50 protein-coding genes and 1 tRNA gene (2 of these 51 only partly in view) are annotated in these 57287 nt (G+C 62.6%); 7 read left to right on the forward strand and 44 right to left on the reverse strand.

Translation table 11 applies throughout. The annotated features are described in order from the left end of the window. Together ACOYJL_RS01570 and ACOYJL_RS01575 are read right to left on the reverse strand one after the other, a co-directional pair. Positions 1-379, reverse strand: the 5' portion of a protein-coding gene (locus tag ACOYJL_RS01570) for a hypothetical protein (RefSeq protein WP_433568447.1). It extends 920 nt beyond the left edge of the window; 379 of the gene's 1299 nt are visible here — the first part of the coding sequence; the start codon lies at positions 377-379; the stop codon falls past the left edge of the window. Positions 380-411: 32 nt separating this feature from the next. Then, on the reverse strand, positions 412-1131 hold the full coding sequence (locus ACOYJL_RS01575; RefSeq protein ID WP_433568448.1) for a LytR/AlgR family response regulator transcription factor: 720 nt from the start codon (positions 1129-1131) through the stop codon (positions 412-414). Between the two features lie 132 nt (positions 1132-1263). On the opposite strand from ACOYJL_RS01575, the gene ACOYJL_RS01580 reads away from it, so the two are divergent. Further along, positions 1264-4047: a glycoside hydrolase family 3 protein gene (locus ACOYJL_RS01580; protein ID WP_433568449.1), complete on the forward strand. Its 2784-nt coding sequence runs from the start codon at positions 1264-1266 to the stop codon at positions 4045-4047. Between the two features lie 214 nt (positions 4048-4261). Here the strand turns inward: ACOYJL_RS01580 and ACOYJL_RS01585 are convergent, their stop codons facing one another. The 14 genes from ACOYJL_RS01585 to xylB form a co-directional block, all read right to left on the reverse strand. Continuing rightward, positions 4262-6511 carry a polyribonucleotide nucleotidyltransferase gene (locus ACOYJL_RS01585; protein WP_433568450.1) on the reverse strand — a complete coding sequence of 750 codons (2250 nt, stop codon included), beginning with the start codon at positions 6509-6511 and terminating at the stop codon, positions 4262-4264. 138 nt (positions 6512-6649) lie between these two features. Further along, on the reverse strand, positions 6650-6928 hold the full coding sequence (gene rpsO / locus ACOYJL_RS01590) for a 30S ribosomal protein S15 (protein WP_433568451.1): 279 nt from the start codon (positions 6926-6928) through the stop codon (positions 6650-6652). 587 nt (positions 6929-7515) lie between these two features. After that, entirely contained in the window at positions 7516-8262 is a 747-nt protein-coding gene (gene recO, locus ACOYJL_RS01595; RefSeq protein ID WP_433568452.1) for a DNA repair protein RecO, read from the reverse strand. 9 nt (positions 8263-8271) lie between these two features. Continuing rightward, positions 8272-9207, reverse strand: coding sequence for a GTPase Era (gene era / locus ACOYJL_RS01600; RefSeq protein ID WP_433568453.1), 936 nt, complete (start codon positions 9205-9207; stop codon positions 8272-8274). 96 nt (positions 9208-9303) lie between these two features. Then, on the reverse strand, positions 9304-9678 hold the full coding sequence (locus ACOYJL_RS01605; protein ID WP_433568454.1) for a diacylglycerol kinase family protein: 375 nt from the start codon (positions 9676-9678) through the stop codon (positions 9304-9306). After that, on the reverse strand, positions 9675-10187 hold the full coding sequence (gene ybeY / locus ACOYJL_RS01610; protein ID WP_433568455.1) for an rRNA maturation RNase YbeY: 513 nt from the start codon (positions 10185-10187) through the stop codon (positions 9675-9677). Before ybeY ends, ACOYJL_RS01605 begins: the two co-directional genes overlap by 4 nt. Continuing rightward, positions 10171-11151, reverse strand: a complete 981-nt coding sequence (locus ACOYJL_RS01615; protein ID WP_433568456.1) for a PhoH family protein — start codon at positions 11149-11151, stop codon at positions 10171-10173. Before ACOYJL_RS01615 ends, ybeY begins: the two co-directional genes overlap by 17 nt. A 113-nt stretch (positions 11152-11264) precedes the next feature. Beyond that, positions 11265-12578 carry a MiaB/RimO family radical SAM methylthiotransferase gene (locus tag ACOYJL_RS01620; RefSeq protein ID WP_433568457.1) on the reverse strand — a complete coding sequence of 438 codons (1314 nt, stop codon included), beginning with the start codon at positions 12576-12578 and terminating at the stop codon, positions 11265-11267. After that, positions 12575-13834, reverse strand: a complete 1260-nt coding sequence (dnaJ, locus tag ACOYJL_RS01625; protein WP_433568458.1) for a molecular chaperone DnaJ — start codon at positions 13832-13834, stop codon at positions 12575-12577. The genes ACOYJL_RS01620 and dnaJ overlap by 4 nt, the downstream gene beginning before the upstream one ends. Positions 13835-14023: 189 nt before the next feature. Beyond that, positions 14024-15118 carry a DnaJ domain-containing protein gene (locus ACOYJL_RS01630; protein ID WP_433568459.1) on the reverse strand — a complete coding sequence of 365 codons (1095 nt, stop codon included), beginning with the start codon at positions 15116-15118 and terminating at the stop codon, positions 14024-14026. Positions 15119-15260: 142 nt separating this feature from the next. After that, on the reverse strand, positions 15261-15734 hold the full coding sequence (locus ACOYJL_RS01635; protein WP_433568460.1) for a deoxycytidylate deaminase: 474 nt from the start codon (positions 15732-15734) through the stop codon (positions 15261-15263). Positions 15735-15877: 143 nt separating this feature from the next. Continuing rightward, complete coding sequence (locus tag ACOYJL_RS01640; protein ID WP_433568461.1) at positions 15878-17371, reverse strand: L-fucose/L-arabinose isomerase family protein; 1494 nt, start codon at positions 17369-17371, stop codon at positions 15878-15880. Between the two features lie 32 nt (positions 17372-17403). Next, positions 17404-18048: a DUF4867 family protein gene (locus ACOYJL_RS01645; RefSeq protein WP_433568462.1), complete on the reverse strand. Its 645-nt coding sequence runs from the start codon at positions 18046-18048 to the stop codon at positions 17404-17406. 2 nt (positions 18049-18050) lie between these two features. After that, entirely contained in the window at positions 18051-19529 is a 1479-nt protein-coding gene (gene xylB / locus ACOYJL_RS01650; RefSeq protein WP_433568463.1) for a xylulokinase, read from the reverse strand. 127 nt (positions 19530-19656) lie between these two features. On the opposite strand from xylB, the gene ACOYJL_RS01655 reads away from it, so the two are divergent. Then, a complete protein-coding gene (locus ACOYJL_RS01655) occupies positions 19657-20784 on the forward strand; it encodes an ROK family protein (protein WP_433568464.1) in 1128 nt (375 codons plus the stop codon). 45 nt (positions 20785-20829) lie between these two features. On the opposite strand, the gene ACOYJL_RS01660 is transcribed toward ACOYJL_RS01655, so the two are convergent. Continuing rightward, entirely contained in the window at positions 20830-21645 is an 816-nt protein-coding gene (locus ACOYJL_RS01660) for an AraC family transcriptional regulator (protein ID WP_433568465.1), read from the reverse strand. Positions 21646-21804: 159 nt separating this feature from the next. On the opposite strand from ACOYJL_RS01660, the gene ACOYJL_RS01665 reads away from it, so the two are divergent. The 3 genes from ACOYJL_RS01665 (at position 21805) to ACOYJL_RS01675 (ending at position 27556) form a co-directional block, all read left to right on the forward strand. Next, the gene (locus ACOYJL_RS01665; RefSeq protein WP_433568466.1) at positions 21805-23469 is read left to right on the forward strand and encodes a family 43 glycosylhydrolase; all 1665 of its coding nucleotides are present in this window, start codon (positions 21805-21807) and stop codon (positions 23467-23469) included. Beyond that, complete coding sequence (locus ACOYJL_RS01670; protein WP_433568467.1) at positions 23469-24740, forward strand: MFS transporter; 1272 nt, start codon at positions 23469-23471, stop codon at positions 24738-24740. Before ACOYJL_RS01665 ends, ACOYJL_RS01670 begins: the two co-directional genes overlap by 1 nt. Positions 24741-24958: 218 nt before the next feature. After that, entirely contained in the window at positions 24959-27556 is a 2598-nt protein-coding gene (locus ACOYJL_RS01675) for a PEP/pyruvate-binding domain-containing protein (protein ID WP_433568468.1), read from the forward strand. Positions 27557-27562: 6 nt separating this feature from the next. Here ACOYJL_RS01675 and ACOYJL_RS01680 read toward each other — a convergent pair whose 3' ends face one another. The 7 genes from ACOYJL_RS01680 to ACOYJL_RS01710 all read right to left on the reverse strand — a co-directional run bounded on the left by ACOYJL_RS01680 (position 27563) and on the right by ACOYJL_RS01710 (position 34959). Continuing rightward, complete coding sequence (locus ACOYJL_RS01680; protein ID WP_433568469.1) at positions 27563-28786, reverse strand: coproporphyrinogen-III oxidase family protein; 1224 nt, start codon at positions 28784-28786, stop codon at positions 27563-27565. A 162-nt stretch (positions 28787-28948) separates the two neighbouring features. Beyond that, the gene (locus tag ACOYJL_RS01685) at positions 28949-29404 is read right to left on the reverse strand and encodes a PTS sugar transporter subunit IIA (protein ID WP_433568470.1); all 456 of its coding nucleotides are present in this window, start codon (positions 29402-29404) and stop codon (positions 28949-28951) included. 67 nt (positions 29405-29471) lie between these two features. Then, a complete protein-coding gene (locus ACOYJL_RS01690) occupies positions 29472-30413 on the reverse strand; it encodes a transketolase family protein (protein ID WP_433568471.1) in 942 nt (313 codons plus the stop codon). A 3-nt stretch (positions 30414-30416) separates the two neighbouring features. Then, positions 30417-31238, reverse strand: a complete 822-nt coding sequence (locus tag ACOYJL_RS01695; RefSeq protein ID WP_433568472.1) for a transketolase — start codon at positions 31236-31238, stop codon at positions 30417-30419. Between the two features lie 112 nt (positions 31239-31350). Then, on the reverse strand, positions 31351-32037 hold the full coding sequence (locus tag ACOYJL_RS01700) for a transaldolase family protein (protein WP_433568473.1): 687 nt from the start codon (positions 32035-32037) through the stop codon (positions 31351-31353). Positions 32038-32125: 88 nt separating this feature from the next. Next, entirely contained in the window at positions 32126-33403 is a 1278-nt protein-coding gene (locus ACOYJL_RS01705; RefSeq protein ID WP_433568474.1) for a class II D-tagatose-bisphosphate aldolase non-catalytic subunit, read from the reverse strand. A gap of 131 nt (positions 33404-33534) precedes the next feature. Next, positions 33535-34959 carry a PTS fructose transporter subunit IIC gene (locus ACOYJL_RS01710; RefSeq protein WP_433568475.1) on the reverse strand — a complete coding sequence of 475 codons (1425 nt, stop codon included), beginning with the start codon at positions 34957-34959 and terminating at the stop codon, positions 33535-33537. Positions 34960-35303: 344 nt separating this feature from the next. On the opposite strand from ACOYJL_RS01710, the gene ACOYJL_RS01715 reads away from it, so the two are divergent. Next, on the forward strand, positions 35304-36311 hold the full coding sequence (locus ACOYJL_RS01715) for a LacI family DNA-binding transcriptional regulator (RefSeq protein ID WP_433568476.1): 1008 nt from the start codon (positions 35304-35306) through the stop codon (positions 36309-36311). 35 nt (positions 36312-36346) lie between these two features. Here ACOYJL_RS01715 and ACOYJL_RS01720 read toward each other — a convergent pair whose 3' ends face one another. Both ACOYJL_RS01720 and lepA read right to left on the reverse strand, forming a co-directional pair. After that, a complete protein-coding gene (locus tag ACOYJL_RS01720) occupies positions 36347-37423 on the reverse strand; it encodes a tRNA dihydrouridine synthase (RefSeq protein ID WP_433568477.1) in 1077 nt (358 codons plus the stop codon). Further along, a complete protein-coding gene (gene lepA, locus ACOYJL_RS01725; RefSeq protein WP_433568478.1) occupies positions 37420-39231 on the reverse strand; it encodes a translation elongation factor 4 in 1812 nt (603 codons plus the stop codon). Before lepA ends, ACOYJL_RS01720 begins: the two co-directional genes overlap by 4 nt. A gap of 298 nt (positions 39232-39529) precedes the next feature. On the opposite strand from lepA, the gene rpsT reads away from it, so the two are divergent. Then, positions 39530-39793, forward strand: coding sequence for a 30S ribosomal protein S20 (gene rpsT / locus ACOYJL_RS01730; RefSeq protein ID WP_433568479.1), 264 nt, complete (start codon positions 39530-39532; stop codon positions 39791-39793). Positions 39794-40071: 278 nt separating this feature from the next. Here the strand turns inward: rpsT and holA are convergent, their stop codons facing one another. The 18 genes from holA to rpoD form a co-directional block, all read right to left on the reverse strand. Next, positions 40072-41061, reverse strand: a complete 990-nt coding sequence (holA, locus tag ACOYJL_RS01735; protein WP_433568480.1) for a DNA polymerase III subunit delta — start codon at positions 41059-41061, stop codon at positions 40072-40074. A 141-nt stretch (positions 41062-41202) separates the two neighbouring features. After that, the gene (locus ACOYJL_RS01740; protein WP_433568481.1) at positions 41203-43611 is read right to left on the reverse strand and encodes a ComEC/Rec2 family competence protein; all 2409 of its coding nucleotides are present in this window, start codon (positions 43609-43611) and stop codon (positions 41203-41205) included. Beyond that, positions 43604-44380 carry a helix-hairpin-helix domain-containing protein gene (locus ACOYJL_RS01745; RefSeq protein ID WP_433568482.1) on the reverse strand — a complete coding sequence of 259 codons (777 nt, stop codon included), beginning with the start codon at positions 44378-44380 and terminating at the stop codon, positions 43604-43606. The genes ACOYJL_RS01740 and ACOYJL_RS01745 overlap by 8 nt, the downstream gene beginning before the upstream one ends. A 400-nt stretch (positions 44381-44780) precedes the next feature. Beyond that, positions 44781-46115: a tRNA uracil 4-sulfurtransferase ThiI gene (thiI, locus tag ACOYJL_RS01750; protein WP_433568483.1), complete on the reverse strand. Its 1335-nt coding sequence runs from the start codon at positions 46113-46115 to the stop codon at positions 44781-44783. 3 nt (positions 46116-46118) lie between these two features. Further along, a complete protein-coding gene (locus ACOYJL_RS01755; RefSeq protein ID WP_433568484.1) occupies positions 46119-46406 on the reverse strand; it encodes a DNA-directed RNA polymerase subunit omega in 288 nt (95 codons plus the stop codon). A gap of 1 nt (position 46407) precedes the next feature. Beyond that, positions 46408-46986: a guanylate kinase gene (gene gmk / locus ACOYJL_RS01760; RefSeq protein WP_433568485.1), complete on the reverse strand. Its 579-nt coding sequence runs from the start codon at positions 46984-46986 to the stop codon at positions 46408-46410. Next, positions 46986-47294: an integration host factor, actinobacterial type gene (gene mihF / locus ACOYJL_RS01765; RefSeq protein WP_433568486.1), complete on the reverse strand. Its 309-nt coding sequence runs from the start codon at positions 47292-47294 to the stop codon at positions 46986-46988. The genes gmk and mihF overlap by 1 nt, the downstream gene beginning before the upstream one ends. Positions 47295-47448: 154 nt before the next feature. Then, on the reverse strand, positions 47449-48174 hold the full coding sequence (gene pyrF, locus ACOYJL_RS01770) for an orotidine-5'-phosphate decarboxylase (protein ID WP_433568487.1): 726 nt from the start codon (positions 48172-48174) through the stop codon (positions 47449-47451). Further along, positions 48168-49094, reverse strand: a complete 927-nt coding sequence (locus ACOYJL_RS01775; RefSeq protein ID WP_433568488.1) for a dihydroorotate dehydrogenase — start codon at positions 49092-49094, stop codon at positions 48168-48170. Before ACOYJL_RS01775 ends, pyrF begins: the two co-directional genes overlap by 7 nt. Then, the gene (locus tag ACOYJL_RS01780; RefSeq protein ID WP_433568489.1) at positions 49088-49903 is read right to left on the reverse strand and encodes a dihydroorotate dehydrogenase electron transfer subunit; all 816 of its coding nucleotides are present in this window, start codon (positions 49901-49903) and stop codon (positions 49088-49090) included. Before ACOYJL_RS01780 ends, ACOYJL_RS01775 begins: the two co-directional genes overlap by 7 nt. Next, positions 49904-51196 (reverse strand): dihydroorotase, encoded by a 1293-nt coding sequence (locus ACOYJL_RS01785; RefSeq protein WP_433568490.1) that lies wholly within the window; start codon positions 51194-51196, stop codon positions 49904-49906. Continuing rightward, on the reverse strand, positions 51180-52118 hold the full coding sequence (locus tag ACOYJL_RS01790) for an aspartate carbamoyltransferase catalytic subunit (RefSeq protein ID WP_433568491.1): 939 nt from the start codon (positions 52116-52118) through the stop codon (positions 51180-51182). The genes ACOYJL_RS01785 and ACOYJL_RS01790 overlap by 17 nt, the downstream gene beginning before the upstream one ends. After that, the gene (gene pyrR / locus ACOYJL_RS01795) at positions 52119-52703 is read right to left on the reverse strand and encodes a bifunctional pyr operon transcriptional regulator/uracil phosphoribosyltransferase PyrR (RefSeq protein ID WP_433568492.1); all 585 of its coding nucleotides are present in this window, start codon (positions 52701-52703) and stop codon (positions 52119-52121) included. Between the two features lie 260 nt (positions 52704-52963). After that, positions 52964-54079 (reverse strand): ABC transporter ATP-binding protein, encoded by a 1116-nt coding sequence (locus ACOYJL_RS01800; protein ID WP_433568493.1) that lies wholly within the window; start codon positions 54077-54079, stop codon positions 52964-52966. A 12-nt stretch (positions 54080-54091) separates the two neighbouring features. Beyond that, positions 54092-54967 (reverse strand): ABC transporter permease, encoded by an 876-nt coding sequence (locus ACOYJL_RS01805; protein ID WP_433568494.1) that lies wholly within the window; start codon positions 54965-54967, stop codon positions 54092-54094. Between the two features lie 744 nt (positions 54968-55711). Continuing rightward, positions 55712-55786, reverse strand: a tRNA-Asn gene (locus ACOYJL_RS01810). A 797-nt stretch (positions 55787-56583) separates the two neighbouring features. Next, positions 56584-56949 carry a fluoride efflux transporter CrcB gene (gene crcB, locus ACOYJL_RS01815; RefSeq protein ID WP_433568495.1) on the reverse strand — a complete coding sequence of 122 codons (366 nt, stop codon included), beginning with the start codon at positions 56947-56949 and terminating at the stop codon, positions 56584-56586. Between the two features lie 133 nt (positions 56950-57082). After that, positions 57083-57287, reverse strand: the 3' portion of a protein-coding gene (gene rpoD, locus ACOYJL_RS01820; RefSeq protein WP_433568496.1) for an RNA polymerase sigma factor RpoD. It continues 1178 nt past the right edge of the window; 205 of the gene's 1383 nt are visible here — the last part of the coding sequence; its start codon lies beyond the right edge, outside the window — the gene reads right to left on this strand; its stop codon occupies positions 57083-57085.

Consider the following 57287-nt stretch of genomic DNA (forward strand, 5'->3'; position numbering starts at 1 on the left):
CGGACACGAGAAGGCTCGCCATCTCGTCTGCGCCCGAGGCGAGGTTCTGAACCGTATAGCCCGCCGTGCCAGCAAAGACGGCAACCATCCACCGCACGTCATAGAGATAATGGAGCGCAAGGACAATGCCTATCATGAGCACCGAGAACAGCACGAGCAACACGAGGTAGTAGGCATCGCGCATCCAGCGCGCCAGCGAGCCAATATAGGCCAGCGTGAGCACCGCAAGGCCCGCAGCAACAATGAGCGAGCGCCGCACGGCGCCGTCGCGAAGCCCTTCGTCCGCAACGAGCGGGCACGAACCAAGCACGATGCGAAGGGCCGGAAGCAGAAGCGACGAGGCTGCCGAGAAGAGCGCCGCCGGGGTCGAAAGACCCAAGAGACCCCCTCCGGCGGGCAAGACCACGCCCATCAGATGGTTCCTCCGATGTAGGCACCCAAGCGCTCGAGCGCCTCTTTTCTTCTCGTGCGACCAAAGAAGAGCTCATCTCCGTTCGTCATCACGACGGAGTCCTTGCGCACGCGCGTGACCTGCGCCATGTTCACCAGATGGCTTGCGGCAATGCGGACAAAGTCCTGGGGCGCCAGCTCGCGCTCGAGCGACGCAAGAGAGTTCCTGTTTCTGAGCACCTCTCCCGAGGCGAGGTGGTACAGGACGTCATGGCGGTATGTCTCGACATAGAGCAGTTCGCTCAGCTCCACGATGCAAGTGCCCTCCGTGGTCGAGATGGTGATGGTTCTCCCCTGCCGTCGAGCGAGGACGCGCATCGCACGACCCATCCTCAGCGAGAAGTCGTCGTAGGAGACGGGCTTCACCATGAAGTCGAGCGCATCCACCTGGTATCCCTTGACGGCATACTGCGCAAGGTCAGTCACAAAGATGAGCGGGGTCTCGGGGTCCTTCTCGCGCATTGCCTCGGCTGCCTCCATGCCGTTGATTCCGGGCATGGCAATGTCCATGAAGACGATGTCGGCCGCAGGCCGCTTTTCGAGAAACTCCAAGGCAGATCCCAGAATCTGGCACGAGAAGGACAGGTCCTCGTGCTCGGAGGCGTATCGAGACAGATGCGCTTTCAGGCGCTCGGCCTCTTCGGGCGTGTCCTCGACGATCAAAGCGCGATAAGCCGCCACAGCCACCCTCCTTCAATCATGCCAAAGAAAACTGCAATCATGCCAAAACTCCCTGCGTAGGAGCCCCATCCAGTATATCGAATGTGACAAGGAAGGCTGTCATCCAAAGTGGCAGGAAGGTAAGGAGGACCAATGGTCAAAAGATCGAAAGAGAAGACCAAAGAGGTCAAGCGGCCGAAGCGCCTGCTGTTTGTCCTCATGTGCATCGTCGCTGGACTTGTCGCGGCGGTCACTATCGTGGGGGTCTTTGTGGTGAGGCCCTATTCGGGCATCATCAACACGTTCCTGAACTCCTCTTCTCGCGCGGACAGTGAGGAGGCGGCCGCGGCCTCCGAGCAAACCGCCGCCATAACCGAGGAGGTCGAAGGCGAGGGAATAGTCCTTCTGAAAAACGATGGCGCGCTGCCGCTGTCTGGCGTCGACAAGGTCAACGTCTTTGGCTCCACCGTGTCCGACCTCTCCTACGGCGGGACGGGCTCAGGATCTGGCGACAGCTCCTCGAACGTGACCCTCTACCAGGGACTTGAGAACGCAGGGCTCACGGTCAACCCCGACCTCGTGAGCTTCTACGAGGAAAACCACCTCGAGGCCGAGGACATGGGCCTTGTTGGCACCGACTGGAACCTCTACGAAGAGCCTGCGTCCATCTATACTGACGACGTCATCTCGAGCGCAAAGTCATACTCCGGCACCGCCATCGTCGTGCTCACCCGCAAGGGCGGAGAGGGCGCGGACGTGCCGATGGACATGGCCGACTACAGCGGCTCGGAGGCTGGCCGCAGCTACCTGGAGCTCACTCCCAACGAGGAGGACCTTCTCGCCATGGCCGAGGAGAACTTCGAGAACGTCGTCGTGATTCTCAACAGCCCCAACGTTATGGAGCTGGGCTTTTTGGAAGACGAGGGAATCGACGCCACGCTCTGGATTGGCACGCCTGGCTCGACCGGATGCAACGCCGTGGGCAACGTGCTCACCGGTGCCGTCAACCCCTCTGGCAAGACGGCCGACACCTTTGCCTATGACCTCACGAGCGCCCCGAGCTACTACAACTTCGGCGCCTATGACTACGACAACGTGAGCTACACCGACACCTCGATGTTCGCAGGCACCGGCAGCTCCGAGACCGGAACCAACCCGTATCACTACGTCGAGTACGTCGAGGGCATCTACGTGGGCTACCGCTACTATGAGACCGCCGCCGAGGATGGCTACATCGACTACGACTCCACCGTGCAGTACCCGTTTGGCTATGGCCTTTCCTACACGACCTTCGACGAGACGCTTGACGACGTGACCGACGACGGGACCACCATCACGGCGACGGTGACCGTGACCAACACCGGAGAGGTCGCAGGCAAGCAGGTCGTCGAGATCTACTACAGCGCGCCCTACACCCCTGGCGGCATCGAGAAGAGCTCCGTCGTGCTTGGCGGCTTTGACAAGACCAAGCTCCTCGAGCCCGGCGAGAGCCAGACCCTCACGGTGAGCTTCGACAAGGAGGACATGGCCTCCTACGACTACACGGGCATTAAGGCCGAGGGAGGCGCCTACGTCCTCGAGGCAGGCGACTACCAGATCAGCCTGCGCACCGACTCCCACACCGTCGTGGACTCACGCACCGTGACCGTCGACCGAGACTACATCTATAACGACGCAAACGACGGCGCGCGCTCGAGCGACCTCGTCGCGGCAACCAACCAGTTCGACGACGTCTCGTTTGGCGACAACCTGACCTATGTGAGCCGCGCCGACTGGGCCGGCACCATGCCCACCGAGCGCGCCGCGTCCACGAAGTCCGCGACCGACGAGCAGATCGAGGCGCTGACGAACCCCGATCCCATCGACACCTCAAGCGTGACCGAAGACGTCACCTTTGGCGCCGATAACGGCCTCACCCTTTCAGACATGAAGGGCCTTGACTACGACGACCCCCAGTGGGACGCGCTTCTCGACCAGGTCACTCTGAACGAGATGGAGCTGCTGGTAGGCAACGGAGGCTGGACCAACCTGAACGTCGACTCGGTGGACAAGCCCGCGATCGTAGACTGCGACGGCCCCAACGGCGTGAACAACATCATGGCCGGCGTCACCGGCACGCAGCTCACCGGCGAGGCGGTGCTGGGCACCACCTGGAACAAGGACCTTGCTCGGGAGCTTGGCACGCTCTTTGCCGATGAGGCAAAGGCCATGGGCATCGGCGGGCTCTACGCCCCTGCCGTCAACATCCACAGGAGTCCCTTCGGCGGCCGAAACTACGAGTATGTCTCTGAGGACGGCCTGCTCTCCGGCGAGATGATTGCCGCTGAGATCCAGGGCATCCAGGACGAGGGCGTATACGCCTACCTCAAGCACTTCGCGGTCAACGACCAGGAGACCAACCGCGACAACGGCGGCCTCGTGACCTGGGTAAACGAGCAGGCCATGCGCGAGATCTACCTGAAGCCGTTCGAGATTTGCGTGAAAGACGGCGGAACCAGGGCAATGATGAGCTCGTTCAACCGCATCGGCACAACGCCCACCGCAGAGAGCTCCGCGCTCCTTCAGACGGTTCTTCGCGGCGAGTGGGGATTCCATGGCATGGTCATCACCGACTGCACGATGGCCGCGAGCACCTCTGACATCAACCGCTGCCTCTTCGCCGGAAACGACCTCGAGCTCAACCTTCTGCAGAACATGCGACTGACCTCCGAGGTCACCGACACCGCCGCCGGCCACCAGGCGCTGCGCACGGCCACGCACAACATCCTCTACACCGTGGCAAACTCCGACGCGCTCGAGACCGCGACGCCCACACCCTACGCGTTCCAGGTTATCTTCTGCCTCGTGCAGGCTGCCCTCATCGCGCTCTGCGCCCTCTACTTCGTGCGTCGCCACAAGAAGATGAACCGCTGGAAGGCTCAGCAGCAAGCCAAGTAGCTTGGCTGATCGCAGCCTCCGCCACCATAGCTACAAGCGACCCCGCACCGAGGACAATCCGGTGCGGGGCCTTTTTCTTGGGGGCTTGTGCCTCCGCGCGCTCGATGCAAGCCGATGCGTTTCGTGCATGGCCGCAAGATACGAGAAGGGCCGCCACGCTGGTGCGTGTGGCGGCCCTTCGTTCCTGTGTGATTGCTGAGCCAGAGGCTAGAGGCTACTGGGCATCGTGGTGGCGGCGGGGCTGGCGGTGCTCGCCATTCTCGCTCTTAGAGGCGCCCTCGCCCTTGTCGCCAGGATGGCGACGGGTGCGGGTGCGGCGCTCGCCGTTGCCCTCATGGCGCTGGCCGCTGTGGTTGCCGGAGCCAGCGGGGGCCTCGGGCTTGTCGATGCGGTCGAGGCTGATCTTGCCCTTCTCGTCGACGTCGAGGACCTTGACCTTTACCTCGTCGCCAATGTTCAGGACGTCCTCGACCTTGTCGACGCGACCCTTGGCCACTCGCGAGATGTGCAGCAGGCCGTCCTTGCCGGGCAGGAGCTCGACGAAGGCGCCGAACGGCTGGATGCCCACGACGCGGCCGGTGTACTCCTCGCCCACCTCGGGGACCTTCACGATGGCCTTGATGCGCTCGGCCGCGGCCTCGCCTGCTCCGCCGACGCCGGCGATGAAGACGGTGCCGTCCTCCTGGATGTCAATCGTGGCGCCAGTGTCCTCCTGGATGCCGCGGATGACCTTGCCGCCGGAGCCGATGACGTCACGAATCTTGTCGGTCGGAATCTGGAGGCTGATGATCTGCGGCGCGGTCTCCTTGGCGTGGGGACGCGGAGCGGGCACGGCCTTGAGCATGGCGTCGAGGATGAACATGCGGCCCTCGTGCGCCTGCATGAGCGCGGAGCGCAGGATCTCGGGCGTAAGGCCGGTGGCCTTGTTGTCCATCTGCATGGCGGTGATGCCCTTGGTGGTGCCTGTCACCTTGAAGTCCATGTCGCCGAGGAAGTCCTCGAGGCCCTGGATGTCGGTCAGGACGACGGTCTTGCCCTCCTCCTGAATGAGGCCCATGGCCACGCCAGAGACCGGGCGCTTGATGGGCACGCCGGCGTCCATGAGGGCGAGCGTCGAGCCGCAGGTGGAAGCCATCGAGCTGGAGCCGTTGGACTCCATGACCTCGGAGACCACGCGGATGGTGTAGGGGAACTCCTCCTCGGAGGGGATCACCGGGAGAAGTGCGCGCTCGGCAAGGTTGCCGTGACCGATCTCGCGGCGCTTGGGGCTGCCCATGCGGCCGGTCTCGCCGGTGCAGTACGGCGGGAAGTTGTAGTGGTGGATGTAGCGCTTGCCGTCGACGGGCTCGATGGTGTCAAGGCGCTGCCACTCGTTGAGCATGCCCAGGGTGCAGATCGAGAGCACCTGGGTCTGACCGCGCTGGAAGAGTCCGGACCCATGGACGCGCGGCAGGTAGTCGCCCTTGATCATGAGCGGGCGCACCTCGGTGGCGGTGCGGCCGTCGACGCGCTCGCCGGTCTCGACGACCATGCGGCGCATGGCGTGCTTCTCGAGGCTCTTGAGCTCGACGGGGATCTCGCGCTCCCACTCGACCTGCTCGTCCTCGGTGAACTCGGCCTTGATGGACTCCTTCAGGGCCTCCACCTTGTCGATGCGGGAGAGCTTGTCGGCGTCCTTGAGGGCGGCGCTCATCTCGTCGTAGTGGGCGAAGATGCGGTCGTGGACCTCGGGGACGGGCTCGTCCAAGATGTACTCGCGCTGCTTGATGGGACCGTTGACCTCCTCGACCTTGGCGAAGAACTTCTTCTCCTCCTCGCAGAAGGCGGCGATTGCCTTCTGGCCGAAGGCCATGGCGTCAAGCATGTCCTCCTCGGAGATCTCGTCAGCGCCGGCCTCGAGCATCGAGATGAAGTCGGCAGAGCCGCCGAGCTCCAGGTCGAGGTCGGAATTGTCGCGCTCCTCGTAGGTCGGGTTCACGATGAACTCGTGGGTGTCGCGGTCGCGACCGATGCGCACGCAGGCAAGCGGCCCCTCGAAGGGCACGCCGCCGACGGTAAGCGCGGCCGACGCGGCCATGACGCAGATGGTGTCGACGGGATGGACCTGGTCGGCCACGAGCGTGGTGGCGACGATCTGGACCTCGTTGCGGAAGCCGTCCGGGAAGCTCGGGCGCAGCGGGCGGTCAATCATGCGGGCCGTGAGCGTGGCCTTCTCGGAAGGACGAGACTCGCGCTTGAGATAGCCGCCGGGGATGCGGCCCACGGCGTACATCTTCTCGATGAAGTCGACCGTCAGGGGGAAGAAGTCGTAGTTCTTGCGCTCCTTGGAGACCACGGCGGTAAGAAGGACCGTAGAATCTCCCGACTTCACGACGCAGGCGCCCGTGGCCTGCTTGGCGAGCTCGCCCGTCTCGAGAGCGTAGTGCTTTCCGTAGAGGTCGAACTCGTGTGTTACCTTTGCCATACTTTTCCTCTTATCTCCGCCTGCCCCATTGCAGGCGGGCCGTCTTGCGGGATGCCCTCAGGCAGCCTCCCGCGGCGCCCTCGCTTGTCTTAGGCGCACAACAGAAGGGCGCCCGCAGGCGCCCCCCGTGAAACCTGGTTACTGGATGTTGTCGCGGATGCCGAGGCTCTTGATGAGGGAACGATACTCCTCGATGTCCTGAGCCTTGATGTAGGACAGCAGACGACGACGCTTGCCGACGAGCATCAGCAGGCCGCGACGAGAGTGGAAGTCCTTCGGGTGGGACTTCATGTGCTCGGTCAGGCCCTTGATGCGCTCGGTGAGCAGAGCAACCTGGACAGGAGCAGAGCCGGAATCGTGCTCGTCCTTGCCATACTGCTTGATGAGCTCGGCCTTGCGTTCCTTGGTGACTGCCATGAAAACTCCTTTCGCATAGATTCGCCCCGAACTGAGATGACCGCCAGGCAGCCGGCAAGCCACTAAGTACGGGGTAATGACTGAACCAAAGTACCACACTTGAGCCGACCTTTGCCAATAACCCCGCGATTAACAGCATCTTCGCGGCATTTTCACAGCTTGCGCCACGCATTTTCTAGATGGGTCTTGCCAGGTTGCGCGACCTCTGATGCCCACGCGATGGGAGCTGGCAGGTTGCGCGACCTCTGATGCCCACACGATGGGGACGTGCCAGGTTGCGCGACCTCTGATGCCCGCACGATGGGAGCTGCCAGGTTGCGCGACTTCTGATGCCCGTGCGATGGGGACGTGCCAGGTTGCGCGACTTCTGATGCTCGCCCCTGACAAGTTATGCGACTTCTGATGACGGTTTTGCCAACTTGTGCGACTTCTGATGCCCGACCTGACAAGTTATGCGACTTCTGATGCCGCAAAAGTCGCACAACTTGGCAGGGCGCTTCGCGTGAGGGCTGAAGCGCTGTGGCATAGGGTCGCGGCGGCTGAAGGCGGAAACTAGGGACCGTGACGCGCGCCAGACTCTACAGACTCTACACGGATAGGAGGAACTCGAAGGCGCGAAGGCGGGCGTCAAGGTGGGTGGCGCACCAGACGTGCGCCGTGCTGAGGAGCGACAGCGCGGTCTCGCTCGTGACGGCAGCCTCTTGCAGCTGGTCAAACGTCAGACCAATCAGAGCCGCAACCCAGGCGAGCCACTCTTCGCTCACGGGCTCGGCGCCCTCGACTTCGCGGGCGCAGCTCTCGCAGAGCGCCCCTCCCGCCTGGACCGAGAACCACGTGGGGTGCGGGTCTCCGCAGGCGACGCAGGAGTCGAGCACCGGCCGCCACCCACCATGGGCGCAGACCTTGAAGGCGTACGCCGCGCAGGCAAGGTCGAGGTGCGCCTGGTCCGGAGCCTCCTCGAGCGCCCTCAGCGCGCGAGAAAGCAGCGGGTACAAAAACGGGTCTGGCGCGTCCTGGAAACAGGTCGTCCGCGCAAGCTCAAGCACGCACTCCCCCGCAGTAAAGCGCAGGTAGTCGCCCCGAAGGTTGGCATGAGGCTCCAGGAGCGACGCCTCGGAGACAACGTCGAGGTTCCTTCCCCGGGCAATCAAGAAGTCAGTCTCAGAGAAGAGCTCGCAGCGCGCGGCCAGGCGCCCGCCGGGCTTGCGGGCACCCTTCGCTACGGCGCGAACCTGGCATCCATCTGCAGCCAGCATCGTGAGGATCAAGTCCTGCTCGCCGAGCTTGGTCTTTTGGAGGACGATCGCCTTCGTCCGATAGGTGCGGGAAGCCAACGCGTTCGCCTACTCGTCGGCGCTATAGCCCAGGCGGCGAATCTCGTTGGCGTCGCGGCGCCACTGTGGCTGGACCCTCACCGTCAGGTCAAGGTACACCTTGCACCCAAGAAGCCTCTCGACGTCGCGGCGCGCCTCGATGCCGACCTTCTTGATCATCGAGCCGCCCTTGCCGACGATGATGCCCTTCTGCCCCTCGCGCTCAACGAGAACCGTGCAGGTAACGGACGCGTGACCGTCTTTGGCGTACTCGATGTCATCGCAGATGACACCAACCGAGTGCGGGACCTCCTGCCTCAAGTTCAGGAAGAGCTTCTCGCGGACGAACTCCGCGACAAGGTCCTCGGGCGTGGCGTCAGTGGTCATGTCGTCCGGGAACCACTTGGGCCCTTCGGGCAGGTGCTCCGACACGAGGTCGACGAAGGCGTCGACGTTGAAGTTCTCGCGAGCGGAGACGACAAGCTCGTCGTCAAAGTCCGCAAGCTTTCGCGCCGCCTCGAGCTGCTTGTTTATCTGCTCGGGGTTCGCCTTGTCGGCCTTTGTAATCACGAGCAGCTTGTAGGGGGCCTCGGAGCCGGCCACGTGGCGGCCTACCCACTCGTCGCCCGTGCCGACCGGCTTTGTCGCGTCAATCAGCATGGCGACGGCGTCGGCGTCGGCAAGCTCCGCGAGCGCAGCCTTGTTGAGCTCCTTGCCGAGGCTGTCCTTCGGCTTGTGAAGGCCCGGCGTGTCGATGATGACAAGCTGCGAGGAGGGCGTGTTCACCACCGCACGGAGCCTCTTGCGCGTGGTTTGCGCAACGGGGCTGGTGATGGCCACCTTCTCTCCCATGCAAGCGTTGAGCAGCGTTGACTTGCCCACGTTCGGACGACCGACAAGCGCGACGAAGCCGCTCTTGAACGGCTGCCCTCCTCCCCCAGAAATGTCACTACTCCTGTTGCCCATGAAATCCTCCATCAAGCTATTCCGCAAGGCGACCCGCGATGCTCGTCCGCGGCGCTCTCGCCAAGCGGCCAAAGCCTTGCGCCCGCGACATACGCGCTAGAAAAAGATGGCGTTCGCAAAGACGATGACGCCCACGATTCCCACGAGGACGGAAAGCACCCAGACCGCCGCTGCCGCAATGTCCTTGGCGCGGCCGGCGAGCGGGTGGAACTCGGGAGACACGAGGTCGATCGTCGTCTCGACGGCGGTGTTAAGAAGCTCCGCAGAGATTACGACGCCGCAGCAAACCAGGACAATCGCCCAGCTCAGCGGGTCAAGACCCACAATGAAGCCCAGCACGATCGCGCCGACGCCGGCGGCAAGCATCACCTTGATGTTGCGCTCGGTGTGCACCGCCGTCCGAAAGCCCTGGATTGCAAAGAGGAAGCTCTTCTTGAACGAGGGATGGTCGCTGTTAGATCCTGGGATCATTGGTCATCCACCCCCTGGCGATGGCGCGTGAGCGTGTGCGTGCGCGGGGCCCCGTCATGCGGCATGAGCGCGAGAAGCTCGTCCTCGCGAGCCTCCATGACCTGGGCCTCTGCGTCCTCAAGGTGGTCATAGCCCAGAAGGTGAAGGCATCCGTGCACCAGAAGCAGGCGAAACTCATCGGCCGCCGTGGTGCCAAAGCCCTCCGCCTGGCGAGAGATATAAGCCGGCGCCAGTACGATGTCTCCCAGCTCGCAGGGCTCTCCCGGAGCAAGGTCGGGGTCATCTGGACGCTCGCACTCGAGCGAGACGACGTCGGTCGGGCGGTCGACGCCGCGCCACTCAAGGTTCAGCTCGTGGATGCGCTCGTCGCTCACAAGCGAGACGGACACGAGGCAAGGACGCTCGACGCCCTCCTCTGCCAGCACGCGGTCGAGGTCTGAGCAAATTTCATCCTCGCTGACAGGCGAGACGACACCCTCCTCGCACGAGAGGTCATACTCGTTTGCCATTCTCGGCCTCCTCTGTCTTCTTCTCCATGCGCTCGTAGGCATCCACGATGCGCGCGACAAGCGAGTGCCGCACGATGTCGTTTCTGTCAAGGTCGACAAAGGAGATGCCGTCGATGCCCTTTAGGACCTCGCGCGCCTGCCCGAGCCCGCTCTTCCCGAGAAGGTCGCGCTGCGAGGGGTCGCCTGTGACGACGAACTTGGACGAGAAGCCCAGGCGCGTAAGAAACATCTTCATCTGCTCAGGCGTGGTGTTTTGCGCCTCGTCCAAGATCACGAAGGCGTCGTTGAAGGTGCGCCCGCGCATGAAGGCGAGCGGAGCAATCTCGATGATGCCCTGCTCGATGTAGGCGTTGCAACGTTCCATGTCAGTCATGTCGAAGAGCGCGTCGTAAAGCGGGCGCACATAAGGATCAAGCTTTTCCTGAAGCGTGCCGGGAAGGTATCCCAGCGACTCCCCAGCCTCGACGACGGGGCGCGTCAGCACGATGCGGCCGACCTCGCGGCGCTTGAGCGCGGCAACGGCCATCGCCATGGCAAGGTAGGTCTTGCCAGTGCCGGCTGGTCCCACGCCGAAGGTGATCGTATTGTTGCGAATGGAATCGACGTAGCGCTTCTGGCCTGCGGTCTTGGGTCGCACTGCGCGCCCTCGGAAGGTCAGGAGGATGTCGTCGGAGAAGTTGGGCGCCGCCTCGGCTCCGTTCATGACCTGCCCGACAAGAAGGTCCACGTCCTCGACCGTTGGAGTCTCGCCGACCTCGACAAGGCGAATCAGGCGCGAGAAGACAGACGTCACGTTGTCGACGTCCTCCGAGCTGCCCTCGATGGTCACCTGGTTGCCCCGAACGGCTACCATGACCTGGCTGAAAGCGCTCTCGACGCGTCTGAGCAGCGAGTCAGCGGGCCCCATGAGGACCGTCGGGTCAACAGAGTCGGGAATGGTCAAGCGAACGCGAGTTGGGTCCATGCTCCTCCATCATGCCGGGAGGCCGCCCCTGGCGCGGCCTCATGTGCGTGTTGGAAATTCTACCACCATGGCATGTGGGCTAACCGACGGCCCAACCAGCACGCCAAGAGAGCCTACAAGACAGAGGCCACCAGAGTGTCTCCGTCGCGAACTCCCGTCACGCGAACGCGGACAAGCTCGCCGGGCTTCGCCTGCTCTGCCCGCCCGCCCGCAAGCGCCACGTCGTAAAGGCCGCCCGACACTCCCGACGCCGCAGCCTGCACGAGCACAAGATCTTCTTTGCCCACGCGCCTCTGGGCCTCGGCTGCGCGCATCTCCTTGGCAAGGGCGCGGACGCGCGCGCTTCTCGCCGCCATCACGCGAGGGTCAACTTGGTTAGGAGCCGTCGCCGCAGGGGTTCCGGGGCGCCTGGAGTAGCGAAAGACGTGCATGCGCGAGAAGCCCGCCTCCTTGCAAAGCGAGAGGCTCTCCTCGAACTCCTGGTCGGTCTCGCCAGGAAATCCCACGATGAGGTCAGTGCCGAGCGACACGTCAGGAAGCGCCGAGCGCGTGCGGCGGATAACGTCCATGTAGTCGTCGGCGTCATAGGCTCGCCCCATGCGAGAGAGCGTGGAGGAACAGCCAGACTGCAGGCAGATATGCAAGAAAGGCGCGACACGGCCGCGCGATGCAGCCATCACCGAGAGCAAATCGTCCGTGACGTCAGGCGGCTCGATAGAGGACAGGCGGATGCGGCCCACGTCTGTGGTCGAGAGCAGCCAGTCGAGAAGCCCGCCCAGCCTGACCGCCGTCCCATCGGGAAGCGTCCCCTCGTAGCAGCCCAGGTTGATGCCCGTGAGCACCACCTCGCGGGCGCCGCGGGAAAGCGACTCGAGCACGAGCTCGCGCACCCGAGCGGCATCCACGGAGCGACCGGCGCCGCGCGCCTTCCACACGATGCAATAGGTGCAGCGATTGTCGCAGCCGTCCTGAATCTTGATTCCGGGACGCGTGCGACCGGTGGGCGTAGGCATGGAGGCAGAGACCGGAACGGCCCTCGAGGGGGCGGCGGATACGGCGTCGAAGCTGCCCTCGCGGCTTTCGAGAGCCTTGACCAACACGTCGGCAAGGCGATCCTTGTCGCGCTCTACCAGCACGTTTTTTGCAAGAGACGAGAATTCGCCGGCAAACAGGCTCGCCGCGCACCCCGTGGCGACAACGACGGGCTCCCCCGAGAGAGACGCCGCGTGCCGAATGGCCTTTCTTGCCTTGGCCTCGGCCTCGGCGGTGACCGCGCAGGTATTCACCACGATCGCATCGGCCCCATCGGCCTCGCTGACGATCTGCGCGCCGGCAGCGACGAGCTGGTCGGCAATGCGGTCGCTCTCAACGCGGTTTACACGGCATCCCAGGCTGACGATTGCCACACGGGCACCACTGACGCTCACCTGCCAGATCCTTTGCGCTGGCGAGAGGAGCGACCCCTGTCAGACTTGCCCCTTTCGCTCTTGAACGGGTTCTTGGGCGCGCGCCACTTCTCCTCTTCGGCGAAGTGCTCGGCAGCAGCGTCCTTGCCGCTAGACTCCCCGTTCTCCTCCTCTTCTTCCTCGCTAGGCTCGTCAAGCTTTCGGTCTGCGACGAGGCTCGCGACGTCGAGGAGCTGCGCCTTTGTGAGGTCTGTGGGAACGACGATCTGCACGACGCAGACGAGCTTGCCGCGGGCAATCATGCCGGAGCGCGGCATGCCGCGACGCTCAACGGAGATCTGGTCGCCGTTCTGGGAGCCAGCGGGAATCTCGACGCGGACGCGCTCGCCCTTCATGATGCCGTCGATCGTGACTGACGTGCCCACGATTGCCTCGAGCGCGTCGACCTTGACCGTCGTATAGAGGTCGTCGCCCTGGCGCTCAAAGCGCTCGTCGGCCTCGACTTCGATGCTCACCACGAGGTCGCCAGAACGGTCGCCCCGAACGCCGGCCTCTCCCATGTTCTCGACCGTGATGGTCTGACCGGAGTGCACGCCTGCGGGGATCTTGATCTCGACCTTCTCGCGAGAGGGAGCGCGGCCTTGGCCTTGGCAGGTGGGGCAGGGATTGTCGATGACCTTGCCCGAGCCATGGCAGACGGGGCAGGTGGTCTGGCTCTGCATCTGGCCGAAGATCGTGCGCTGCACCTGCACGACGCGGCCGGTGCCGTGGCAGCGATCGCAGGTGCGCTCGTGGCCGCCTTCGGCCAAGCCGGTGCCGTTGCAGTCGTCGCAGGGCGCCAGGCGCTCGTAGGCGATGGTCTTGGTGCAGCCTGCGGCCGCCTCGGCCAGCGTGATGCTCAGGCGCACGCCCATGTCGCGCCCGCGCGTGCGCGTCTGGTGTCCCATGCCACTGGCGCCGCCGCCAAAGAAAGAGTCGAAGATGTCGTCTATGCCGAAGCCAGTCCCATTGAAGATGTCTGACATGTCGACGTAGTCAGAGCCGAAGCCGGCAGGACCGTTCTCGTCGCCATAGCGATCGTAGTTCGCGCGCGCCTTCTCGTCGGAGAGCACGGTGTAGGCCTGGTTTACCTCCTTGAACTTCTCCTCGGCGTCAGGATCGTCCGAAACGTCTGGGTGAAGCTTGCGCGCCTTCTCGAGAAACGCCCGCTTAATCGTCTTGGCGTCGGCGTCGCGAGGAACGCCCAGCACCTCGTAGTAGTCCTTTTTCGCTTCCACTCTCACCAAACTCCCACAACCACAAGACGCCTCGCAGATGTGGGGCGCCGCTCAAGTCCAAAAAACAATGGGCGCAGGCCGTATAATCCCACGTCCAACAGCTCACTTTACCCAAAGATGGCGCGCATCTTTCGTCTGCGCGCCATCCTTTTTTGGAAAGCATTCAGTGTAAGGCTGCCTGCGGCCTTGTCACATCGAGTAGCCGTACCCGTAGGTGTAGCGCGGCGTTGCTGCGCACGAGTACATCGACACCGTAAGAAGCGCCATCACCAGCCCAAGGGCCGCGCCGTTCAGCATCGCGCGCGAGGCGTTTCTCCACCATCGGCCGCTTGACTTGAAGCCGCCTCCGCCCATGATCATGACCAGACCGAGCACGCCCATCACAACAAGGAAGGCCGCAAGCCCTGAGAGCGTGCCAGCGATGGCGCCAAAGATCAAGAACGGCAGCGCGAATCCTATCGTCCTGAAGCCGGAGTCCTGCATGGGCGTCATGCGCTCTGCCTCTACAACAAAGCGGCAGACAAGGTCCCCGGACGCGGAGCCGTTGGTGCCCGCGTTACCCTTGCCCTTGACGCGCACCTCGTCGCCGTCATGGGAGTTTGCCGGGACCTCGACCACGACCTCGCTCGCCGTGAGCACGCGGCCGGTGCCTCCGCATGCCTCGCAGGGGTCAGCCACGACGCGCCCCGTGCCCTCGCACTCGGGACACTCCATCTCCATGACGCCGATGCCGAAAAGGCTCGTCAGGTCGACCGAGATGTGCCCCGTCCCATGGCAGGTTGGGCAGGTCTCGGGATGCGCGGCCTCAACCGAGCCGTGGCCATGGCAGTGCTCGCAGGTGTTATAGCGCTGGTAGGTGATGGCGCGCCTACCGCCGTTTTTTGCGAGGCTGTCATCCAAGGTGAGGTCAAAGACGATATCGGAGCCCACGCGAGGGTTATACGAGCGAGAGCGTCTCTGGGCCCTGCGGCTGCGACCAGCGGGGGCGCCACCAAACGGGAATCCCCAGTCACCGTAGCCGCCGTAGCTTCCAGCGGGAGACGCTGAGCCTCCGCCATACGAGCCAGAGCGCATGGCGTCATATCGCGCGCGCTTCTCGGGGTCCGAAAGAACGGCGTATGCCTCCGAGACCTCCTTGAACTTCTCCTCGGCGTCGGGCGCCTTGTTCACGTCGGGGTGAAGCGTCCTGGCCTTCTGCTGGAACGCCTTGCGTATCTCATCGGTTGAGGCATCCTTCGAGACGCCAAGGATGGCGTAGTAGTCCTTCTCGTTCATTGCCGACATGGCAGTCTCCTGAAAGTCATAGCTGGGCTGACCCCGTTCTGTGGGGGCTTTTATCCAATTGTGCTCCTCGCCAAACAAAAAACTTCTCTCGCGGCCATAAAGTCACGAACGAGAAATGCCTATCTTGCAGGGGATTTTAAGGCTAGGCGTCCGAGAGCCTGATGGAGCGGTAGCTTACTCCGCACTCGTCAAGCACGTGCTTGGAAATCTGGTTGTCCATCGTGCCGTTGTACTTGTCGTCCAGATAGACGACCTCACCGATGCCTGCCTGTACCAGCATCTTTGCGCACTCGTGGCAGGGGAAGAGCGTCACGTACACCGTAGCTCCGCCCATGTCCTTGAGAGAGCCTCGATAGTTGAGGATCGCGTTGGCCTCGGCATGGATCACGTAGCTGTGCTTGTCGTAGAGCGGGTCGTCGGAGGCGCCCCAAGGGAATGCCTCGTCGGTCAGCGCCGAGGGCGTTCCGTTATAGCCAACCGAGAGGATGCGGTGGTTGGTATCGGCAATGCAGGCTCCTACCTGCGTGTTCGGGTCCTTGCTCCTCAAGCTCGCGGCGATTGCCACGCGCATGAAGAACTCGTCCCAGCTAATGACGTCGGTTCGCTCCCCTGCCATAGGTCCTCCCAAGTAAACTCCGGGGCTCTTCCCCAGCTACTCTACCGCGTTTTGCGGCTCGCGCTCGCAAGAGTGGAAGATATCACAGGCAGGGGCGCCAGGGGCTGAGCGGCAAGGCTCGCTCAGCCCCTGGCCGGAAAGCTTTACTCGAACGGGTTCTCGGTAGGATACGGCACGGACGCGGGCTGGTTATAGGCGATGTCGGCGATGCCCAGGTAGCGGAAGACGTCAAAGAGGGCGCGGCCACAATGGCTGAAGGCCACGGCGCCGTGGTGCGGGTAGCGCTTCTCGAGAAGGACGTGGCGGTAGAAGCGCCCCATCTCGGGGATGTCGAAGACGCCTATGCCGCCGAAGGAGCCCGTGGGCACGTCGAGGATGCGTCCCTCGGCCACGTAGGCGCGCAGCTGCCCTTCAGAGTCGCACTGCAGGCGGTAGAACGTGATGTCGGAAGGAGCGATGTCGCCCTCGAGCGTGCCGCGAGTGAAGTCGGGCTCGGAGCCTGCCGGCTCAAGCAGACGATGCTGGATGAGCTGGTACTTGACCGCGCGGTCAGCGCACATCTTGCAGCTGGGGGTGTTTCCGCAGTGGAAGCCCATGAAGGTGTCGGTCAGGCGCACGCCAGGATACGCGGGGGCGACCTTCTCGTCGTAGAGGCTCTTTGGCACAGAGTTGTTGATGTCAAGCAAGGTCACGGTGTCGTCCGAGGCGCACATGCCGATGTACTCGGAGAGGGCGCCGTAGATGTCGACCTCGCAGGCCACGGGGATGCCGCGCGAGACGAGGCGGCTGTTGACGAAGCAGGGCTCAAAGCCAAACTGGCTCGGGAACGCCGGCCAGCACTTGTCGGCGAAGGCCACGTAGTCGCGGCTGCCCTTGTGGGCGTCCGCCCAGTCGAGCAGCGTCAGCTCGAACTGCGCCATGCGCGGCAGCAGGTCGGGATAGTAGCGGCCCTCGCCCATCTCTGCCGCCATGTCGTCGCAGATCGCTTGGATGCGAGAGTCGCCCTCGTGCTCCTTAAAGGAGACGAGAAGGTCAAGCTCGGAGTTCTCCTCCACCTCGACGCCCAGCTCGTAGAGCCCCTTGATGGGGGCGTTGCAGGCGAAGAAGTCCTGCGGGCGCGGCCCGAAGGTGATGATCTTGAGGTGCGAGAGGCCGATGACGGCACGGGCCACGGGAACGAAGTCGGCCATCATCTGCGCGATGTCGTCGGCGGTGCCGACGGGGTAGCTGGGGATGTGCGCCCTGATGTGGCGCATCCCGAGGTTGTAGGAGCAGTTGAGCATGCCGCAGTAGGCGTCTCCGCGGCCGTCGATGAGGTTGCCGTCCCCCTCGGCCGCCCCCACGAACATGCAAGGGCCGTCGAAGCGCTGCGCGATCTGGGTCTCAGGCGTCTCGGGGCCGAAGTTGCCGAGAAACACGGTGAGTGCGTTTGCCCCGGCCTCTGTTGCCTCGCGCACGGCAGCGGCCATGTCGGCCTCGCTTTCGACGGTCCTGGCGACCTCGATCACCTGAAGGCCGCGCTTGGCGCAGGCCTCAACAATCGCAGAGCGACGACGCTCGCTGAGCTGGATGGGAAAGCAGTCGCGGGAGACCGCAATGATGCCGAGCTTGACCTCAGGGATGTTATCGGAATGCATGTGTGTCCTCTCTCTTTCTCTCTAGCGGCGTCTCAGGCGAGGCAGTCCGCGATGTCCACGTTCTCACCCGCTAAGGCGACCTTTGCGCCCTGGGCGGCCTCGGCGCTCTCAGAGTGCGCGAGCAGCCACTTGTTGTTAGCCCAGAGCAGCTCAGCGTCGAGGGCGTCCACAACTTTGGAGGGCTTGGGGCCGTTGGTGCCTTTGGGGAGGGCGACCAGCACCTTGAAGCCGCGCGACGGGTCCACGTGGCAGGGCGCATAATGAAGCGTTGTGGCATAGACCTCAACAAGAACGCCAGCCGGCACGCGGAAGGCAACGACGTCAGACGTGTCGAGCACGCCGTCCGCAATCTGATCCTGGCGTGCGAGGAGCAGCACGAAGTCCTCGGTGCCCAGGTTGAACTCGCTCGAGCGGTGGTACTCAAGGCAGTTGAGCCTCGTGTTGTGGCCGTTGCACCAGCCAAACTCTACGGGAAGGCCGCCGAAGAGCGCCGGAGCGAGCTCCTTTGCCTCGGCGAGCTCTTGGACGGCAGGCTCCTCGGCAACGTAGTCCGTTGCCTCGGGAAGCGGCGTCTTGGTCGCAAGCGCCTCAACAATAGGCGCGACCAGGCGCTTGGGGCACCTAACGACGCGACCGTACGAGGAAAAGAGCGCCTCCGTCACCTCATGAATCTGCATCTCTACTCCCCCATCTTCGAAAACGAATCCTTGAGCGCCGGATAGAGGCCACGCCAGACTTCGTAGCGGCGCGAATACCCTTCAACGAGCTCCGCGCGGGGCTGCACCCTGTCCTTTATTCGTACGATGGACCCCGCGCAGTCAGCGACTGTGGGATATGCGCCGCACGCCACGGCCGCGAGCATGGCGCCGCCAAGCCCCGGCCCCTGCTCTGTCTGGGGAAGCTCAAGCGTCACGTTGAGGATGGTGGCGAGCATCTCGAGCCAAAGGCGGCTCTTGGCGCCTCCGCCGCACACTGTGCTGGAGCTGACCTCGATGCCTTCTTTGCGGGCAATGTCAAGACAGTCCCTGAAGGCGAAGGACACGCCCTCGAGAACCGCGCGCGTCATCTCGTGGCGCGGGGTGTCCATGCGCATGCCAACGAAGGCGCCGCGCGCGGCCGGGTCGTTGTGAGGGCTGCGCTCTCCCATGAGATACGGGAGGAAGTAGGTGAGGCTTGTGCTCGCGTCGGCAAGGTCGATGCCCTCTTGGAGCGACGGGTAGTCCTTGGTGCCGACGACCTCTTCGCTCCACCAGCGGTTGCAGCTTGCCGCCGAGAGGATGCACCCCATAAGGTGGTAGCCGCCATCGGCGTGGTCGAATGAGTGAAGGGCGTTCTCTTGGTCAAGACGGAAGGCGCCCGACGTGATAAAGATGGTGCCTGAGGTGCCAAGGCTGATGTTGCAGCGACCATCGCCCACGGCGCCGGTGCCCACGGCAGCGGCGGCATTGTCCCCCGCCCCAGCCGCGACCACGACGTCCTCGCCCAGGCCGAGCTCGCGAGCGACGTCAGGACGCAGGGTGCCTATGGCCTCGAAGCTCTCGTGAAGCTTGGGCAGCTGGCTTTCGGTGATGCCGCAGATCTTGAGCATCTCAGGACTCCAGCGGCGATGCTCGACGTCCAAGAGCAGCATCCCCGAAGCGTCGGAGAAGTCAGTCGTGAACTTTCCGGTCAGGCGGTAGTTGACATAGTCCTTCGGGAGCATGATCTTGTCGATGCGCGAGAAGAGCTCGGGCTCCTGATCGCGCATCCAAAGGATCTTCGGCGCCGTGAAGCCTGCGAATGCGATGTTGGCAGTCCAGGAGCTGAGCTTTTCTCGGCCAATCGTGTAGTTCAGGTAGCGAACCTGCTTCTCGGAGCGTCCGTCGTTCCAGAGAATCGCAGGCCGCAGCACCTGGTCGTCCTTGTCCAGCGCCACGAGTCCGTGCATCTGGCCGGCACAGCCGATTCCGCGCACCTCGCCGGCATCGAACCCTTGGACGAGCTCAGGAATGCCCGCTCTCACGGCATCCCACCAGTCGATGGGGTCCTGCTCTGCCCAGCCTGGATGAGGATAGGCAACTGGATACTCCTTGCTCACGATGTTCATGATCTTGCCGCTCTCGTCCATGAGAAGCAGCTTCGTTGCCGACGTCCCTAAGTCAACCCCGATGTAAAGCATCCCCGCTCCTTTCATAAGACACTTTTGTAAATATACTTCACTAAACTATTTTTAAAAAGTATTTTTTAAAAATGAAGTAAGATTTATGCAACTGAGGAACTAAGGGCAAACAAAGGTGACAGGCACAATGGAAAGCCAGACCACAGACAGGCACCGACGTACACGCAACCGTGTTTTTCGACTTCTTCTCGACTCTGACATTCCCTATACAAAGCAGTACATGGCCAGCCAGCTGAGGCTCAGCCTACCGACAGTGCATCAGAGCCTCACCGAGCTCAATGAGCTCGGGCTGATACGAGTGATCGGCCATGAAGAGTCAACAGGCGGCCGGCCTGCGGCGCAGATCGGAATCAACCCCGACGCTCGGACTGCAATAGGAGTCCAGGTGACCGGCCACCATTTTAGAATCATCGAGATCAACCTCTGCCGCCAGGAGCTTGCCGCCAAGACGATCCGCCACGAGCTTGCCCAAGGAGGGCAGCGCCTTGGTCGCATGATTGCGAAAGAGGTTGAGACCTTCATCGACGAAAACAAGATTGATCCGGACACGCTCCTTGGCGTTGGCATCGCTATTCCCGGCATCATAGACGAGGCAACCGACATGATTACGCACGCCTCAACGATGAATCTCGTCAACACCCCGCTTGGGCCCATCCGCGACGCAATTCCCTATCGCACCTTTTTCGGCAACGACGCCAACCTGGGAGGATTCGCCGAATGGTACACGCGGCCAACCAACGACAGCAGCATCGCCTACCTCTCCCTTGAGAGCGGCGTTGGCGGCGCGATTCTGATCAACGGAGCAACCTATTCTGGCGACCACGGGCGAAGCGGCGAGTTCGGGCACATCTGCGTCGAGCCGAACGGGCGCGAGTGCGCCTGCGGGAAGCGAGGCTGCCTGCAGGCGTATTGCTCCACGCGTCGCCTCTCCGACGACCTTGACATCACGCTCGAGGAGTTCTTTGCCGCGCTCGACGCAAACGAGGGCGAGGCCCCCGAGATCTGGAACGACTACCTTACCCACCTGGCACGCGGCATCAACACGATTCGCATGGCGCTTGACTGCGAGGTTGTGCTGGGCGGCAGCGTCGTGCGCTTTTTTGAACCGCACCTCGGTGAGATCAGAGGAGAGGTGGCAGCGCTTGACAGCTTTGGCTCGGACGGAAGCTACGTCTCGCTCTCCCACATTTTCAGACACGCCATCCAGCTAGGCGCGGCCCTTCTCTGCATCGAGGACTTCGCAGAAAACCTCTAAGCAACGCGCAAGCGCCGCAATCCGCATGTCCTTGAGCCTCCTGTCTCAGGAGACCTTTGGCGTTCGCTTGCGTACGTCTTTCGGAAGCATCCCATAGAGGCGCTTGAACACCTCGCGCGTGTTGCGCGGATTCGAGAGGTTGTACTTCTCCATGAGAGCGCCGACGCTCTCGTCGGTGTTCAAGAGGTCGTCGTGCAGGCGGTTGACCTTGACCTCGTAGGCATAGCTCACGAGCGAGACCCCCGTTTGCTGCTTGAACATGCGCGAGAGGTAGCTGGGGTTGTACCCAAAGATGTCTGCGAGCTCGTCCACGCGGACGGGCTCCGTGACATGCTCGTGCAGAAAGACGATGATCTCCTTGACGCTGTCCGATGGCTTGGTGTTCTCCACCGGAGCTCGGAAGGTCGTGAACATGCTCTTGAGGACGTTGAGAAGGCAGATCTCGAAGTCAAAGCCGGCACCCGGGTCCTTCCGACCAATAATGTCACCCATTGCCTTGAAGTTCTCTACTACCTGCGCATACTCCGGCCTGTCCGTGCGGCCGTTCTGAAAGACCGCCTGCTCGGGATGCTCGCAGAAGGTCCTTACGACGCGCAGGGGCACCTGCAGCACATAGGCATGGTTGGGCGTGCTCGCCACGTCGTGGATTGCGCCCGAAGGGACGAGGGCAAACTGGTTGTCGCGCACATGCAGCTGCCTCCCGTCAATACGAAAGCGCAGGTGCCCGTCGAGGACGCAGACCGCTTCGAGACTGTTGTGCCAATGAAACGGGACGTACTCGCTCATCGGCTTGTCTGAATAGTAGAAGCGCACCCCATTCCTTCTGTTTGGAATCACGCTCTCGTGGTGAAGGTCAGACATCGATCCTCGTATTCATGAAACCTTACTTTTCTTACCTCAATATAGTACTCCCCTGTCATGAAAGCTGCTGCTGGTATTTTGCTGAAACTCTCCGTACTACCATCACAGCCAGCACGATAAGGAAGGGCAAAGAAGCAGGTAGATGTGAGAGGAGAAGCAATGGGCACGTTCATGAATCCCGTAATCCCCGGCATGGCCCCGGACCCGTCAATCCTCAGAGTTGGTGATGATTATTATCTTGCCACCTCAACATTCCACTGGAACCCGGCTGTGCAGATCTTCCACTCGACCGACCTTGCAAACTGGGACCTCATCGGCTACGCGCTGACCAAGGGCGAGGTCAACCTCCGCGGCACCAACACCCCCGCAGGCATTTGGGCACCGCACCTGTCCTATGACAAGGCAACCAGGAAGTTCTGGCTCTGCTACTCCCACATGCAGAACATGGCTGGCCGCGAGTTCAACTCAGACTCATACGCCATGTGCGCAGACAGCATCCTGGGACCCTGGTCTAAGCCCATCTACCTCACCTCGATTGGCTTCGACCCATCGCTGTTCCACGACGAGGACGGCAGGCACTACGTCTCAATCCTTGAGTGGGAGACCCGCGACCGCCACCAGGCTCCCGGTCACATTGTGATTGCCGAGGTGGACCTTGAGAGCGGCACCATGGGCGAGTGGCATCGCGTGACCCAAGGCTTCACCACCCGCGGCTGCGTCGAGGCACCCCAGCTCTACAAGCATGATGGCTACTACTACCTGCTGCTTGCCTCCGGCGGCACCGGCTATGGCCACGGCATCGAGGTCGGACGCTCCAAGGGCGTCTTTGGCCCCTACGAGGGCGACCCCACCGGCGAGCCCATCGTGACCTCGCAGCCCGCGCACCTCTTCTCGCTTGGCGACCCTGACGCCGGCCACTTCGAGATGTTCAACCCGCACTCCGCCATGCAGAAGGCCGGCCACGGCTCGCTCGTCTCGACCCCGAACGGCGACTGGTACATCGCGCACCTTATGTCGCGCCCCCTGCCCGGCAAGCTCCTGAACCCGCTCGGTCGCGAGACCTCGCTTCAGAAGGTTGCCTGGACCCAGGACGGGTGGCTGCGCATGGCCGACGGCTCAAACCTCGCAAAGATGGAGGTCGAGGTCGCCGGCGACGTGGAGCAGGACTTCACGCGCTTCGACATCGACGACCACTTCGAGGGCACCAAGCACGACCTGCGCTTCATGACGCCCTACCGCGAGCAGTCCGACGAATGGATAGACGACTCTGAGGACGGCGTGCTCAAGATCTTTGGTCGCAACTCCTTCTTCTCTCAGGTGAACCCCTCGATCATGGCGACCCGCGCCACGTCGATGGACTACACCGTCGAGACCAAGGTGGAGTTCCATCCCACCCATTACTCCCAGGCCGCAGGCCTCGGGCTCTACTACGACTCGAACAACTGGCTCTACGCTCGCCTCTGCCTTGCCAACGACGAGAAGAGCACGGTTCTTCGCGTGCTGCAGGCAAAGCTTGGCGCCCGCATAGACCACGAGTTCTACGAGGTCCCCGTTCCGGATGGCGCCGCACAGATTCGAATCGTCTACAACTATGGCGTCGCCTCGATTTACTATCGCCTGGCCGATGGCGACGCGTGGACCCAGATTTGCGGCGACTTCGACGTTGACTACCTCTCTGACGAGGGCGTCAACGGAGAGCCCGGAGAAATCGGCGGCTTCACGGGCCTATTCAACTTCATCGGCGCGGTTGACGCTCACCAGCATGACTCCTACGGCAGCTTCTTCTACTACACGGTCAAGAACAACTTTGGAGGCGACAGGTAATGGCAGACACCGAAAAGACCGAAGCCGTTGAGAAGAAGGTGGTCATTCCGCTCAAGCGGCTCCTACCAGCGCTCGTCATAGGTCCTGGCTCCTGGCTCAGCCCCTACGTGGTCATGAACAGCCTGTTTTTGCCCTCGCTCATTCAGGAGCTTGACCCCGCGAACAAGGTTGCGACAGTCGCCCTCTTCTCAACGCTCGGCATGATCGTTGCTGCAATCTCCAACATGATTGCCGGTGGCCTCTCAGACCGGACGCACTCGCGCTTCGGCAAGCGCGCGCCCTGGATCATGGGCGGCGCAGCCTGCTTCATGGTCGCGATGATACTTGCTTCCTTCTCCCCCACCATCCCCGTTCTTCTCGCGATGTGGATGGTCGGCCAGGCGGCCCTCAACTTCATCGTGGCGCCCATGGTGGCATGGATCGACTTTGCGCCCGAGGACGGCAAGGGAGCCGCCTCGTCGGCATACGGCGGGCTGGGCATGGCGCTCGGCAACAACGGCTTCAACGTCATCGGCGCGCTGTTCTTGAGCCAGTACCGCCTCGGCTTCGTGATCTTTGGCATCATCTGCTTCGTCGGCGTGCTCATCGCCGTGCTCATCGTGCACGAGCCCTCCAACCTCGACGAAGCCCCGGAGGCAGACGCTGGCAAGGCAAAGGAGAAGAAGCCCGGCAAGGGCTCTATGAACGTCTTCCCGTCATGGTCTGTCGGACGCGACTACTACCTCGCCCTTATCGCGAAGCTCTTCCAGGGCGTGGGCAACTTCGCCATCACCGGCTACATCCTCTACATCATGACCGACTACCTCATGCTCGGCGACGCGACCCAGTCGTCCATCCAGCTCATCAACACGGTCATGCTCGCCTTCGGCATCGCGATGGGATTTCTCGCCGGCCCCGCATCGGACAAGCTCCACCTGCTGAAGCTTCCCGTCGGCTTCTCCACGATCTTTCTGGCTATCGCCGCCCTCTGCATGTTCTTCATCCGCAGCACGGCCGGCATCGTGCTCTACGCCGTGTTCGCAGGTCTTGGCATGGGGCTTTGGAACTCCCTCGACAACCTGCTCAACCTCCGCGTGATTCCCGACAAGAACAGCGTCGGCTTCTTCCTAGGCGTCTATAACCTCGGCAACACCGTGACCCAGGCCATCGCGCCGATCATCGCCGCCGCCGTCATCAGCACGGTTGGCTACGCAGGCGTGTTCTTCGTCTCAATCGTCTTCTCGCTCATCGGCGGCATCTGCATGCTGAGCATCCGCTCCGTGAAGCGCTAAGGCTGCCGAGCGCAGGAACCAAGAGCTTCCATCCGGAGAGGCGCGCTGCCCTGAAAGGAGCGGCGCGCCTCGGCTTTCTCTCTCGAATCCGGCCCCATCGCGCCGCCATGAGGTCCTCCTGGACTTCCCTATGCCAATCCCTCGAACGCTCAAAGAGGGACCGCATGCGCGCTCCCGGGGGCTATCATTGTAAAAAGACTCCGGCAAAGGAGGTCGCCATGGCAGCGTTTGACCGCGTAAGCTGCGGCATCGAGGGTCTTGACCGCGCGCTCGACAACATCAGGATGGGCGACAACGTGGTCTGGCAGGTGTCGTCGCTCGACGACTTCCGCCCCATCTGCGATGCCTTCGTACGCCAGGCCACCTCTGACGGCAGGAACCTCGTCTACATGCGCTTCGCCTCGCACTCGCGGCTGGTTCCTGAGAACGCGCCCGGCGTGAGGGAATACCGGCTGGACCCGCTCCGCGGCTTCGAGACCTTCACGGCGCAGGCCCACGACGTAATAAGCCATGAGGGGCGGGACGCCTTCTACGTCTTTGACAGCCTGTCCGACCTGCAGGTTGCCTGGTCGGCGGACATGACGATGGGCAACTTCTTCCGCCTCACCTGCCCCTACCTCTTCGAGCTTGACACCGTCGCGTACTTCCCAGTGATTCGCGGCGAGCACTCCTTCGCCGCTATCGCCAAGATCCGCGACACGACGCAGCTGCTCATCGACGTGATGCCCGACGAGGGCGGCCTGTTCGTGCACCCGCTCAAGGTCTGGAACCGCTACTCGCCCACCATGTTTCTCCCGCATCGCCTCGACCTTGGGACAGGCGAGGTCAGGACGCTCACCGCAGGCGTCGACACGAGCCGCTTCTACACGCGCATGAGCGAAGAGATGCAGGACGCGCCCGATAGGAACGTAGACTCATGGGACCGCTTCTTCTCGCGCGCCCGCGAGGACTTTGAGCATGGCGAGCTGCCAGAGACGACGCTCGCGCGCATGTGCAACATGATGATGACCAAGGACAAGCGCATGCGCGAGCTCGTGAAGCGCTACTTCACGGCCCCCGACTACTTTGACGTGCGCCGCCGCATGGTGGGGACCGGCATGGTCGGCGGCAAGGCGTGCGGCATGCTGCTCGCGCGAAAGATCGTCGAGAGGGAGCTGCCCGACCTCGCAGGGCTCTTCGAGCCGCACGACTCCTTCTACGTCGGCACCGACGTCTTCTACACCTTCATCGTGGAAAACGGCCTGTGGCCGCTGCGCATGGAACAGCGGGGGGATGGCTACTTCTCGGTCGCGCCGCAGCTCAGGCGGGGCATCGAGGAAGGCGAGTTTCCCGCCGAAATCCGCCAGGCGTTCTCGCGCATCCTCGACTACTACGGGCAGTGCCCCATCATCGTGCGCTCGTCGAGCTACCTCGAGGACGGCTTTGGCAACGCCTTCGCGGGAAAGTACGACTCGGTCTTCCTCCCCAACCTCGGCTCGCCGGCGGAGCGCCTCTCGGAGTTCGAGCACGCGGTCAAGATCGTCTACGCGTCGACGATGAACCCCTCCGCGCTGGAGTACCGCAAGCTCAACGGGCTGGATGCCTCGGAGGAGCAGATGGCGCTGCTCGTGCAGCGCGTGAGCGGCTCGCGCTACGGCGACGGGCTCTTCATGCCCACGGCGGCGGGCATCGGCTACTCCAGGAGCGCCTACCGCTGGCTTCCCGACATGGACCCCGACGCGGGGATGCTTCGCCTGGTCATGGGCCTGGGCACCAAGGCCGTCGACCGCACCGGGCGCGACTACCCGCGCATCGTGAGCCTCGACAGGCCGACGGCCACGACGATGACCACCGACGCCGAGCGCCACCGCTTCTCGCAGCGCACCTGCGACCTCATCGACCTCAACGCCAACGCCTTCGTCGAGCGCGACTGCACCGAGGTGGCCTCCTACATGCCCGGAATCGCAAAGCGCGCCGTGATGGAGCATGACCGCTCGGCCGAGGAGAGCCTGCGCAGCCGCGGGCAGACCAAAGAGGTCCTCTTTGCCTCGTGCGCGGGCCTGGCCGCGAACCGCCGCTTCACGAAGGCGATGTCGGCCGTCCTCAAGGCGCTCAGGACGGCCTACGACTACCCCGTCGACATCGAGTTCACGGTCAACGTGGGCGAGACGGAGGGCGACGCCGGCGAGTTCGTCATCAACCTCCTGCAGTGCCGACCGCTGCAGTCTCTCTCTGGGAGCGCGAATGTGGACATCCCGGACGTGACCGCCGGGCCCACGCTTCTGCGCTCGTCCTCCACGTCTATGGGAAACTCCGTGGACGAGAAGATTGGGCTCGTCTGCTACGTCGACGCGAAGGGCTACCACGACTGCCCCTACGCCAAGAAGCTCGCCGTAGCGCGCGCCGTGGGCGAGGCCGGCGCCATCGCCAAGCGCGAGAGCGCGACGGCCCTGCTCATCTCGCCGGGAAGGATAGGCACCTCGTCGCCCGATCTGGGCGTAGGGGTCAGCTTCGCGGAGATTGCGCCCTTCTCGGCGATCGTCGAGTATGCGGACGCGAAGGAAGGGTTCTCGCCTGAGCTCTCCTATGGAAGCCACATGTTCCAAGACCTCGTGGAGGCAAACATCCTCTACTGCGCCGTCCTGGGGAACGACCACGGCACGACCTTAGACCTGGGCTCTCTCGATGGCCTGCCCGAGCTTTCGCTTAGGGCCAGCGAGAAGGACGAGGACGTCGCTGCCGCAATACACCTTCTCGACGTGCGCGGCAAAGAGCTAAAGCTTCGGCACGACATGATGAGCGGCCGCACCCTAATTGCCTTCGATAGGCCTCTCTAGGCGACCCTACGAGGCGAGGTCCCAAAGCCGCCCGTAGAGCTCGTTTCCCAAAAGCCATCCTCGCTTGGTGGGGCGAAGCGCCCCGTCAAGGTAGCCGTCTGCGACAAGGTCGTCGAGCGTGGCGTCAAGCCGCTCTCCGATAAGCTTGCGGGCATGATTGACAAGCGAAGGTTCAAGTCCAGCTGTAAGGCGCGCGCCAAGCATGAGGTCTTCGGCCGCAGCCTCTCGCTCGCTCAAGAACTCGAGGTCAAAGGCTAGATCGTCCAGGCATCGGGCATCCGCGAGCTCGACGGGGCTGCTGGTCACGGTAAGCCTCACGCGAGACTTACCCTGAGGTAGAGCCTCAAGGTGGGGACAAGCCTCAAGGAGCCTCAAGTAGCCCTCAGCCGAGAGCATGCTGGCCGCGCCCGTGCCAAGGCCCAGATAGGGAACGCCTGTCCAGTAGGCTACGTTGTGGCGGCACTGGCAGCCAGGCAAGGCGTAGCTTGCCACCTCATAGCGAGAAAGGCCGTGCTTCTCGATAATCGAGCGCGCCTGCTCCATGCGCTCCGCCTGCACGTCGGGATCGTTCCACGCGGGGTTTGAGTCGCCCACGCGACGGGCAAGCGCCGTGCCGTCCTCTATTACCAGCGGATAGACGCTCACATGTCCCACGCCAAGAGAGAGCGCCTGCTCGAGCGTTGCCTCCCAGCTCTCGCGAGTCTGAAGCGGAATCGCGCACATGAGGTCACATGAGACGTCAAGGCCGCTCGCCACCGCCGCGGCAACGCGCTTGCACGCCTGCGCGGCAGTGTGGATTCGACCCAACTGAGCAAGCTCCTCGTCATCAAGGCTCTGGACGCCAATCGAGACTCTCGTGGCGCCTGCAGTGACAAGCCATGACAGGAGCGCATCAGAAAGCGAGTCAGGGTTGGCCTCGCAGGTGAGCTCCCTGATCTGGGGCGCCGCGCCCTTCACGCACGACACAAGCGAGACGAGCCCCTCTCCGAGATAGCTCGGCGTGCCGCCGCCCACGTATGCCGTCTTGCAGCCATCGAGAAGCCCAAGGTCGCGCGCCTCGGAAACGAGCCTCTCAAGGGAGCGCTCGTAGCCCCCCATAAGCGGGTCGTCGCAGGGCGTTCCCCACGAGGCAAAGTCGCAGTAGGCGCACTTCCTCTTGCAGAATGGCACATGCAGGTAGAGTGCCTGCGCCGACGGCAGGTGCAGCCTCACATCCCAGCTTTCCGCCATAAGCCTCCTCAAGATGTGGTTCCAGAGCCTCTTGAAGTATACGTTTACAGCCTCCGCAAAAATAAGCGTGCGGGGCCGGAAGGTCCGGCCCCGCAACGCGCTTGAGGGGGAAGGCTATTGTACGGGCTGCCTCCTAGGTCAGAGGACAGCGATGGGCCTCGCCTATTCGGAAAGGGCCTGGTTGATGGCGTCGGCGATCGCCGAGGCGTCATCGCCTTCGCGCAGCAGCTTCTTGAAGCCGTCGTCCATAAGCAGCGTGGCGGCCTTCGCAAGCAGTCGCAGATGCGTGGTGCCGGCTTCTGCCTCGGGGACGAGAAGCGCCATGGCGATGTCGACAGGCTTTCCGTCAAGGCTCGGCCACTGAAGCGGCGTCTCATTCTTGAAGACGACAAGCGACGCCTTCTCGATTGCCGCCGTCTTGCAGTGAGGGATGGCAAAGCCATCGCCCATGCCCGTCTGGTCTATCCCCTCGCGAGCAAGAAACCCCTGGTAAACGCTGTCGACATCTTTCGCGACGCCAAGCTTCACGGCGAGCTCGGAAATCGTGTGCAAGGCCTCGTCCCTGGAGCTTGCCCGCTGATGGAGAAGGACGTTGTCCTTGGTGATGAACGTGTCCATATGTGATGCTCCTCTCAATACCTCAATTGATCTCTTTGCCTCATTGGCGACCGAGCGCACCGGGCGCCTACTTCAAGAAGTCGCGCACCCGCACGACCACGGAATCTGCATCCAGGCCGTACTTGTGCAGCAGCTCGACGGCAGGGCCAGACTCGCCAAACGTGTCGTTCACGCCCACCTTGCGCACTGGCACAGGGCAGCGCTCCGAGAGCACCGAGGCGCACGCCTCGCCCAGACCGCCAATCACCGAATGCTCCTCCACGGTCACCACGTGGCCAGTCTTGGCGGCAGACTCGCACAAGAGGTCCGCGTCGAGCGGCTTTATCGTGTGCATGTCGATGACCTCGCAGGAGATTCCCTCGCCGGAAAGCGTCTCGGCCGCTTCCAGCGCCGCAGGCACCATGAGACCGCAGGCAACAAGCGTCACATCGGAGCCGCTCCTCTCCACAAAGCCCTTCCCCACCTCAAAGCGGTAGTCTGCCCTGTCGTGAACGACCGGCGCCGCAAGGCGACCAAGCCGCAGGTAGACAGGACCTTCCGCCTCGTAGGCGGCGCGCACGGCGGCGTGCGTCTCGACGTCGTCGGAGGGCACGATCACGGTCATGCCAGGAATCGTGCGCATGAGGGCGATGTCCTCGCAGCACTGGTGCGTGGCGCCGTCCTCTCCCACCGAGATGCCGGCGTGCGTGGCGCCAATGACGACGTGCAGATGCGGGTAGCCGATGGAGTTCCTGACCTGCTCGAAGGCGCGCCCGGCGGCGAACATCGCGAAGCTGCTGGCGAAAACCTTGTGCCCCGTCGTGGCGATGCCTGCGGCCACGCCCATCATGTTCTGTTCGGCGATGCCGCAGTCCAAGAAGCGCTCGGGATAGGCGGCCTTGAACTTTGCGGTCTTGGTGGCAGCGGCCAGGTCGGCGTCGAGCACCACAAAGTCGTCGTGCTCGGCACCCAGCTCCACAAGGGCGTTGCCATAGCTGTCGCGCGTGGCAATCTTCTTCACGTCTGCCATCGTCTACGCCTCCTTAGCGAGCTCGGCCATGGCCTGCTCGTACTGCTCGTCGTTGGGGGCCTTGCCGTGCCAGCCCACCTGGTTCTCCATGAACGAGACGCCCTTGCCCTTCACCGTCTCTGCCACGATGCAGGTGGGCTTCCCCTTGGTGGCCCTCGCCTCGGCGAAGGCGGCGCGCAGCTGGCCGAAGTCGTGGCCGTCGGCGACCTCCACCACGTGGAACTTGAAGGCGCGGAACTTGTCCGCGATGGGCATCGCCGAGTTGACCTCCTCTATGGGGCCGTCTATCTGCAGGCCGTTGTGGTCGACGACGACGCAGAGGTTGTCCAGGCCCAGGTTGCCGGCGAGCATCGCCGCCTCCCAGACCTCGCCCTCCTCGCACTCTCCGTCGCCGAGCAGGGCATAGGTCCTATAGCCCATCCCCCACTGGCGCGCCCCGAAGGCCATGCCGACCGCCGCCGAGATCCCTTGCCCGAGCGAGCCGGTGCTCATGTCCACGCCGGGCAGATCGTTCATGTTGGGGTGGCCCTGCAGGCGGCTCCCGACGTGGCGCAGCGTCTCCAGCTCGCCTTTGGGGAAGTAGCCACGCTCGGCGAGAACCGCGTAGAGCGCGGGCGCGCAGTGCCCCTTCGAGAGCACGAAGCGGTCGCGCCGAGGGTTTCTCGGGTCGTTCGGGTCGACGTCCATCTCCTCGAAGTAGAGGTAGGTGAGGATGTCGGCCGCGCCGAGCGAGCCGCCCGGGTGGCCGGACTTGGCCGCGTGGACTGCGGTGACGACGCCCTTGCGGACCTCGTTTGCCGTGCGCGCGAGCTCTTGGTCATTCATCGTCTTTCTCCCCTCTTGGTACACACGCTGTGGTTTCTAGAAAAAGGCGGCGGGAGCGGTCATGTGCCCCTGCCGCCATACAGGTCATGCATTGCGTAGCCGCGACGTCGCGTTATGCCTGACCGGTGACCTTGGCCCAGTCCTTGGCGAAGCCCTCCAGGCCGCGGTCGGTCAGCGGATGGTGCACGCACTTCTTGAGCGCGGCGAAGGGCACGGTGGCGATGTCTGCGCCCATGAGGGCCGCCTTCACGACGTGGTTGGGCGTGCGGACGGAAGCCGTGATGATCTCGGGGCCGCCCTCCTGCTCCCAGTAGCCGTACTCGTAGTTCTTGACGGCGGTCACGACGTCGTTCAGGCGGTCGATGCCGTCCTCGGCGATGTCGTCGAAGCGGCCGACGAAGGGGCTGATGTAGCGGGCTCCGGCACGCGCGGCGAGAAGGGCCTGGGCTGCGGAGAAGACGAGCGTCATGTTGACGCGGATGCCCTCGGAGGCGAGCTGGTGCGTGGCAGGCAGGCTCTCCTCGCAAATCGGCAGCTTCACGACGATGTTGGGCGCGAGCGCGGCGAGGCGACGACCCTCGGCGATCATGTCCTCGGTGGTCTCGGCGGTCGACTCTGCGGAGACGGGCACGTCCTTGCCCACAATCTGGCAGATCTTGACCATGTGGGGCTCGAAGTCGGCGAGCTTGCCGCCCGTGCGGGAATAGAGGGTCGGGTTGGTGGTGACGCCGGAGAGGATGCCCCAGCTGGCTGCCTGCTTGATCTCGTCCAGGTCGGCGGTGTCGATGAAGAACTTCATGGTGTTTCCCCTTTCTTCGATATCGTGCAAACGTTTCTTGCAAAGAGCTCGCGTTGATTCGAGCTAAAGCGAGGCAGGAGAAGCTCCTTTAGGCCTCGAGCACCTTCTCGATGCGCGTGGTGACGCCCTTGAGGTTGAGGCCCACGACGTACTGGCGCAGCGGACGCTTGATGTGCTCGACGACGAAGCGCTGGCCGTCGATGTCCTGTGCGGCGAGGTTCTTGTAGAGCTTTGCGATCTGCTCCTTGACCTCGGGGTCGTTGAAGGCGTAGTGGCCGGAGATGTCCAGAATCTTGAGGGAGAGCTCCTCGTTGGCCAGGATGTCGTCGACCTGCAGGTTGACGTCGTCGCCGGTCATCCACTTGCGCCAGCGCTCGGTCTTGATGGCCTTGACGAGCAGGACGTTCTTGAGGTCGGACGGGTCGTCGCACAGGCCGTTGTCCACGAGCAGCTGCTCTACCTGGCAGAGCTTCAGATAGGCCCGGGTCTCCTCGGTGCCGTACTGGGGCGCGACGTTGGAGGCGGTCACGTGAGCGGGAATGTGCTCGAGAAGGGTGACGTCGTCGAGGTAGTCGGCGTTATGCTCCTTCAGGCCGACGCCGTAGCGCTTTGCCATGTCGGCCAGTGCGCGGGCGTTCTGGTAGTTGTAGTGGCCTACCTGCTCGGTGAGGCGCGTGAGGGTTCCGGTCTGGCCGACGATGAAGGTGGGCATCGGGCAGCCGCGCTTCTCGAGCTCGGGCTTGAGCTTGGAGATGAACTCCTCGTACTTCTCGGTGGTGGTCAGGCCGCCGTTGGTCTCCTCGGTGCCGACCTCGTAGGCAACCTCGGGCAGGTTGTTGGCGCGACGGTACTTCTCGAGGTAGTCGATCAGGTCGACGGTGCGGCGAAGGACGGTCTCAAGCGGGATGACCTTGCCGATCTGGTAGGGATCCTTGGTCGGGTCGACCATCAAGAGGTCGAAGCCGGCGTCGATGTCGGCGACGAAGGACTTGCGGGCGAGCTCCATGGCCTCGTCCTCGGGCAGGTGGGCGTTGCGCTCCTCGTCGCGCTGCCAGGGGCCGCCGTGGTCGCGGCAGAGGTAGTAGGGTCCCGTGTAGCCCACCTCGTCGGCGACCTTCTTGATGTCGGCGGCGAAGCGCTTCTGGTCCCAGCCGTTGACGTAGCCGGCGCCGAACTCGTCCTTGTCCACCTGGTTGCGGGAGGCGATGAACATCAGGGGGAAGTCCTCGTCGCGAGCGAGCTCGAAGGCCGCCTGCAGGAGGTTGGATGACATGGGCCCGATGCCGAGCATCGTCGCGTGGTCTCCGGTGTCCTGAAGCTTGAGCATGCCCTTGACCGCCTGGTTGATGGTGAGTTTCTTGGTCATTTTGAGACACTCCTTTCCCTAGCGCGGCCGCCTGGGGCCGTGCCTGGAAGCTGGTTGCTTTGCTTTTTGCTTGGTGTTTGAAGAGGTCGGCTAACCCGACCGGCTATGTGGGCCGCACGCCCATCTGGCTGCTACTTCGCGAGCTCAGGCTCGGCGTCCTTCTCGGACAGCTTCGGCTTCATGGCAATGAGGATTGCCGCGGCCACGGCAGAGCCAATCACGATGTCGAGGCAGTAGAGAGGGATGTTGTTGGTGGCCATGCACACGATGAATCCGCCGTGGGGAACGTAGCACTCGATGCCCTGAGCCGCTGCCAGCGCGGCGCCCACTGCGGAGCCGATGCAGATGCCAGGGGCGACATGGCCGAAGTCCTTGACTGCGAAGGGGATGGCGCCCTCGGTGATGCCGATGCAGCCCATGAAGATTGCGGAGATGCCCATTTGCTGGTCGGCAGCGTCAAACTTGTTGCGGGCGATAAGGGCTGCGACGCCGCAAGCGATGGGCGGGATGGCGACTGCCACGCGGAACATGCCGTTGGGTCCATAGACGCCTGCGGTCATGAGTGCCATCGTGAAGGTCGAGGCCGTCTTGTTGACTGGGCCGCCCATATCGAACGCGGTCATGATTCCGATGACGATGCCGAGCACGACCGCGGAGCCACCCTGCAGGCTGCCAAGGACGTCAGTGAGCCATCCCATGACAAGGGACAGAGGATAGGCGAGCACGTAGATGTAGAACATGCCAAGGACGAATGCGGTCAGAATCGGGATGATGAGGACGGGCATGATCGTCTGGATCGTGGAGTTGACCTTCCAGGTCTTCATCCAGCGAACGAAGTAGCCCACGAACACCGCCATGACCATGGCGCCCAGAAATCCCGTGGAGACGTTCACGTCGCCGACCGCGACAGGATTGTTCACAAGGTATCCCAGTACGAAGCCCGGGCCCAAGGCAGGCTTGCCCGCTATCGAGTAGGCGATGTAGGCCGCCAGCACGGGAATCATCATGTTGATGCCGGCCGTGCCGATCAGGTTCAGGTTCTTCATGAACGGGTTGGTGATCTCCATGCCGCTTTCCCCGGCAGTGCCGGATGCAAGCGAGAATGCGAGAAACACGCCACCGATAACGACTACAGGGATAAAGTACGAAACGCCGGTGTTGAACGCGTTCAGCAGGGTCTTGCCGAAATCGTCGAAGATTCCCGCCTTCTTGCCTTGGGACGCCGCCTCATCTGCGGCCTTCGCAAGCTCAACCGCTTGGTCCATGACCTTGCTGACGTCAGAGATCGTGTCTGCGGTCCCGACCTTCAGGTACCTGCCTTCGGACTGCTTCTGCTCAAAGCGGTCTCCGCCTTCGATTCCCACATCAATCGAGCAGATGACCACGTCAGCGGAGTCAACGTCCTCTTGGGTCAGCGCGTTCTCGATGCCGAGGCCACCCTGAGCCTCTACCTTGCATTCGAAACCACGCTTCTTGCACTCCTCCTCGATTGCTTTCTTTGCCATGTAGGTGTGAGCGATTCCGACCGTGCAAGCGCATACCCCGACTACTTTCATCCTCTCCTCCTCTTTTCTCTCAAAAAAGTCCCATCCAACTACCGTTCGCCGGTTTGCGTCGCGATCGCTTCACTGGCAGCCCCTCAAGCAACTTGCTTGGCTACATTATTGGGTCTGGAGCCTGCATTCTCAATTCAATTTCGGCAAACGCGCAGGTAGATGCCTATGTTTGCCTATTTCGTCAAGCGTTTAACTAGGGTCGATTTCTCTTGAATTTCATAACTCTCAAAATGTCAAGAAATATTTTCTTAAATCGGCAAGTGGAGTTAACCACCATTCGGGAGCCAAACAATATGAAGGAATCGTGAATTGGTACTATAGATAGGAATGCGGAAGGAGAGGTCATGCCTGAGAAGCGAGTGACCATCAACGACATCGCCAAGCTCGCCGGAACCTCCACGGCGACGGTATCTCACTACATCAATGGGAAGTACGACCGCATGAGCGACCAGACAAGGGCAAAAATCGCTCGGGTCATTGAGGAGACGGGGTACTCCCCCAACGCACGCGCCCAGGGCCTCTCAATGGGAAGCTCCAAGGTCATCGCCGTGCTCATCGAGAACAACACCAATCTGTGGGCGGGCCAGCTCGTTCGTGGCGTCGAGGAGGTCGCGCACGAGAAGGGCTACCAAACCGTCGTCTGCGACACGCATTTCGACCCGGCAGTCGAGAGCAGCTACGTCGAGAAGATGCTCTCCTTGGGGGTCGATGGATTTGTTATCCAGCCGACCAAGCGCTATCGAGGCGTCAGAAAGCGCTTGGAGCACGCTGGCATTCCCGTCGTCTTCTACGACTTCAACCTCGCCGACCTCTCCTGCACGTGGGTGAAGACCGACCTTTACGGGGGCGTCTATGACGCCATCGCGACATGCGTGGACAAAGGATACGAGGAGTTCTTCGTCATAGCCGCCGACCCGGAGAAGGCGCGGACAAGAGCGGATCGAATCCATGGCTTCGAGGATGCGCTCGCCGAGCGAGGGCTGACGTACCAGACTATCCCCATAGACGAGAAGGGGCCCTCTATTCCAGAGCTGCGCCACCGATTTGAGTACGGGCTCAAGACCAACCGCCGTTCCCTCATCTTCTGCATTCATCCCTGGGCGTTGGCGGCCACCTTCAAGGCGCTTTCCGGGATGCGCGAGCTGATGCCAGAGAGCGTTGGGCTTCTCGGAATGAGCAGCGAGGAATGGCCAGACCTCACCAACCCAAGCATCTCCACCATTGTCGAGCCTGTCGAGCAGGAGGGCAGAATCGCCTGCACGCTGCTTCTTGGCCTGCTTGAGAACCCCGACGCCACGCCAAGCCAGCGGATGCTCGGCTGCGAGACGCGCTGGCGCGAGTCGACGCTTTAGTCGACGCGAGGACGCGAGAGCGGCAGCGCGGCCCGCTAGACTGACGCGAGCCTCTCCGCCTCGTCTGCCACGGCGAGGTAGTCCTCAAGCGTGTCGCAGTGCACGGCCTTCCCTCTTAGCGACGCTGCCTCGGGCATGCCGCGCAGATACCATCCCGCAAGGCTCCGAGCCCGGCGCAAGTTGGCGCCCGTGGAGGCAAGGAGCCGCACATGGCAGCGAAACGCGGCCACGCGCTCGCGCGCGCCGTGCTGCGGGGGGTTCTCGCCCGAAAGGACCCGCCTTGCATCCGAGAAGATCCATGGGTTGCCGTAGCTTCCGCGGGCAATCATTGCCGCCGCGGCTCCGGTCTGAGAGACCATGCGAGCCGCCGCCCGGGCGTCCGTCACATCGCCAGAGCCAATAACGGGGACGTTCACCGCATCCGCGACGCGCGTGATCGCTCCCCAGTCGGCCCTTCCGTGGTAGAGCTGGTCGGCAAAGCGGCCGTGAATCGCAATCGCAGACGCGCCCGCGGCCTCCATCGCACGGGCGAACTCGGGAGCAACCTCCTCGCCCATGCGCCGGCCTCGTCGGATCTTCACCGTCACCGGAACGCGCCCGTCCGTCTCTTCGATGCAGGCGCGCACGAGCTCGGAGGCAAGCGCGGGATTGTCGAGAAGGGCCGAGCCCTCCCCCTTCTTTGTCACCTTGGGCACGGGGCAGGCCATGTTGATGTCGATGAGCGCGAGCTTGCCGCCCAGGCGCTGCGCAACGCCTGCCGCCGCCTCTCGGAAGAGCTCGGGCTTGGTGCCAAAGAGCTGCACGGCAAGGTCCGGCTCCGCTTCTGCCGGGTCCACGAGCTCCCAGGACTTCTCGCCGCCATAGTGAAGACCGGCGCACGAGACCATCTCGGTGTAGGCGAGCGCCGCCCCTCCCGCGCGCGCCATCAGACGGTATGCCGCGTCAGAGACGCCCGCCATCGGCGCCATGAGGAAGGGGTTCTTCTGAAGGCGCTCAAGAAGGCTCCCTCCGGCCGCGAAGGGCTCGATTTGCGGCGAGACGTGAGCAGGGCCGCCCCACGCAGCAAGCACGTCTGAGGGGCTTTGGCCTGCGGCGCATTCGGCATTCGTCATTGATCGTCCACCTTGAGGACGGCCAGGAAGGCCTCCTGCGGCACATCGACCGTGCCGATGGACTTCATGCGCTTCTTGCCCTCCTTCTGCTTCTCGAGGAGCTTGCGCTTGCGCGAGATGTCGCCGCCGTAGCACTTTGCCAAGACGTCCTTGCGCACCGCCTTGACGGTGGAGCGCGCGATGATCTTGTTGCCGATTGCGCCCTGGATGGGCACTTCGAACTGCTGGCGCGGGATTATCTCCTTGAGCTTGTCGCACAGGCCGCGCGCCATCGTGTAGGCCTTGTCGCGGGGTACGATGAACGAGAGCGCGTCCACGACCTCGCCAGCGAGCAGGATGTCCAGCTTCACGAGGTCGGTGGTGCGATAGTCGCCCATCTCGTAGTCAAGGCTCGCATAGCCCTTCGTGCGGCTCTTCAGCTGGTCGAAGAAGTCGAGGATGAGCTCTGCCAGCGGGATGTCAAAGTGAATCTCGACGGACTTCTCGGAGAGGTAGACCATGTCGTTGGTGGTGCCGCGGTGGTCAATCACGAGCTGCATCACGGCGCCCATGAAGTCCGGCGGGACGATGACCTTCGCCTTGAGATAGGGCTCCTCGATGTGGTCGATCTTGGTCGGCTCGGGGAGGTCCTGGGGGCTCGTGATCTCCACCATGGAGCCGTCGGTCTTGTAGACGTGGTAGTTCACCGACGGGCTCGTGGCGATGAGGTCGAGGTTGAACTCCCGCTCCAGGCGCTCCTTCACGACCTCCATATGCAAGAGGCCCAAAAAGCCAACGCGGAAGCCAAAGCCAAGAGCCACAGACGTCTCGGGGGTCCAGGTGAGCGAGGGGTCGTTCACGCGCAGCTTCTCGAGGGCGTCGCGAAGGTTCTCGTACTCCTTGTTGTCAATCGGGAAGAGGCCCGTGAAGACCATAGGCTTTGCCTCGTGGTAGCCGGGGCAGGCCTCGGCGCATGGACGCTCTGCATAGGTGATGGTGTCGCCCGTCTTCACGAGCGCGGGGTCCTTGAGGCCCGTGACAACGTAGCCCACCTCGCCGACGCCAAGCTCGTCGAGCGGCGTCTCGAGCGGGCGCTTGCAGCCCACCCCGTCGCAGAGGAACTCGTCGCCAAGCGCCATCATCTTGAGCTGGTCGCCCTTCTTGATCGTGCCGTCAAAGACGCGCACCGTAGCGATCACGCCACGGTACTCGTCGAAGTACGAGTCGAGAATCAACGCCTTGAGCGGCGCGCTGGCGTCCCCCTTGGGGGGAGAAATCAGATAGACGATGGCCTCGAGCAGGTCGTGGATGCCCTCGCCGGTCTTGCCCGAGACGAGCACGGCGTCGTCGGCAGGAATGGCGAGGTCCTCCTCGATCTCCTCCTTGACCTCGTCGGGATGCGCCGAGGGGAGGTCGATCTTGTTGATGGCAGGCACGATGTCGAGGTTGGCGTTCATGGCGAGCGTGGCGTTCGAGACGGTCTGGGCCTCGACGCCTTGCGTGGCGTCCACAACGAGCACGGCTCCCTCGCAGGCAGCGAGCGAGCGACTGACCTCATAGGTGAAGTCCACGTGCCCGGGGGTGTCGATGAGGTTGAACTCGTACTTGTCGCCATCGTCCGCGTCATAGATCACGCGCACGGCATTGCTCTTGATGGTGATGCCACGCTCCTGCTCGATGTCCATGGAGTCGAGCATCTGCGACGTGAGGTCGCGCTCGTCCACGGTATGCGTGAGCTCGAGGATGCGGTCGGATATGGTGGACTTCCCGTGGTCGATATGGGCCACGATTGAGAAGTTCCTGATGTGTGAGATATCTGTCTTGTCCATGCGAGACATGATAGCGCATAGACTTTGCCTTTCGCCCTGTTGGGCAGCTTTGACCTGAGGAATCCAAGGTCTTGCCGAGAGGTCATGGCGCGACGGCGCTTGCAAGCAAGGCGGAGGCTGGACAAGCTGTGAAAACTCCTAGAAAATTGGCTGGCCCGAGCCATATCAGCGGGAAACGAGCATCATTGCGAGTTCAGCTCTGCTATAATGCCGAAGTTGACCTCGCCGTGTCGGGTGCGGAACCCCACTTCCTCACCTCAACAGGGGCCTCACAGATAGGGATTGAAAGGAACCGCACGTGGCAAACATTAAGTCGCAGAAGAAGCGCATCATCACTAACGAGAAGGCACGCATTCGCAACCGTGCCGTCCGTTCTGAGCTGAAGACCGCCGTCAAGGGCGTTCGCGCCGCCGTCGAGGCTGGCGACAAGGACGCCGCTCAGGCTGCGGCCAACAAGGCTGGTCGCCTGCTGGACAAGGCGGCTTCCAAGGGAATCATCCACAAGAACCAGGCTTCCAACCGCAAGTCTGGCGTTCAGAAGCTCGTCAACTCCATGAAGTAGCTTCTCTCTCAGCAAGAAATGCAAGAATGGGCCCGGGGTGCTGCCTGGGCCCATTCTTTTGCCGAATTTCCGCACCTCTTCACGCCTCGTCCCGCGAAACGCCTACTGGCACCCAGGCCGCCAGGTGCCACGGACTCTGATGCTGCAGAAGTCGCGCAACCTGGCAGTTGAGCAGTGCGTGGGACGCCGGCGCCGTTGCGTGGGGCTCGCACCTCGTTGTGCGACAGGACAGAGACGACGTTGCGTGCGAGAGCTGAAACGCCGTCAAACGCCGTCCCCTAGGCGCGTCCGCAAATCTTGGTGATTAGAGAAATCATCGCGAGGTCCGGGTCGTCGCTTGAGCTCTTAAGGGTTCGCTCGCATGCAGCGCATTCTGCCAGGCAGCCCTCGAGCTCTCCGGGACCGAACGCCCTTGCCCACAAGGTGTAGCCCTTAACCTGCCAGTCCTTCTTTCCAAGCGTCTGGGCGAGGGAGCGCGACTCTCCCCTGCCGTCAAGCGAACGGGCGCAAATCAGCTCGCGCACTCGACCTGTGACAAGAACCAGAAGGCCAGTACGCTCGTAGTCGGGACGTTGCCATTGCTTTCTGATCGTCCCATACAGCTGAAGCGAGCGGGTGAGGTCGCGCGCGGAAAGCATTTTCAGAAACTCCCAGGGCTTCACCTCAACCGTTCGCGCAACATGCTCCTCGATTTCCGCTGCCGTTACGGTGCCCGGCATGCCGCCTTTTAGCTGGGAGAGCATCTTTAGCTGGTTGTCAATCATGGTGGTTGAGTCGCCCACGCGGTCAACAAGCGCGGTTGCGGCATCCCAGCCAATGGAAAGGTGATATGCGGCGGCGAGCTTTGAGACCTCTTTGGGAAGGTCTCTTCGCGTCGCCGGCGTGCAATCGATGACCGAGCGGGGCCCGACTTTTGCGAGTGCCTTGTAGAGACGAGTGTTCTTCTTGAGTGACTCGGAGCAGACGAGCAGCGTGCAGCTGGGGTTGGGGTTTGAAAGATACGAGATGATTGCTTCCGAAGCAGGTTTGGGCAGCTTCTCGGCGCTGTAGACGATCACGATCCTCGGTCCGTTGCCAACGGGCATCGTGTTTAGCGACGCAACAAGGTCCGCCGCATCGGTATCTCCAGAGGCGGTAATCTCTTCAAGGTTGAATACGTCGAGCCCCTCCTCGAGATAGCGCTTAAGGTGCGTAACCGTCTTCGTGCGCTTGAGCTCGTCCGCGCCTACCACCAGATATGCCGGAAGGAGCTTGCCCTTCTTGGCCATAGAAACCCCCTTTGCTGCCGAACGAGTCCTACTTTGCCACAAATCGTTCTGTCGGGTCACGCTTGGGCTCAAAGCGGCGAAGCGGTGCGAGTCGCATCGGCGACGCAATGCGACAAGGAGGCAAGATGGCAGGGCCGCCGGCTATTCCGAGCGCCCAAGGCGCGAGACGTCCCCCTTTGCGACGAGAACGCGCGGACCAGTTGGCGAGGGCAGCACCGTGACGTCCCCGCTGTCCATCGTGCAGAGAAAGAGCGAGCCGGCGTCTTCAAGCGTCTTGCGGCACTCGTCAGAAGGGTGACCGTAGTCATTTCCCTCGCCTGCGCTGGCAACGGATACCTCTGGATCGAGCAGGGCAGCCTCCTCTTCCGTCAACGAGATCGTCGAGCCGTGATGGCCCACCTTCAGAAAGTCGATGTCCCCAATGTCTCCTCGCTTGAGGCAACTAGCGGTCTCATCCCTCTCGGCATCGCCCGTCAGGAGCGCGGAGAGCGTAGAGCCGCCCCGCTCATAGGAAAGCGCAATCTCAAGCGAGTCGGCGTTGTCCTCGCCTGTAACCTCCCCCGTAGGCGAAACCACCTTCAGGGAGAAGGACCCTGCCTTGATTGCGTCGCCATATCCCAGCTCCTCAACGTCGCTCCCCGTAAGGTCTTTAGCCGCCGCCGAAAGCTCGCCTTGCATGTGCGAGCTTACCCCACGAGCAACGAAGACATGGTCGCAGCCAACGCGACCGACAAGGTCGTCCATCCCGCCAACGTGGTCGTCGTGCAGGTGCGTGAGGACAATGGCGTCGACGTGTAGGATTCCCTGCCTGGCAAGGCCGTCGGCAACCGAGGCGTCAGGCCCAGTGTCGACGAGAACGGCCGTGCCACCGTCCGCAATCAGAATCGCGTCCCCCTGTCCCACGTCGAGAACGCAAACCCGAGCTGGCTGAAGATAGCGACACCCCAGAAGGATGGCCAGAAGCGAGCCCAAGAAGCAAGAGACGCAGAGGGCCATTGGCCTTCTTTGGGGACGGGGCCACAAGACGAGAATGGCCCCTGCGAGAATGGCCGTAGCCATTCCGGCGACAGTCGGGCTCGGCTGCATCGCCACATAGGAAAAAGGAAGGCTCCCCAGCCTTCTCAAGACGTCGCAAAACAAGCAGGCAGCGGCATCGGCAAGGCCCAACACGGGTGCCTGAACAAACGAAGCCCAGCTCAGACATGCCGACGCGAGCCCAAGCGCCAGCATGGCGGAAAATGGCAGCGCCAAGAGGCAGTTGGCAAGCGGGGCGATGATAGAAACTCCGCCAAACGTAGACGCCGTGAGGAAGACGGTGGAAAGCTGTCCTACCACCGAGACGGCAAGCGTGTCGCGAAGCCTTGCCCGCAGGTCTGAGGCTTTGCGCGAAATTCCCGGCGCCCTGCGCACTAGCCAACGCGGAAGACGCCATCCGAACAGCACGTCCAAGAGATGCCGCACGTAGGGAACAAAGAGGCAAATTCCGACGACCGAGAGCACCGAGAGAAGAAAGCTGAGCTGACCGGATGACGCAGGTTCCACAAGCGCCATCGCCAGCGCTACCACAGAGACCGATGAAAGCGCATGAGACCTTCTTCCAACCAGTTTGGACGCCTGGGCGACCGACGCCATCCCCCATGCCCTGATTGCCGAGGAGGGAGCCCCGCAGAACAGCACGAAAAGGCCGCCGACGCCCAGCGTGACAGATCCCCGCAAGGCAGGCCGCATCCGCGTGCCCCTGAGCAAGCTGGAAAGGCATGCCGCGACAATGGCAAGGTGGCCGCCCGAGACAGCCACAAGGTGGGAGACCCCGCACGCAGCGAAGTCGTCGTCCAAGCCATATCCCGCGATGGCAGAGCGATAGCCGCAGACAGAGCCGGCAAGGATGGCCCTCCCCTCGCTCTGGCCAGGACTAAAGCTCTGGAGCACATGCTTTCTAAGCGAGAGCAGCGCTCCCCACGCGCCGGACTCAGGCTGAGAAGCCAGCATGTGCACCACGCGAACGCTACCAGAAATGCCCTGCATTCGAGAAGAGACTCCCCATTCGTCGCTTTCGTTTGCCGAGAAGCGCCCGACGCAAGCAAAGTGCTCGCCGGCTTCGAGCTGCTCTGGAGCGCTAATCCAAACTGCTCCCAGCTCGGAGCCGTCGCGCACGACCCTCGCCTTGCCGAACCATCCGCTCTCGCTCTCTGTCATGTCGTCAACCATTACAAACGACCAGCTTGAGACGGCGCTTGTCGAGAGCTTGCTCGACAGCCGCTCGATGTTCGAGCAGGCAAGCGACGACACGAGCGCTCCCGCAAAGGAGGCTGAGAGGACGAGCAGCGCGGTAGGGAGCCAGCCCGGAAGGGCCTTGCGCTCCCGACGCGCTCGAACGAGAAGCGCAACAAGGGTGCAGAGGGCTGTGGCGCCAAGCGCAAAGGCGCCCTTGGCGGATTCAAGCTCGATGCCCGCACGGAGAATGGCCCGCTCGGACATGAGCGCGGAGCAGAGCGCCCAAAGACTGGCCGGGATGGCAGGCCTGGCTGGCATGTGGCTAACCCTAGACACAGATAAGGTCCTTTACCTTCTCGAACTTCTTCTCGCCTATCCCCGATACGCGCATAAGGTCCTCTATCGTGGCAAAGGGGCCGTTCTGCTCGCGGTCTTGGACGATGTTGGCGGCAGTCGCCTCTCCCACCCCAGGAAGCGTCTGAAGGGTCGCCTCATCTGCTGTGTTGATGTTCACAAGCTGCGTTCCTGAGGATCCCGCAGCGCTTCCGCTTGCAGACGTCCCTGAAAGCGTCTCAGACAAGCCAGAGGACGTGGCCCCGCTTGCCGCATCCTCCCCTTGGCGCGGCACGTAGATCTTCTCGCCATCGGAAAGGGCCTCGGCGAGGTTTATTGACGTGGTGTCGGCATCGTCGGAAAGGCCGCCGGCGGCGGCAACGGCATCGTTGACGCGAAGCCCGTCACCTGAAAGCTCGTAGACGCCTGGCGACATGACCGCCCCGTCCACATGGACCACGACCTTGGTCTCTGTCTCTTGGCCCTCTTGTGCTACGGACCCTTCTTGAGCGTCTGCCTGACCTTGCGCCGCGTCAGAACTCTCGGACGAATCGCTGGCGTCGCCTGACGAGCTTCCATCGAGCTGCGTCTGCGTCTCCTCTCCGCGCTCAAGCGTAAGTCCCAATGTGCCGCTCGCCCTCACGACGCCGACCAGCGCCAGAGCTGCCACCAAGGTGGCGCAGGCAATGGCTGCCGCCCTTCCGCCCGTGATGCCAAACCGCTTTGCCAAGGCTCGCCGCTTCGGCGCCCTCTTGATCTGCCTCTGCGCCATCCCCTCCACCTCCTTAAGGAAATGGTGCCTCAGGGAGGCGTTAGCCGAACAGGCGTTCTCAGAAAGTGGTGCGGCTTCCTTTCGGGCAAATTGCGCCAATCTTACCGATGACCATCTTTTCCCAGCTAGAGCAATCTGTGTGGAGTCCCTCACAATGCGCCTTGCGAGAAGCGCCAAGCCCTCTAGCTGAGGCTCTAGAAGTGACGGTGCTGCACCGAACAAAGCCGAGGTCCAGCTGCGCCCGGCCGTGCGCAGGCGTGTCCAAACGCCAGCTGAAAACCTCACGAGCGGTCTATGCAACAAGTTTCCCAATCAGGAAGCACCAGCACGCGCCACAAAAAGCCCCCACTCGCAAGGAGCGGGGGCAAAACGTCACATGCCTAAAGAAGGGAATCGACAACTACTCGACTGGGTCGGAAGCTCCTCCGGAGCTGACGGCGACTGGCGCGTCGCCCTTGTCGGCAGCCTCGGCCGCGTCCTGTTCGCCTTCCACGGGCGTAGGGTCAGCCGGCTCCAGCTCGCTGTGATGCGGACGCAGCCGTCCCTTTGGTGCATGATAGCTGGGGCATTGCGAGAAGTCCTGATACTCAACGTGCTCCACGAGGTCATCGATCATCGCGTCGTGGTCGAAGAGGTCCCACGCAGCGAGAACCTCGCGCATCCGCGCGTGCGTCTCGGGACGGCGCGGCATGAAGAGCGTGCAGCAGTCGGGCGCCGTCTCGCATGAGATGTCATAGGTGCCAATCTCCTGGGAGCGGCGAATGATCTCCTGCTTGTCGGAGCCGATGAGCGGGCGAAGGATGGGCATCGTGACGCCCTCGTTTACGGCCGCGATGTTGTCTAGGGTCTGCGAGGCGACCTGTCCAAGCGACTCGCCGGTCACGATGGCCTTCGCGCCCTCGAGTCGCGCGATTCTCTCGGCCACGCGGTACATCACGCGTCGATACATGATGATGCGCAGGCTCTGGGGCACGACCAACGAAATCTGGCGCTGATACTCTCCGAAGGGCACAACGTACATGCGCCCGACGACTCCTGCGGGCGCAAGAGCGTCGACGATGTCGCGACAGAGCCACTCGCTGGTGTCGGACGTCATCGGTCTTCCTGAAAAATGCACGGGGATGCAGGTTGCTCCGCGGCGACCGACCATCCATGTTGCGACAGGAGAGTCAAAGCCGCTTGAGAGCAGCGTCACGACCTTGCCGGCAGTGCCCACGGGAAGACCTCCGACGCCAGGCATGGAAGCCGCGTAGACAAAGGTGCTCCCCTGGACGACATGCACGACCACCGTGACGTCGGGATTGTGCATCTCAACCTTCTTTGTGGGAAACGCCGCGCAGAGCGCGGACCCCACGATATGGTTCATGTCGATGGAGTGAACGGGATAGTTGGTGGAGCTGCGGCGCGCATGGACCTTGAACGTCTGGAAGTCGCCCGCCTCGCCAAGCGCCTTCACGGCGGCGGCGTTGTACTCGCCCTCGTCGAGACCGCACTTGTACGCAAGCGAGACGCGAGCCACCCCGGGGACCTTGGCGATGGCGCGTGCCATCTCAGGCGTGGCCTGCCCGTCCTCGGCCTCGACGACGACATAGCCCGAGATGCGCGCAATGCGCGAGACGGGATATGCCTTGAGGGCGCGGTGCAAATTCGTGACGAGCTGGTTCTCGAAGGTGCCACGGTTCTTGCCCTTAAGACCAATCTCGTGGTAGTGGACGAGGCAAAGTCTCTCGGTCATGGGCTACTGAGCAATCCCGTTGTTAGCGCCACGGATGTCGCGGTCGAAGTCCTCTTGGACAAATCCCAAGGTGCCGTCGTCGATCTCGTTCATGGCGATGGAGACGGTGTCCTTGCCAGAGGCGATCGTGGTAATGTCGTCAACCTCTTGGATGGCGGTCACGCGAAGGTGCTGACCGCGCAGCATGTTGTTGATGTCACAAGCACGCTTGGAGGCGACAGAGCACAGCAGGAAGGGATTGTGCTCAGTGCGCTCAAGCAGAGAGTCAATCTCAGGCTTAATAACGGACATATTAGTTGGTACCTCCATCTGACTCGTATGAATCTAGGGTGCGCTCAAGCTCGTCAGCGGCTCGGTCGAGGTCGTCGTTCACAATCCTCACGTCATAGAGCGGCGCGCACTCCATCTCCTTGCGGGAATTGGCAAGGCGGCACTCGATGGCCGCCTCGTCCTCGGTCTTGCGACCGCGAAGGCGACGCTCAAGCTCCTCCGCCGAGGGTGGTTCGATAAAGACGAGAACGGCGCCAGGAAATGCGTGCCTCACATTGAGGCCGCCCTGAACGTCGATCTCGAGGATGACGGAGCGCCCAGCATCGAGATTCTTCTGGACCTCGCTCTTGAGCGTGCCGTAGCGATGGCCATGGACGTTGGCCCACTCGAGAAACTCGCCCGCCTCAACGCGGCGCGAGAACTCGTCGTCATCGATGAAGTAGTACGACTCTCCATCAATCTCGCCTGGGCGCGGGGAGCGCGTGGTAGCAGAGACCGTCAGGCCCAGCTGAGGGCGATTGGCGCGAACTTTCGCAACCAACGTGCCCTTGCCCACGCCTGACGGTCCAGAGACTACGAAGAGCCTTGCGCAGCGAGACACTACTTGGAGAGCGCCTCGATAAGCTGCTCGCGCTGACGGGCGCCGAGGCCCTTGACGCGACGGGTGGAGGAAATGCCAAGCTCGTCCATAATCTTGGCTGCCTTCGCCTTGCCATAGCCGGGAAGCGACTCGATAAGAGTGGAGACCTTCATACGATTGGCGATGGGGTCATCGGAGTCGAGAACCTCCTCGAGAGTGACCTTGCCGCTCTTGATCTTCTCGCGAAGCTCAGCACGGGCATGACGCGCCTGGGCAGCCTTCTCGAGGGCTTCCTTGCGCTGCTCGTCGGTAAGCTGGGGTAGAGCCATAGTTCCTCCAAACATCAGGTGGTGAAGTACACGCTAGTGACAATCATTGCTATTGTCGCACGTGGCACAACTAGCTAGTTTGCCAATTTGCTCCGAACAATACAAGCCTTTTATTGAAACTACCTGCACTAACGCCATTTGTAGCACACAATCATCAATCCGCGGCAATCTCCTGAACGATAGCTTTAAAGGCTGCGGCCGGATTTTGGGCCTGGGTGATGGGCCTGCCAATCACGAGCTTTGACGCTCCTGCCGCAATGGCCGCTGCCGGAGTGGCGACGCGCTTCTGGTCGCCAACGGCGGCGCCTGCGGGACGTACGCCAGGCGTGACGATAAGCGCGTCGGGTCCGAGAAGGGCGCGCATGTCCGCCGCCTCCTTGGGAGAGCAGACGATTCCGTCAGAGCCAGCGCCGACGGCAAGCGACGCCAGGCGCGAGACCTCCTCAGAGAGCGGGCAGGTTATCCCAATCTCGCCCAGCGTATCCTGGTCCATGCTCGTGAGGACCGAGATGGCGACGAGGCGCGTGCGGTCGCGACCGGTTTTTTCCGCAGCCGCCTCTGCGCCCTCGCGAGCGGCAGCGACCATCGCGGAGGAGCCAAGCCCGTGTATGGAGAGAATGTCCGCGCCAGTGAGCGAGGCAGACTCCACCGCTCCCCTCACTTGGAAGGGAATGTCAAAGACCTTGAGGTCGAGAAACACGTTAAGTCCGCGCTCGTGCATCTCGCGCACGATGGAAGGCCCCTCAAGATAGAAGAGGGTCATGCCTATCTTGACCCACTTGGCCTTGCCGGAAAGGGTGTCGGCAAGCTCCATGGCGCGGTCTCGGTCACAGTCAAGGGCAACGATAATGGCGTCGCGCGCCTCGCTCTCAGTCAGCATTCGAAGGCTCCAATCAGCTCGTTGATGTCAGAGACGCCCTGCTCGTCCGCCCATGCGGCAAGCCCGTCCACCACGCGGGACGCGGAGGCAGGGTCATACATGTTGGCCGTTCCCACGCTGACGCTGGTTGCGCCAGCAAGGATCATCTCGGCAGCGTCCTCCCAGGTCTCGATGCCGCCGATGCCGTTGATGGGGATGCTCACGGCCTGTGCCGCCTCCCACACCATGCGCACGGCGATGGGATGGATCGCAGGGCCCGAGAGGCCGCCCGTCGGTCGCGAGAGCCTCGAGCGGCGCGTGTGCACGTCAATCGACATGGCATTTACGGTGTTTGTCAGCGAGAGGGCGTCTGCGCCGGCGTCCTCGCAGGCGCGCGCGATGTTCGAGACGTCGAGCGGAGCAAGCTTCACGAGCAGCGGTCGGGTGGTGAGCGGGCGCACCGCTCGGACGACCTCGGCGGCGTCCTCGGGCGTGCCGCCCAAGAGCTTTCCGCCGCGCGAGAGGTTGGGGCACGAGACGTTCACCTCGAAGCCGGCCGCCCATGGCGCGAGCGAGTCAAGAGCCTCCACGGCCGCCTTGCATTCGTCGACGGAATGGCCGACGGCTTGCAGGATGACGGCGCACCCACGCTCAGCAAGGCCAGAGAGGTAGTCGCCATACTCGGCGCAGAACGCCTCGGCGCCGGGGTTCTGAAGACCGACGGAGTTCAGGATTCCCGACCGCACCTCTGCCACGCGCGGCGCGGGGTTTCCGGGCCATGGCTCAGCTGCGACGCCCTTGCAGGTGATGGCTCCAAGGCGCGCCACGTCGTACATCCCCTCGAACTGCCAGCCATAGCCAAAGGTGCCCGAGGCGGTGTTAACGGGATTTCTCATCTGTATGCCGCCAAGGCTGACGGCCATTCTCGCCTTGCTCACCATGCCACCTCCTCGGCGTCGAAGACGGGACCATCCATGCAGCACAGGCGCGTGGAGCCATCAGCCATGGCAACGTTGCAGCAGCTGCAGGCCCCAAAGCCGCATCCCATCATGCGCTCGAGCGATGCCTGACAGGCAATGCCGGCGCCCGCGGCAAGGCGAGAGACCCCCGCCATCATGGGAGTGGGGCCGCAGGTGTAGGCGCTGCCATAGCTGCGCTCGGAGAGAAGCTCTTCCATCGCGCCCGTGGTAAAGCCGTGGTAGCCAAGGCTCCCGTCGTCGGTCGCAACGACGACGCGGCAGTCCGCGTCCCCTGACCCTGCGGCGCGCACGGCGTCAACGTCGCAGGCGACGACCTTATCGGCCGTCTGGGCGCCCAGGATCGCGTCAAAGGCGATACCTGCGGCGGAGAGCATCTCGGATGCTGCGACGATGGGCGGGATGCCGATGCCTCCGGACACCAAGAGCGCACGGCCGGACTTGGCGGGGAGGCACCAGCCATGGCCGCAAGGACCCACGAGCGTGCTTGCGTCGCCCGGCGCCATCTTGGACAGGCGGCGCGTGCCGTCCCCTACGACGGCATACTCTATCTGCACCGTCTTGCTGGCGGCCTCAGCGTGCGAGAAGGAGATTGGCACGCGGAGCACCTGCGCGGGGTTTCCGGGAACGGCAAAGTCCATGAACTCGCCAGCAGCGAGCTCCAAGGCGACGCCAGACTCAAACGTCATGCGAAAGACGCCATCGGCGACCTGCTCGTTCGACCTCACGACGAAGTCGAAGAGCTTGGCGCGAGCGTCGTGCACGGCGGGCATCTATGCCACCACGCCATCGGCGAGCGTGCGCTTCCCGTCCACGAAGACGTCGGTCGCCTGGCCCGTGAGCATCCAGCCCATGAAGGCGGAGTTGTTCGACTTGCCGCAGAAGTAGTCGGGAGTCACCGTGAACTCGACGGCGGGGTCGATGAGCGTGAGGTCGGCAGCCGAGCCCTTCTCAATCTTGACAGGCTTCAGGCGAAGGATCTGGCGCGGGTTTATTGCCATGACCTCCACCATGCGAGACCAGCTCATCTTCCCGGGGTTCACGAGCTTCGTGAGCATCAGCGGCAGAGACGTCTCGAGGCCGACGGTGCCGAAGAAGGCTATCTCCCACTCGCAGTCCTTCTCGTGCGGGGCGTGCGGGGCATGGTCGGTGACGACGCAGTCAATCGAGCCGTCGAGGATGCCCTCCACCAGCGCGTCGCGATCAGCGGGCGTGCGCAGCGGGGGGTTCATCTTGAGGTTGGTGTTGTACTCGTCCGTGATATCGTCCTCGCAGAGGAACAGGTGGTGAGGGGTGACCTCGCAGGTCACGGGCAGGCTCTCCTCCTTCGCGCGGCGAACGAGGTCGAGGCCCTTGGCAGTGGAGATGTGCGCGATGTGCAGCGGGCAGCCAGTCAGGCGGCAGAGCTCGATGTCGCGGTAGATCTCGAGCTCCTCGCCAAGCGCCGGCCAGCCGAACATGCCAAGGCGCGTGGAGGCCTTGCCCTCGTTGATAACTCCGTTGGTGGTGAGAGAGTTGATCTCGCAGTGGGCGGAGACAACGCGGTCGAACTGGGAGACGTACTCCATGCAGGTGCGCATCATGCCGGCGCTCTGCACGCCATGGCCGTCATCGGAGAAGGCGCAGGCGCCCTCCATCACCATGTCGCCAATCTCGGCGAGCTGCTCTCCCTTCTCGCCAGCCGTGAGGGCGCCGATGGGGCGCACGTGGCAAAGGCCCGCCTGGCGCGCATGGTCGAGCTGGTAGCGGATCTCGGCGCCCGTGTCGGTCACGGGGTCGGTGTTGGGCATCGTCGCGACATCGGTGAAGCCGCCATGCGTGGCCGCGCGTGCGCCCGTCTCGATGGTCTCCTTGTACTCGAAGCCGGGGTCGCGAAAATGCACGTGCATGTCCACAAGGCCAGGCACCAGGTAGCGCCCCTTGGCGTTGATGACCTCCGCGCCCGCGGGAGGCTCGAGCTCATTTCCCACGGCGGCAACCTTGCCGTCGTCAATCAGCACGTCGCAGACTCCGTCAAGGCCAACTTGGGGATCGACGGCGTGAGCGCCCCTAAGCAGAAATGCCATTGTTCTCTCCTCCCAGAAGCAGGTACATCTCGGCCATGCGGGTGAGGACACCAGCGTTGACCTGGTTCAGAATCCGTGAGCGCGCGCAGTCGGCGACGTCCGCGTTGATCTCCATGCCGCGGTTCATGGGACCCGGGTGGCAGATGATCGCGCCCGGCTTCATGCGGTTCACGCGCGCCATGTCAAGGCCATAGAGGCGGTTGTACTCGCGGCGGGACGGAATGGCCGCGCCCTCCATGCGCTCGAGCTGCACGCGCAGCATGTAGACGACGTCCATGTCCTCGATCACGTCGTCCAGGCTTGCCGTCTGCGGGCAGCCGAACCAGTCGGGGTCGTCCACCTGGAAGGTGGGAGGACCGACGAGCGTGACCTCGGCGCCCATGGTCTTGAGCGCGGGGGCAAGCGAGCCGCAGACGCGGCTGTGCGCGAGGTCGCCGACGATGGCAACCTTGAGCCCGTCCAGATGACCGAAGTTCTTGCGGATGGTATAGAGGTCGAGCATTGCCTGGGTGGGATGCTGGTGCTTGCCGTCGCCTGCGTTGATGACCACGGCGTCGGTGTTCTCCGAGATCTTCTGCGGCGTTCCTGCCAGACGGGCGCGGCAGACGAACATGTCGACGTTCATCGCGTCGATGGTCTGGATGGTGTCCGCCAAGCTCTCGCCCTTCACGACCGACGAGGTGGAGCCTCCCATGGAGAGCGAGTCGGCGGAGAGTCGCTTCTCGGCAAGCTCGAAGGAGCTCTTGGTTCGCGTAGAGGGCTCAAGGAACAGATTCACGATCGTGCGGCCGCGGAGTGCGGGGACCTTCTTGATTGTGCGCGCGTTGTTGATTCCCTCGAATGCCTGCGCGGTGTCGAGGATCTGCGTGATGTCGTCGGCAGTGAGGCTGTAGGTGTCGATGAGGTTCTTGACGGAGAGCATCTATCGAGCGCCCCCTTCCTGGGCCTTTGCGTCCTCGGCGGCCGGGTTGGTCCAAATTTCCACGGAGTCATGGTCGTCAAGCGGCTTGATGCAGACGCGGACGTCCTCCTCGTGAGAGGAGGGGACGTTCCTGCCCACGTAGTCGGCGCGAATCGGCAGCTCGCGGTGGCCGCGGTCGACCATCACGGCAAGCTGGACGGTCTTGGGCCGACCGTAGTCCATGAGCGCGTCAAGCGCCGAGCGGACGGTGCGACCGGTGTAGAGCACGTCGTCTACCAGCACGATGTTGCTGTTGTCAATCTCGAAGGGGATGTTGGTGCCGTGTACCACGGGCGCGATGTGGCGGCTGACGTCGTCGCGGTAGAAGCTGATGTCGAGCGAGCCCACCTTGGGGCGCACGCCCTCGATCTGCTCAATGGCATCGGCGAGGCGCTTGGCGAGAACCTCTCCCCTCCTGATGATGCCGATCACCTGGATGTTGGCAGACCCCTCGTTGTGCTCGATGATCTCGTGCGCAATGCGTGTCGTTGCGCGCTCCATCGCCTGGGCATCCATGATCTGGGCCTTGAGCCGTGCTTCTGTCATGGGTCTCCTCTCGTCTGAGGGGCATCCCCGCGCGCCCGCGCGCAAAAAAGGCGCCCCATCCCGCTCGTAGCGGTACGAGGCACCCAGAAGTCTTGGACGTATGTTGCGGCCGTTGGGCCAAACGCCTTGCGGGTATCTCGTACCTGCTTAAAGGACGGCTTCACTATACACGCTGCGGCATGAGCCAGAAGCGAGGATTCGGCGAGGGATTTTTCTCACAGCGCGGCCACACCACGGCAGGGGCGGTGCCGGTCGCAGGGCTACTCGGCCATGTGCTCGTAGGCGTCGCAGACCTCGTCGGTGGGACCGAGCATGCGCTGCTTGCCCTTCTCGATCCAGCACACGCGGTCGCAGATGCGGCGCACGAGGTCAATGGAGTGGCTCACGAGAAGGACGGTCACGTTGTTAGACGAAACGAGCTCCTTGATGCGCCGCTCGCACTTCTGCTGGAACAGGAAGTCGCCGACGGAGAGCGTCTCGTCCACGATCAGGATGTCGGGCTCTGTCACCGTGGCAATGGCGAACGCAATGCGCGCGACCATGCCGGACGAGTAGTTCTTGAGCGGCATGTCCATGAAGCCCTCGAGCTCGGCGAAGTCGACGATGTCCTGGAAGTGCTCGTCAATGAACTCCTTGCGGTATCCCAGAAGGGCGCCATTCAGGTAGATGTTCTCCTTGGCCGTGAGCTCCATGTCAAAGCCGGCGCCGAGCTCAATGAGCGGGGCGATAGTGCCCCTGACCTTGCAGGTCCCGGTAGTGGGCTCGAGAACGCCTGCGATGATCTTGAGCATCGTCGACTTGCCGGAGCCGTTGGTGCCGACGAGCCCGAACGCCTCGCCGTGCTTGACCTGGAACGATATGCCATCAAGGGCGCGGAACTCCTTGAAGCTCAGCTCGTGCTTCATGAGCGCGATGAAGTACTCCTTCAAGGAGTTGTACTGCTCGGAAGCGATGTTGAAGATCTCGACGACGTTGTCTACGTCTATGACGGTCTCTTGGTCAGGCGTCGGAAGCGACGGGCGCATGAAGTCGGACTCTGAGACGACGAGCACGTACTTGTCCGCAGACATGGAGAACCCATCCGGGTCCTGGGCGTTCACGAACAGGTGATAGTAGCCGGGGCGGTCGGGTGTGAAGGTCCACGACTTAGCCTTGGTGCGCTCCCCGTGGGCGTGAAGGGTTGACTCCCAGGTGCCGTCCTTCCACATGTCGTTTCTCGCCCACATGTAGTCATACTCAAAGCACTCAGGCGGAAACTGGTCGGGCACCGCGGGCCCCTCTTCATGAGGGGTGACCGTCACGGACTCGCCCACGCGAATCTGCGACTGGGAGACCTTCATGGTCACAACCCAATTTGACGGCTTGAATTCGGGCATCAGCGCCTCCCGCTAGATGTAAAGAATGAACTTGTGCTCGTTGTGATGGAAGACCGCATAGCCAATGGCCAAGCTCACAACGGCAAACAACACGGCGGCGACGATAGTGCGCATCGCGGGGCACTGCTGGTAGAGCAGGATGTCGCGAATAAACGTGACATAGATGTACATCGGATTGAAGTTCTCGAACGAGACCATCCAGTCGCTCAGCATGTTCGTCGAGTAGAAGAGCGGCGTGGCGTAGGTCCAAGCGGTCAAGACGACGCTCCACAGATGGATGACGTCGCGGAAGAAGACCGTGGCCGCAGAAAGCAGGAGCGACAGGCCGACGCTGAACAGCGCGAGAAGCGCGACCGCAACGGGAAGCAGCAGAATCCACCAGCTCAGCGGAGTCTGGAAGTAGATCATGACGATGGCGACAGCGATGAGCGAGAAGCCATAGTTGACTAGTGCCGAGAGCACCTTTTGCACCGGGAAGACGATGCGGTTCACCTTGACCTTCTTGAGCAGGCTCGACGCGTCGATGATTGAGCGGAGTCCCTGAGAGGTCGAGTCAGACATCAGAGAGAAGGCCGTGTTGCCCAAGATGAGGTAGAGCGAGTAGTTCGAGATCGTCGGGTCCTTGGCTCCCAAGAACGTAGAGAAGACGACTGTCATGACGATCATCATGAGCAGTGGGTTAAGGACGCTCCACGCAACGCCGAGGACGCTTCTGCGATATTTGAGCTTGAAGTCTTTTGAGACGAGCTCCTTGAGGACATAGAAGTCACGCTGCTTGGGCGGATACCAGGCATCGCGCGCTGAGATGCTCTTCTTCTGCGACTCGTCAGCACTCGCGCTCGTCGGAGTGGTCTCTGCGACACTTGGAGAATGCTTGTCTGAAGCCACCATTCCTCCTGTCGCGGGCGCGTGCGCAGCCTGGACAACGCTGCTCGAAGCCCGCTAGATTTTGGCAATAATCTCTGAAATCCTATCACAGGGAGCGCGCAACCATACAAATGGCAGAGGCAAGAGGCGAGCAAGCGCCCGTGCGCCAACGCCGGCGTGCCAAGTTGCGCGACCTCTGATGCCGCACAACGCGTCGCTGCCAGGTACCGCGACTTCTGATGCCCGCACAACGCGTCGCTGCCAGGTACCGCGACTTCTGATGCTCGCCGCTTGCCACATTGCGCGACTTCTGATGCCATTCTGCCAGGTTGTGCGACTTTTGATGCCCGGTCTGCCAACTTCAGCGACTTTTGCGGCATCAGAAGTCGCTGAAGTTGGCAACGGACAAATGTGCGGGAATGCAAAGAACTTGATCTCCGCACATTGAGGAGTGCCCATGCCTCGGTTCTCAAGCAGACTGCAGAGAAGCATGCAGAAGAACGACGCATCGCTCGTAGCGCTCAAATGGGTCCCACACAACAGTGTGCCCGGCCTCGCCAGCCTCGCATGTCCTCGCTGGGCCTCAGACGACGTGTGGAGATGTCGATTGTCTCGCAATATGATTAAGAGGCTTCCCGCACAGGCGACTCATAGGCGGCGCATAACAGCGTCTCAAAAAAGGGACATGGACATGCTCAAATTCAAGTGGGAAGCCCAACAGATATGAAAAAAGGCGAACCGCCTTGGCTCGCCTCAGTAGGATTCTGGCTCCCCGGGCAGGGTTCGAACCTGCGACACGCTGATTAACAGTCAGCTGCGCTACCACTGCGCCACCGGGGAATGTGTTCGCGCAAGAAAGTATTATACAGTCCCCGACCCATCGTGCAAGGGTAATCCTAAATTTTTTTCTGACGAACTATGAGCTCTCGCATTATTGGTGGAACGGTACTCCACACGAAAGCTCCCTTTCGAGTTTTAGGACTCCAGTACTCAGGGCAATGGGATTTAGCCTGCAGAGAAATCTCATATAGAAGGCCGGCCGAGAAGGGCGCCCCCACTATCCGTAAGCACCGGCTCGTTGCATTCCCGCACGTTAGCGCGCTGCCAAGTTGCGCGACTTTTGCAGCATCAGAGGTCGCGCAACCTGGCAGTCCAGGAATCAGAAGTCGCATAAGTTGGCGGGGCGAGCATCAGAGGTCGCGCAACCTGGCAGGCCGAAGAGCCCGATCGTTGTGTGGGACCGGCGCAGAAATGACCTTGCCCGTCGTGCGGGAGCCGAGGGCGTACCCGCAGGTCGCGGATCGCATCGTGCGGGGATTCGCAGACCGCGCCGAGAAGCCGTCCCATCGTGTGGGACCGCTCTGACCGATTTCTCTCAGTCGTGCGGGGCTTCGGTGCGAACGCGCAGGTAAGGAGGACCGTAGTGCGGATCTGCCACGCTTGGGCATCGCGTGACCCCCACACGATGGGGCAGGAGGCTCGGACTTCCCGCAGCAACCCGCACGACAGGGCTCAAAGCTTGAAGAAGCCGCAGCTAGACGCGCTGGGCGAGAAGGCTACCCCGCACAACGGAGGGGGCCATTTCTTCGCCGGTCCCACACAACGGGAAACTGCCTTCCGTGGCCAGCAGAGCAGGGCTAGGCTAGCTGGCGAGAGAGAAGCTCTCCCAGAGCCACTCCCACAAAGCAGGAGATAATGCTCGAGACGACATAGATCGCCGCTAGACCGTATGCGCCGTCCTCGATAAACCCCGTGCTCTCGAGCGAAAAAGTCGAGAACGTGGTGAATCCGCCACAAACGCCCGTCTTAAGAAGCAGCGTCGCCTGATTCGAAAGGAAGCCCTTGGTAGAGAGCCCCGAGATAAGCCCGATTGCAAAGGCGCCAATCACGTTTGCGAGAAAGGTCGCAAATGGGAAGCTCGTCCCAAAGGGCACGAGCGTGAGCGCGTAGCGAAGCATCGCGCCGATGGCGCCGCCAATACCGACAAGCGCGAAGTTGCCCATAAGCCGTCAGCCTCCCCTTTCGAGAGAACGCCGCTCAAAAAGAGCCCCGAGCGACCAACGGAAGCTCGGGGCTTGCCTTGCAAAAATAGTTAAACGAGAAAACCAAGAAGTGCGAGAAGAAGCTAGGTCTCCCCTAGTCTTCCATGTAGTCTTTCAGGCGACCGGAGCGGCTGGGGTGGCGAAGCTTTGCCAGCGTCTTGCTCTCAATCTGGCGGATGCGCTCGCGCGTGACGCCAAACTCGCGACCGACTTCCTCGAGGGTGCGAGGATGACCGTCCTCAAGGCCAAAGCGGAACTTGATCACCTTTCGCTCGCGGTCGGCAAGACCGTCAAGCACC

The sequence above is a fragment of the Tractidigestivibacter sp. genome, assembly GCF_050946515.1.
Classification (GTDB): domain Bacteria; phylum Actinomycetota; class Coriobacteriia; order Coriobacteriales; family Atopobiaceae; genus Tractidigestivibacter.

What these genes read in the sequence shown, in the direction of transcription:
- xylB (WP_433568463.1), bottom strand. Translation starts at nt 19,529, where the DNA reads ATGCTTTACATCGGGGTTGACTTAGGGACGTCGGCAACGAAGCTGCTT.
- ACOYJL_RS01790 (WP_433568491.1), bottom strand. Translation starts at nt 52,118, where the DNA reads ATGCTCTCCGTCAAGAACCTCATCGACACCTACAGCCTCACTGCCGAC.
- holA (WP_433568480.1), bottom strand. Translation starts at nt 41,061, where the DNA reads ATGGCCAAGAAGGGCAAGCTCCTTCCGGCATATCTGGTGGTAGGCGCG.
- ACOYJL_RS01775 (WP_433568488.1), bottom strand. Translation starts at nt 49,094, where the DNA reads ATGGTGAGCAAGGCGAGAATGGCCGTCAGCCTTGGCGGCATACAGATG.
- thiI (WP_433568483.1), bottom strand. Translation starts at nt 46,115, where the DNA reads ATGACCGAGAGACTTTGCCTCGTCCACTACCACGAGATTGGTCTTAAG.
- ACOYJL_RS01630 (WP_433568459.1), bottom strand. Translation starts at nt 15,118, where the DNA reads ATGTCGGCAATGAACGAGAAGGACTACTACGCCATCCTTGGCGTCTCG.
- ACOYJL_RS01615 (WP_433568456.1), bottom strand. Translation starts at nt 11,151, where the DNA reads ATGGACCCAACTCGCGTTCGCTTGACCATTCCCGACTCTGTTGACCCG.
- ACOYJL_RS01580 (WP_433568449.1), top strand. Translation starts at nt 1,264, where the DNA reads ATGGTCAAAAGATCGAAAGAGAAGACCAAAGAGGTCAAGCGGCCGAAG.
- ACOYJL_RS01665 (WP_433568466.1), top strand. Translation starts at nt 21,805, where the DNA reads ATGGGCACGTTCATGAATCCCGTAATCCCCGGCATGGCCCCGGACCCG.
- era (WP_433568453.1), bottom strand. Translation starts at nt 9,207, where the DNA reads ATGGGCAACAGGAGTAGTGACATTTCTGGGGGAGGAGGGCAGCCGTTC.
- ACOYJL_RS01655 (WP_433568464.1), top strand. Translation starts at nt 19,657, where the DNA reads ATGGAAAGCCAGACCACAGACAGGCACCGACGTACACGCAACCGTGTT.
- ACOYJL_RS01685 (WP_433568470.1), bottom strand. Translation starts at nt 29,404, where the DNA reads ATGGACACGTTCATCACCAAGGACAACGTCCTTCTCCATCAGCGGGCA.
- ACOYJL_RS01700 (WP_433568473.1), bottom strand. Translation starts at nt 32,037, where the DNA reads ATGAAGTTCTTCATCGACACCGCCGACCTGGACGAGATCAAGCAGGCA.
- rpsO (WP_433568451.1), bottom strand. Translation starts at nt 6,928, where the DNA reads ATGGCAGTCACCAAGGAACGCAAGGCCGAGCTCATCAAGCAGTATGGC.
- ACOYJL_RS01660 (WP_433568465.1), bottom strand. Translation starts at nt 21,645, where the DNA reads ATGTCTGACCTTCACCACGAGAGCGTGATTCCAAACAGAAGGAATGGG.
- crcB (WP_433568495.1), bottom strand. Translation starts at nt 56,949, where the DNA reads ATGGGCAACTTCGCGCTTGTCGGTATTGGCGGCGCCATCGGCGCGATG.
- ACOYJL_RS01755 (WP_433568484.1), bottom strand. Translation starts at nt 46,406, where the DNA reads ATGTCCGTTATTAAGCCTGAGATTGACTCTCTGCTTGAGCGCACTGAG.
- ACOYJL_RS01640 (WP_433568461.1), bottom strand. Translation starts at nt 17,371, where the DNA reads ATGCATTCCGATAACATCCCTGAGGTCAAGCTCGGCATCATTGCGGTC.
- ACOYJL_RS01645 (WP_433568462.1), bottom strand. Translation starts at nt 18,048, where the DNA reads ATGCAGATTCATGAGGTGACGGAGGCGCTCTTTTCCTCGTACGGTCGC.
- ybeY (WP_433568455.1), bottom strand. Translation starts at nt 10,187, where the DNA reads ATGGCAAACGAGTATGACCTCTCGTGCGAGGAGGGTGTCGTCTCGCCT.
- mihF (WP_433568486.1), bottom strand. Translation starts at nt 47,294, where the DNA reads ATGGCTCTACCCCAGCTTACCGACGAGCAGCGCAAGGAAGCCCTCGAG.
- ACOYJL_RS01720 (WP_433568477.1), bottom strand. Translation starts at nt 37,423, where the DNA reads ATGACGAATGCCGAATGCGCCGCAGGCCAAAGCCCCTCAGACGTGCTT.
- ACOYJL_RS01745 (WP_433568482.1), bottom strand. Translation starts at nt 44,380, where the DNA reads ATGGCGCAGAGGCAGATCAAGAGGGCGCCGAAGCGGCGAGCCTTGGCA.
- ACOYJL_RS01710 (WP_433568475.1), bottom strand. Translation starts at nt 34,959, where the DNA reads ATGAAAGTAGTCGGGGTATGCGCTTGCACGGTCGGAATCGCTCACACC.
- ACOYJL_RS01785 (WP_433568490.1), bottom strand. Translation starts at nt 51,196, where the DNA reads ATGGCATTTCTGCTTAGGGGCGCTCACGCCGTCGATCCCCAAGTTGGC.
- ACOYJL_RS01680 (WP_433568469.1), bottom strand. Translation starts at nt 28,786, where the DNA reads ATGGCGGAAAGCTGGGATGTGAGGCTGCACCTGCCGTCGGCGCAGGCA.
- ACOYJL_RS01605 (WP_433568454.1), bottom strand. Translation starts at nt 9,678, where the DNA reads ATGATCCCAGGATCTAACAGCGACCATCCCTCGTTCAAGAAGAGCTTC.
- ACOYJL_RS01585 (WP_433568450.1), bottom strand. Translation starts at nt 6,511, where the DNA reads ATGGCAAAGGTAACACACGAGTTCGACCTCTACGGAAAGCACTACGCT.
- ACOYJL_RS01635 (WP_433568460.1), bottom strand. Translation starts at nt 15,734, where the DNA reads ATGGCAGGGGAGCGAACCGACGTCATTAGCTGGGACGAGTTCTTCATG.
- ACOYJL_RS01705 (WP_433568474.1), bottom strand. Translation starts at nt 33,403, where the DNA reads ATGACCAAGAAACTCACCATCAACCAGGCGGTCAAGGGCATGCTCAAG.
- ACOYJL_RS01690 (WP_433568471.1), bottom strand. Translation starts at nt 30,413, where the DNA reads ATGGCAGACGTGAAGAAGATTGCCACGCGCGACAGCTATGGCAACGCC.
- ACOYJL_RS01780 (WP_433568489.1), bottom strand. Translation starts at nt 49,903, where the DNA reads ATGCCCGCCGTGCACGACGCTCGCGCCAAGCTCTTCGACTTCGTCGTG.
- pyrR (WP_433568492.1), bottom strand. Translation starts at nt 52,703, where the DNA reads ATGACAGAAGCACGGCTCAAGGCCCAGATCATGGATGCCCAGGCGATG.
- ACOYJL_RS01670 (WP_433568467.1), top strand. Translation starts at nt 23,469, where the DNA reads ATGGCAGACACCGAAAAGACCGAAGCCGTTGAGAAGAAGGTGGTCATT.
- pyrF (WP_433568487.1), bottom strand. Translation starts at nt 48,174, where the DNA reads ATGCTGACTGAGAGCGAGGCGCGCGACGCCATTATCGTTGCCCTTGAC.
- ACOYJL_RS01800 (WP_433568493.1), bottom strand. Translation starts at nt 54,079, where the DNA reads ATGCCCGAATTCAAGCCGTCAAATTGGGTTGTGACCATGAAGGTCTCC.
- ACOYJL_RS01695 (WP_433568472.1), bottom strand. Translation starts at nt 31,238, where the DNA reads ATGAATGACCAAGAGCTCGCGCGCACGGCAAACGAGGTCCGCAAGGGC.
- ACOYJL_RS01715 (WP_433568476.1), top strand. Translation starts at nt 35,304, where the DNA reads ATGCCTGAGAAGCGAGTGACCATCAACGACATCGCCAAGCTCGCCGGA.
- lepA (WP_433568478.1), bottom strand. Translation starts at nt 39,231, where the DNA reads ATGGACAAGACAGATATCTCACACATCAGGAACTTCTCAATCGTGGCC.
- ACOYJL_RS01675 (WP_433568468.1), top strand. Translation starts at nt 24,959, where the DNA reads ATGGCAGCGTTTGACCGCGTAAGCTGCGGCATCGAGGGTCTTGACCGC.